This window comes from Bradyrhizobium sp. USDA 376 (assembly GCF_054063675.1).
Genome location: NZ_JBSSGN010000002.1, coordinates 1 through 57488 on the forward strand (window position 1 = coordinate 1; position 57488 = coordinate 57488).

General features: G+C 63.0%; 47 protein-coding genes and 7 pseudogenes (1 of these 54 running past the window's edge). 27 read left to right on the forward strand and 27 right to left on the reverse strand.

Going from position 1 to position 57488, the window contains the following annotated elements; genetic code table 11:
• The first annotated feature begins 91 nt into the window (after positions 1-91).
• From tnpA to ACVJ19_RS43490, 4 genes are read left to right on the forward strand one after another with little or no spacing between them, the layout of a single operon-like run.
• On the forward strand, positions 92-514 hold the full coding sequence (gene tnpA, locus ACVJ19_RS43475) for an IS66-like element accessory protein TnpA (RefSeq protein WP_424578819.1): 423 nt from the start codon (positions 92-94) through the stop codon (positions 512-514).
• A complete protein-coding gene (gene tnpB / locus ACVJ19_RS43480; RefSeq protein WP_018273742.1) occupies positions 511-867 on the forward strand; it encodes an IS66 family insertion sequence element accessory protein TnpB in 357 nt (118 codons plus the stop codon). Before tnpA ends, tnpB begins: the two co-directional genes overlap by 4 nt.
• Before the next feature lie 50 nt (positions 868-917).
• Positions 918-2468 carry an IS66 family transposase gene (gene tnpC / locus ACVJ19_RS43485; RefSeq protein ID WP_035681142.1) on the forward strand — a complete coding sequence of 517 codons (1551 nt, stop codon included), beginning with the start codon at positions 918-920 and terminating at the stop codon, positions 2466-2468.
• Complete coding sequence (locus ACVJ19_RS43490) at positions 2465-3115, forward strand: UPF0149 family protein (RefSeq protein ID WP_063712394.1); 651 nt, start codon at positions 2465-2467, stop codon at positions 3113-3115. The genes tnpC and ACVJ19_RS43490 overlap by 4 nt, the downstream gene beginning before the upstream one ends.
• A gap of 44 nt (positions 3116-3159) precedes the next feature.
• Here the strand turns inward: ACVJ19_RS43490 and ACVJ19_RS43495 are convergent, their stop codons facing one another.
• Both ACVJ19_RS43495 and ACVJ19_RS43500 read right to left on the reverse strand, forming a co-directional pair.
• Positions 3160-4995 (reverse strand): response regulator transcription factor, encoded by a 1836-nt coding sequence (locus ACVJ19_RS43495; RefSeq protein WP_453955356.1) that lies wholly within the window; start codon positions 4993-4995, stop codon positions 3160-3162.
• 404 nt (positions 4996-5399) lie between these two features.
• A pseudogene (locus ACVJ19_RS43500) lies at positions 5400-5780 on the reverse strand (LuxR C-terminal-related transcriptional regulator); the annotation flags it as partial.
• A 142-nt stretch (positions 5781-5922) separates the two neighbouring features.
• On the opposite strand from ACVJ19_RS43500, the gene istA reads away from it, so the two are divergent.
• The 4 genes from istA to ACVJ19_RS43520 are packed head-to-tail and all read left to right on the forward strand — an operon-like array spanning position 5923 to position 9517.
• Positions 5923-7293, forward strand: coding sequence for an IS21 family transposase (gene istA, locus ACVJ19_RS43505; protein WP_453955355.1), 1371 nt, complete (start codon positions 5923-5925; stop codon positions 7291-7293).
• Complete coding sequence (locus ACVJ19_RS43510; RefSeq protein ID WP_453955354.1) at positions 7265-7885, forward strand: DNA/RNA non-specific endonuclease; 621 nt, start codon at positions 7265-7267, stop codon at positions 7883-7885. Before istA ends, ACVJ19_RS43510 begins: the two co-directional genes overlap by 29 nt.
• Positions 7886-7893: 8 nt before the next feature.
• Positions 7894-8169 carry a hypothetical protein gene (locus ACVJ19_RS43515; RefSeq protein ID WP_284279133.1) on the forward strand — a complete coding sequence of 92 codons (276 nt, stop codon included), beginning with the start codon at positions 7894-7896 and terminating at the stop codon, positions 8167-8169.
• Between the two features lie 28 nt (positions 8170-8197).
• Positions 8198-9517 (forward strand): metallophosphoesterase family protein, encoded by a 1320-nt coding sequence (locus ACVJ19_RS43520; RefSeq protein WP_284279132.1) that lies wholly within the window; start codon positions 8198-8200, stop codon positions 9515-9517.
• A 482-nt stretch (positions 9518-9999) separates the two neighbouring features.
• On the opposite strand, the gene ACVJ19_RS43525 is transcribed toward ACVJ19_RS43520, so the two are convergent.
• The 4 genes from ACVJ19_RS43525 to ACVJ19_RS43540 form a co-directional block, all read right to left on the reverse strand.
• Complete coding sequence (locus ACVJ19_RS43525; RefSeq protein ID WP_284279131.1) at positions 10000-11076, reverse strand: relaxase/mobilization nuclease domain-containing protein; 1077 nt, start codon at positions 11074-11076, stop codon at positions 10000-10002.
• Positions 11076-11591, reverse strand: coding sequence for a plasmid mobilization protein (locus tag ACVJ19_RS43530; protein ID WP_284279130.1), 516 nt, complete (start codon positions 11589-11591; stop codon positions 11076-11078). The genes ACVJ19_RS43525 and ACVJ19_RS43530 overlap by 1 nt, the downstream gene beginning before the upstream one ends.
• A 415-nt stretch (positions 11592-12006) precedes the next feature.
• Positions 12007-12993, reverse strand: a complete 987-nt coding sequence (locus ACVJ19_RS43535) for a ParB/RepB/Spo0J family partition protein (RefSeq protein ID WP_453955353.1) — start codon at positions 12991-12993, stop codon at positions 12007-12009.
• A complete protein-coding gene (locus ACVJ19_RS43540) occupies positions 12971-13747 on the reverse strand; it encodes a ParA family protein (RefSeq protein WP_284279128.1) in 777 nt (258 codons plus the stop codon). The genes ACVJ19_RS43535 and ACVJ19_RS43540 overlap by 23 nt, the downstream gene beginning before the upstream one ends.
• 902 nt (positions 13748-14649) lie before the next feature.
• Between ACVJ19_RS43540 and recD2 the strand changes: the two genes are divergently transcribed.
• Together recD2 and ACVJ19_RS43550 are read left to right on the forward strand one after the other, a co-directional pair.
• The gene (recD2, locus tag ACVJ19_RS43545; protein WP_284279127.1) at positions 14650-16833 is read left to right on the forward strand and encodes an SF1B family DNA helicase RecD2; all 2184 of its coding nucleotides are present in this window, start codon (positions 14650-14652) and stop codon (positions 16831-16833) included.
• Between the two features lie 417 nt (positions 16834-17250).
• Positions 17251-17523: a hypothetical protein gene (locus ACVJ19_RS43550; RefSeq protein ID WP_284279126.1), complete on the forward strand. Its 273-nt coding sequence runs from the start codon at positions 17251-17253 to the stop codon at positions 17521-17523.
• 638 nt (positions 17524-18161) lie between these two features.
• Here ACVJ19_RS43550 and repC read toward each other — a convergent pair.
• The 5 genes from repC to ACVJ19_RS43575 form a co-directional block, all read right to left on the reverse strand.
• Positions 18162-19394 carry a plasmid replication protein RepC gene (gene repC / locus ACVJ19_RS43555; protein WP_284279125.1) on the reverse strand — a complete coding sequence of 411 codons (1233 nt, stop codon included), beginning with the start codon at positions 19392-19394 and terminating at the stop codon, positions 18162-18164.
• Positions 19395-19649: 255 nt separating this feature from the next.
• Complete coding sequence (gene repB, locus ACVJ19_RS43560) at positions 19650-20663, reverse strand: plasmid partitioning protein RepB (RefSeq protein ID WP_453955352.1); 1014 nt, start codon at positions 20661-20663, stop codon at positions 19650-19652.
• Positions 20663-21889, reverse strand: a complete 1227-nt coding sequence (gene repA, locus ACVJ19_RS43565) for a plasmid partitioning protein RepA (protein ID WP_431309518.1) — start codon at positions 21887-21889, stop codon at positions 20663-20665. Before repA ends, repB begins: the two co-directional genes overlap by 1 nt.
• Positions 21890-22206: 317 nt before the next feature.
• Entirely contained in the window at positions 22207-23385 is a 1179-nt protein-coding gene (locus tag ACVJ19_RS43570) for a site-specific integrase (protein WP_284279123.1), read from the reverse strand.
• A 13-nt stretch (positions 23386-23398) separates the two neighbouring features.
• Positions 23399-24490 (reverse strand): hypothetical protein, encoded by a 1092-nt coding sequence (locus ACVJ19_RS43575; RefSeq protein WP_284279122.1) that lies wholly within the window; start codon positions 24488-24490, stop codon positions 23399-23401.
• Positions 24491-24721: 231 nt separating this feature from the next.
• Here ACVJ19_RS43575 and ACVJ19_RS43580 point away from each other — a divergent pair, with 231 nt between their 5' ends.
• The 5 genes from ACVJ19_RS43580 (at position 24722) to ACVJ19_RS43600 (ending at position 30268) form a co-directional block, all read left to right on the forward strand.
• The gene (locus ACVJ19_RS43580; RefSeq protein ID WP_284279121.1) at positions 24722-24967 is read left to right on the forward strand and encodes a type II toxin-antitoxin system VapB family antitoxin; all 246 of its coding nucleotides are present in this window, start codon (positions 24722-24724) and stop codon (positions 24965-24967) included.
• On the forward strand, positions 24967-25362 hold the full coding sequence (locus tag ACVJ19_RS43585) for a type II toxin-antitoxin system VapC family toxin (RefSeq protein WP_284279120.1): 396 nt from the start codon (positions 24967-24969) through the stop codon (positions 25360-25362). The genes ACVJ19_RS43580 and ACVJ19_RS43585 overlap by 1 nt, the downstream gene beginning before the upstream one ends.
• Before the next feature lie 259 nt (positions 25363-25621).
• Positions 25622-26821 carry an RHE_PE00001 family protein gene (locus tag ACVJ19_RS43590; RefSeq protein ID WP_284279119.1) on the forward strand — a complete coding sequence of 400 codons (1200 nt, stop codon included), beginning with the start codon at positions 25622-25624 and terminating at the stop codon, positions 26819-26821.
• A 128-nt stretch (positions 26822-26949) separates the two neighbouring features.
• Positions 26950-27921: an AAA family ATPase gene (locus ACVJ19_RS43595; protein ID WP_284279118.1), complete on the forward strand. Its 972-nt coding sequence runs from the start codon at positions 26950-26952 to the stop codon at positions 27919-27921.
• Positions 27821-30268, forward strand: coding sequence for a S8 family peptidase (locus tag ACVJ19_RS43600; protein WP_453955351.1), 2448 nt, complete (start codon positions 27821-27823; stop codon positions 30266-30268). Before ACVJ19_RS43595 ends, ACVJ19_RS43600 begins: the two co-directional genes overlap by 101 nt.
• Before the next feature lie 227 nt (positions 30269-30495).
• Here the strand turns inward: ACVJ19_RS43600 and ACVJ19_RS43605 are convergent, their stop codons facing one another.
• Both ACVJ19_RS43605 and ACVJ19_RS43610 read right to left on the reverse strand, forming a co-directional pair.
• Positions 30496-30813 carry a DUF736 domain-containing protein gene (locus ACVJ19_RS43605; protein ID WP_009859453.1) on the reverse strand — a complete coding sequence of 106 codons (318 nt, stop codon included), beginning with the start codon at positions 30811-30813 and terminating at the stop codon, positions 30496-30498.
• Between the two features lie 651 nt (positions 30814-31464).
• On the reverse strand, positions 31465-32391 hold the full coding sequence (locus ACVJ19_RS43610; RefSeq protein WP_284279116.1) for an ArdC family protein: 927 nt from the start codon (positions 32389-32391) through the stop codon (positions 31465-31467).
• 81 nt (positions 32392-32472) lie between these two features.
• Here ACVJ19_RS43610 and ACVJ19_RS43615 point away from each other — a divergent pair, with 81 nt between their 5' ends.
• Positions 32473-32694, forward strand: coding sequence for a hypothetical protein (locus tag ACVJ19_RS43615; RefSeq protein WP_284279115.1), 222 nt, complete (start codon positions 32473-32475; stop codon positions 32692-32694).
• A 36-nt stretch (positions 32695-32730) separates the two neighbouring features.
• Here the strand turns inward: ACVJ19_RS43615 and ACVJ19_RS43620 are convergent, their stop codons facing one another.
• The 13 genes and pseudogenes from ACVJ19_RS43620 to ACVJ19_RS43680 form a co-directional block, all read right to left on the reverse strand.
• Positions 32731-33318, reverse strand: a complete 588-nt coding sequence (locus ACVJ19_RS43620) for a hypothetical protein (protein WP_284279114.1) — start codon at positions 33316-33318, stop codon at positions 32731-32733.
• A 479-nt stretch (positions 33319-33797) separates the two neighbouring features.
• Complete coding sequence (locus ACVJ19_RS43625; protein ID WP_284279113.1) at positions 33798-34121, reverse strand: hypothetical protein; 324 nt, start codon at positions 34119-34121, stop codon at positions 33798-33800.
• Positions 34118-34533, reverse strand: a pseudogene (locus ACVJ19_RS43630) (DUF7007 domain-containing protein); the annotation flags it as partial. The gene ACVJ19_RS43625 and the pseudogene ACVJ19_RS43630, both read right to left, overlap by 4 nt.
• A 286-nt stretch (positions 34534-34819) precedes the next feature.
• Positions 34820-34975 (reverse strand): annotated as a pseudogene (locus ACVJ19_RS43635) (IS110 family transposase); the annotation flags it as partial.
• Positions 34976-34984: 9 nt separating this feature from the next.
• Positions 34985-35927, reverse strand: a protein-coding gene (locus ACVJ19_RS43640; protein WP_100213571.1) for an IS630 family transposase whose coding sequence is annotated in 2 segments (ribosomal slippage) — positions 34985-35590 and positions 35592-35927 — 942 coding nt in all. Because the reading frame shifts where the segments join, the coding sequence is not laid out codon by codon here.
• A gap of 88 nt (positions 35928-36015) precedes the next feature.
• Positions 36016-37017, reverse strand: a pseudogene (locus tag ACVJ19_RS43645) (IS110 family RNA-guided transposase); the annotation flags it as partial.
• 78 nt (positions 37018-37095) lie between these two features.
• Positions 37096-37572 (reverse strand): annotated as a pseudogene (locus ACVJ19_RS43650) (DUF7007 domain-containing protein); the annotation flags it as partial.
• Complete coding sequence (locus ACVJ19_RS43655) at positions 37569-38045, reverse strand: hypothetical protein (protein ID WP_284277711.1); 477 nt, start codon at positions 38043-38045, stop codon at positions 37569-37571. The pseudogene ACVJ19_RS43650 and the gene ACVJ19_RS43655, both read right to left, overlap by 4 nt.
• 88 nt (positions 38046-38133) lie before the next feature.
• Positions 38134-39818: pseudogene (locus tag ACVJ19_RS43660) on the reverse strand (ParB/RepB/Spo0J family partition protein).
• Positions 39819-40064: 246 nt separating this feature from the next.
• Positions 40065-45171, reverse strand: a pseudogene (locus ACVJ19_RS43665) (N-6 DNA methylase).
• 169 nt (positions 45172-45340) lie between these two features.
• Positions 45341-45943, reverse strand: coding sequence for a DUF1419 domain-containing protein (locus ACVJ19_RS43670; protein WP_166354134.1), 603 nt, complete (start codon positions 45941-45943; stop codon positions 45341-45343).
• A 328-nt stretch (positions 45944-46271) separates the two neighbouring features.
• On the reverse strand, positions 46272-47156 hold the full coding sequence (locus ACVJ19_RS43675; RefSeq protein ID WP_253574992.1) for a DUF3991 and toprim domain-containing protein: 885 nt from the start codon (positions 47154-47156) through the stop codon (positions 46272-46274).
• A gap of 123 nt (positions 47157-47279) precedes the next feature.
• Positions 47280-47528, reverse strand: coding sequence for a hypothetical protein (locus ACVJ19_RS43680; RefSeq protein ID WP_284277718.1), 249 nt, complete (start codon positions 47526-47528; stop codon positions 47280-47282).
• A gap of 695 nt (positions 47529-48223) precedes the next feature.
• On the opposite strand from ACVJ19_RS43680, the gene ACVJ19_RS43685 reads away from it, so the two are divergent.
• Entirely contained in the window at positions 48224-48481 is a 258-nt protein-coding gene (locus ACVJ19_RS43685) for a WGR domain-containing protein (protein WP_166354138.1), read from the forward strand.
• 79 nt (positions 48482-48560) lie between these two features.
• On the opposite strand, the gene ACVJ19_RS43690 is transcribed toward ACVJ19_RS43685, so the two are convergent.
• The gene (locus ACVJ19_RS43690; RefSeq protein ID WP_248889904.1) at positions 48561-49292 is read right to left on the reverse strand and encodes an autoinducer binding domain-containing protein; all 732 of its coding nucleotides are present in this window, start codon (positions 49290-49292) and stop codon (positions 48561-48563) included.
• A gap of 427 nt (positions 49293-49719) precedes the next feature.
• On the opposite strand from ACVJ19_RS43690, the gene ACVJ19_RS43695 reads away from it, so the two are divergent.
• From ACVJ19_RS43695 to virB9, 10 genes are all read left to right on the forward strand, one after another.
• On the forward strand, positions 49720-50355 hold the full coding sequence (locus tag ACVJ19_RS43695) for an acyl-homoserine-lactone synthase (RefSeq protein WP_212491179.1): 636 nt from the start codon (positions 49720-49722) through the stop codon (positions 50353-50355).
• A 40-nt stretch (positions 50356-50395) separates the two neighbouring features.
• Entirely contained in the window at positions 50396-50965 is a 570-nt protein-coding gene (locus ACVJ19_RS43700) for a lysozyme family protein (protein WP_284277723.1), read from the forward strand.
• Positions 50966-51040: 75 nt separating this feature from the next.
• Positions 51041-51337 (forward strand): TrbC/VirB2 family protein, encoded by a 297-nt coding sequence (locus ACVJ19_RS43705; RefSeq protein ID WP_085398292.1) that lies wholly within the window; start codon positions 51041-51043, stop codon positions 51335-51337.
• Positions 51337-51675, forward strand: a complete 339-nt coding sequence (locus ACVJ19_RS43710) for a type IV secretion system protein VirB3 (RefSeq protein WP_085398291.1) — start codon at positions 51337-51339, stop codon at positions 51673-51675. Before ACVJ19_RS43705 ends, ACVJ19_RS43710 begins: the two co-directional genes overlap by 1 nt.
• Positions 51668-54034 carry a VirB4 family type IV secretion/conjugal transfer ATPase gene (locus ACVJ19_RS43715; RefSeq protein WP_166354142.1) on the forward strand — a complete coding sequence of 789 codons (2367 nt, stop codon included), beginning with the start codon at positions 51668-51670 and terminating at the stop codon, positions 54032-54034. Before ACVJ19_RS43710 ends, ACVJ19_RS43715 begins: the two co-directional genes overlap by 8 nt.
• Positions 53992-54753 (forward strand): type IV secretion system protein, encoded by a 762-nt coding sequence (locus ACVJ19_RS43720; protein WP_224518162.1) that lies wholly within the window; start codon positions 53992-53994, stop codon positions 54751-54753. Before ACVJ19_RS43715 ends, ACVJ19_RS43720 begins: the two co-directional genes overlap by 43 nt.
• Positions 54750-54992: an EexN family lipoprotein gene (locus ACVJ19_RS43725; protein ID WP_284277735.1), complete on the forward strand. Its 243-nt coding sequence runs from the start codon at positions 54750-54752 to the stop codon at positions 54990-54992. The genes ACVJ19_RS43720 and ACVJ19_RS43725 overlap by 4 nt, the downstream gene beginning before the upstream one ends.
• Positions 54993-55003: 11 nt before the next feature.
• The gene (locus ACVJ19_RS43730) at positions 55004-55990 is read left to right on the forward strand and encodes a type IV secretion system protein (RefSeq protein WP_166354146.1); all 987 of its coding nucleotides are present in this window, start codon (positions 55004-55006) and stop codon (positions 55988-55990) included.
• 351 nt (positions 55991-56341) lie between these two features.
• Positions 56342-57013: a virB8 family protein gene (locus tag ACVJ19_RS43735; protein WP_212491177.1), complete on the forward strand. Its 672-nt coding sequence runs from the start codon at positions 56342-56344 to the stop codon at positions 57011-57013.
• A protein-coding gene (gene virB9, locus ACVJ19_RS43740; protein WP_166354150.1) for a P-type conjugative transfer protein VirB9 crosses the window boundary here: on the forward strand, positions 57010-57488 show its 5' portion. 373 nt of this gene lie beyond the right edge of the window; the window shows 479 of its 852 coding nt (coding positions 1-479); its start codon is at positions 57010-57012; its stop codon lies beyond the right edge, outside the window. The genes ACVJ19_RS43735 and virB9 overlap by 4 nt, the downstream gene beginning before the upstream one ends.

Sequence of the window (57488 nt, forward strand, 5' to 3'; positions counted from 1 at the left end):
GCGATAGCGGTACGACGACCCCACCTCGTTTAGGTGGACGGGATGAGCGAGACTCGCGCGTGGATTTGACAACGCGAGGGACGCTCGTTCCATGCATCAAGACAGACATCAAGACGGGCATGATGCCGCCTCCTATCAGCGGATCGAGGTGATCACAGGGGAGAGGCGACGGCGCAGTTGGAGCGATGCGGAGAAGGCGCGGATCGTGGCCGAGAGTGCCGATCCGGAGACGAGCATTTCCGAGGTGGCTCGACGCAACGGGGTGAACCGGGGACTGCTCAGTGTGTGGCGGCGCCAGGCGCGGCTCGCGTCGAGCGAAGCGCCGCAGTTCGTGCAAGTCAGGCTCCAGGCCGCCGTCGAGGCGCAGCCGAACGCGATCGATAAGGCGCATGTTCTGACGGATCCGGCCGAGCGGATCGAGGTGATGATCGCGGGCGCGACGGTGCGCGTGCCCGTCGGCGTCGACGCCGCGACGCTGGAGCGCGTGCTGGCGGCGGTGAGATCGACGCGATGATCTCTTTCGGTCCAATGGTCCGTGTGTTCGTCGCGACGCAGCCGATTGACTTTCGTAAAGGCGTTCATGGCCTTGTCGCGCTGGTAGCGGAGGGATTAGGCGGCAAGCCCTACAGCGGTGACGTTTATGTCTTCCGATCGAAGCGATCGGATCGTTTGAAGCTACTGGTTTTTGACGGCTCGGGAATGGTTCTAGCGACGAAGTGGCTGGAGAATGGGGGCTTTGCCTGGCCACCTGTTCGCGAGGGTACGATGCCGGTGACGGGGGCGCAACTGGCGATGCTGATTGAAGGTCTTGCGGAGTGGTCGCGTGTGGTCCCGAAGGTGACGAAGCGGCCGACGAAGGTTGCCTGAAGCGTCTTGTTTTGCTGGCGATTGCGAGTGCGTTCGTGTAGCTCTGCGATATGGCGCTTCGCCCCGAAGATCTCCCCTCTGACCCTGCGGCTCTTGCCGAGATGGTGCTGGCTTTCGAAGGCGAGAACGATGATCTGCGCGCAGAGATCGCCACGTTGAAGAGCCTGATCTTCGGCGCACGATCGGAGCGCGCGGCGATCGTCTGCGCCGAACAGATCGCGTTTGATCTGGAACGGACCGCCGGCTCACAGCTCCCGGCCAATGACGACAAACCGGACGCGCCGCGGCCGGAGCGGCGCAAAGCGAAGCGCAACATCGGCGCGCTGCCGGCGCATCTGCCTCGGGTCGAGCGGGTGATCGAGCCGGCGTCCACGCTGTGCCCGTGCTGCACGGGTCAGATGCATCGGATCGGCGAGGAGAGCAGCGAAGCGCTCGATCGGGTTCCCGCGTGGCTGCGCGTGCTCCGCACGATCCGTCCAAAATACGCCTGCCGCTCCTGTGAGGGCCCGATTGTCCAGGCCCCGGCACCGGCGCGGCTCGTCGAGGGCGGCATGGCAACGACGGCGCTGATCGCGCATATCGCCGCGGCCAAATATGCCTGGCAATCGACGCTCTATCGCCAGACGCAGATCCTGGCGGGTCAGGGTGTCGTCGTCGACCGTCAGACGCTGGCGCGCTGGATGGGGAGCGCGGCGTGGCTGGTCAGGGGCCTCTACGATCTGCAACTGAAGACTATGCACGGCTTCGAGCGGCTGTTCTGCGACGAGACGCCGATGCCAGTGCTCGATCCGGGACGCGGCCGCACGAGGATCTGCCAGTTCTGGGCGCACGCGACGGACGATCGGGCGTGGAAGGGGCCGGCGCCGCCGGCGGTCGCCTACGTGTTCGCAGGTGGTCGCGGCAAAAAGGAGATCGTGGCGCAGTTAGCCGGCTTCGAAGGCGTGCTGCAAGTCGACGGCTATGCCGCCTACGCCTCGCTGGCGGGCGATGCGATGATGTCGGGCCAGATCCAGCTGGCGTATTGTCTCGTTCACGCGCGCCGCAACTTCGTGAGGGTGCACAAGACGACGAACTCACCCTTCGCCGCGGAGGTCATCGAGCGCATTGCGGCCGTCTACGCGATCGAGGAGAGGATCCGCGGTCTCGATGCTGGGGAACGCCGCGCGACGCGACAGGCCGAGACGAAGCCGCTGATGGAGGCGTTGAGGGCCCGTCTGATCGCGGTGAAGGACGGGATCTCCCGCCGCTCGACGCTCATCAAGGCGATCGACTACATGCTCGAACGCTGGCAGGGCCTGACGACGTTCCTGGATGACGGGCGGCTCGAGCCGGACACCAACACGGTCGAACGATCGATCAGGCCAATTGCGATCGGAAAAAAGAACTCGTTGTTCAGTGGTGACGAAGGCGGGGGCGAGACCTGGGCGATACTCGCTTCGCTTCTTAACACAGCGAAATTGAATGGCCTCGACCCCGAGGCGTATCTCGTCGACGTTCTCGATCGCATGGTGAGCGGCGCCACGAAGACCAACCAGCTTCACGAACTTCTGGCCTGGAACTGGAAGGCCGCACGCGAAGCCGAAAAGCGGGCCGTGGCATGACGAAGCCGAAGCAAGGGCGGGGAACGCGAAAAGCACGCAAGACGACGATGGCGGACTATGCCATGTCGTTCGAACGGCTCGGGCAATGGATCAGCAAGCGCGCCAGGTCGCCGACGCTTCGGCATCCGCGGGCGACGTCGCTCTCCATGCTCGATGGCGCGGTGGCCGCGGTCGTCGCCGGGCCGGTCTCGATGGCGTCCGAGGAATGGGTGTGCCCGCTCCTCGGCGTAGATCCCGACGCCTTCAATCACGACACCGAGGAGTTCTCGGCAATCGCCGCCACGCTGATGCGCCACAACGCTATCAGCGAGACGCTGTCGACGAGACCGGAGAGCTTCGAGCCGCTGTTCGTGCGATCACCGGACGGCGAAGTCGACCCGCAGCCCTGGTGCATGGGCTTCTACGCCGTCATGAAGCTTCGGCTTCTCGTCTGGTCGCGGCTTCTCCCCCCGAATGGAACCGAACACCTTATGCTGCGGCCGATCTTGGTCCATTGCATCGACGACGCCGGTCGACCCTTGCTACCCCCGGCCCGGCGCACGCTGGGAACGCAGCCCATCATCCAAAACGCCTGGCGCAACATTCCAGCAACCGTCGAGGCCCTCCGGCAGTTCTGGATGCCTATACGCTTCAAGCGCGGTGCGTAGGCCGTCCGCACCAAGTCCGTGGCTCCGTGGGCCTCTCGTACCGTTTACGAATGTGCGTCGTTGGCAGAATTTACGGATGTTGGTATATCCCGCTGCGGTTTGGCAGTATCTAAATCACCTGCCTGTGGATGCTGTGCGTGTTGCTTGCCGGCCGTGGAGCCATCTTCGAAAGCCTGCAAATCGCCGTGCGCCTGTCCGCTATTCGAATCTTCTCCCGCGGTTTCATGCTTGGCGTACCCCTCGGCTCCGGAGCTGTTGTCGGACTCAAGCAGCGCCTTTTGCGATTGACCGTGATTTAAACCGTCTCCCGGGGCCTCATGCTTGGCGTGCCCCTCGGCGGCTCCGGAGCTGTTGTCGGACTCATGCAGCGCCTTTTGCGATTGACCGTGATTTAAACCGTCTCCCGTGGCCTCATGCTTGGCGTGCCCTTTGGCTGCTCCGGAACTGTTGTCGGACTCATGCAGCGCCTTCTGCGATAAACCGTAATTTAAATCGTCTCCCGGGGCTTTGCGCTTAGCAGCTTCGGAGCTGTTGTCGTAAGCGCGCAAGTCCGATTGCGATCGATCCTGATTGGACCCGTTATCCCGACCTGTCTGCGTTGGGTCACGCTGCGAGGCTTCGTTCGTGGCCGCCGCAACAACGTCAACGGTCCCCGAACCTCGCGGAATAGTGATTTCTAGGTCGCTGCCGCCACCCTCCGCATGGGCATTGCCGACATAAAGCTCGCCACCGCCTTTGGCAATTGTATCGCCTTGAGCGAACTCGAATGCGAACGCCCCATCGTACACGGCCGTGCCGCCGAAATTTGCGAACCCGGGAAGTGCGGAGGCCAGTCCGTTGGCGTCGCTTGCGGTAGATGAATTGACGATTTCATCGTCGAAATCGAACGCCCGCACGGCGTGGTTGGCACCATCGAGCTCGTAGATCAAGGCGGCGAAAGCTGCAACTGTGAAGATGCTGTAGCTGCTCGAACCCGGCCTCGGCGCGTTGAGTGTTGCCTGCGCAAATAGGCTCGCGGCAATCTCGGCCACGGGATCGACGATTTTGCTGTTCGATGACGTCCCAGTTGCGGCGCCGGCGCGGTCCTTACTCACGCCTCTGGCCGGGGTGCCTCCTGATGCTGCTTCCTTGCGGCTGATTTTGATGGTGACGACCTCCGCGCAGCCGTTTGCGGGCATGACCGTGAAACTTTCGGTTGCGGCGTGACCTGGCGAATCGTCCAATGCTGCCAGGATCGCAGCTGCCAGGATACTCATCGCGCCATAACGGCGGGACAATGCCAGCGCGGCGAGCTCCGTCCGGCTGTTGATTCCGAGCTTCTGTCGCGCGTGGTCGATGTGAATCCTCACGATCTCCAGAGAGACACCGAGCATCCGAGCAATTTCACTGTCCGACAAACCTTCGGCGACGAGATCCATGATCGTCCGCTCGTTGACGGTCAGAACCGCCAGAACGTTATTGCCGAACGAGGCGATCCCATTAGCCTCGTTACCGACCCTAGCCAGGTCGGACCCCGGTTTTTCCAGCCTCAGGGACTGCACCAGCGCTTCTGGTTTGGCGTTCATCGAAATCGCGCCGCAAGCACCGGTCGCCAGTGCCCTGGCGAGATCGCCGCAGGCGACAGTAGCAGTGAAGAACACCAGCCGGGAGGAAAGACCTTCGTCGTCCGCGACGGCGAGGATGTCGGAGGCGGTTACATCGGTGAATCCGTCCTCCAGTAACACCACGTCGGGGGTCAAACTGCGAATGGCCGCAAGGCAACTTGCTCCATCAAGACAGCATGCGACTACTTCGAAATCGGGCTGCGCTCCGAGCAGCGATGCAAAACCCTGCAGAACAATGGGACGTCGATCTGCTATCACAAGTCGAACGCGACGCATGGGCTTCCTTCGCTAGGCCTCGCGCACAGCATGCGAAGCGGCGACTTAACTCCGCTCGACTGATTGCGTTCCTAATTGTCATAATGGGTTCGTGCGGACGCTTCTGACGATGAGTTCAACCAGTTAGTGACAGCTCCATATTCGCCTCTTAGCGGTCCGTCAGAGGTCTACCGCTCCAAGTACGGGGAGGGGGCTGCAGCTTGAAGGTGATTGCTGGTGATCCCGCTTGTGCAATCGAGGAGTGAAGCGCTGCTCTTCAAAAGCCATTTTATCCCGTAGAATACCCTTCGGCCGGCCGTAAAACTATCAAAGAGAATTCGATTCTTAAGCAGGTGAGCGGAACGCTCGCCGATGTCGATATTGCGCGAAAACTGCCGAAAAAAGGGATCCCAGTCGACGACTCTTCACCGGTACAAATCGATCTCGACTGCAATCCGGACAAGGTCGGAGTGATTTTTAGCGCCGAGCTTGGACTTCAGCATGGAGGTCGTGTTGGCAACGGTTTTATAGGAGATGCCGAGTTCGGACGCGACTTCTGAGATTCGGTCGCCACGACCCAAAAGCCTCAGGATCTCGAGTTCGCGTGGGCTCATCTGCGTCAAAGGACTGGCCTTGATCGCCGCGCCCGCGAAGGTTGTCGCTTCAGCCAGACGCGGTGAGACGAAGCGCTCCCCGGCTGCAACCTTCCGGATGGCCTTGGCGAGGAGACGGGGATCATCGCTCTTTGAGACATATCCCTGAATGCCCATCTCCACAGCGCGCACCACGAACGCTGGATGCGGATTCCGATTTATTCCGGCCGGGTATTCCGACTTGAAGCCGGCCGGCATTCCGATTTGAAGTCGGCCGGGTTTTTGGAAGTCGGCGTTTTCGTTTGGATCAGTCCCTCAGGCATCAAGTCCCGCGTTGATCAACGTGGGGAAGCGGATGCCGGCCAAGAGAGAACTGACCATGCGACAGATACGACAGATGCTGCGGCTTGCCCGTGATGGGGTGAGCGCCCGGGAGATTGGGCGCACGCTCGGCGTGGCGCGCAGCACCATCCAGGACAACCTCAAGCGTGCCTCGACTGCCGGGCTGGCGTGGCCTTTGGCGGGCGATCTGACCGACGCCGTTCTTGAACAACGTCTGTTTGCCCATGCCGGCGTCAGGCGCGGCTTTCGCCGGCGCCGGGAGCCGGATTGGGCCTCGCTGGCCTGTGAGCTGAAGCGGCCTGGCGTCAATCTGATGGTGCTGTGGGAGGAGTACCGGGCGGTCCACCCGGAAGGTTATGGCTACAGCCGGTTCTGCGATTTATTCCGAGAATTCGACCGGCGGCTGTCTCCGACGATGCGGCAGGACCATCCGGCCGGCGACAAGGTCTTTGTCGATTACTCCGGCAAGAAGATCATGATCGTTGATCGCGAAACCGGGGTTGTACGCGATGCGGAGATCTTCGTCGCCGTGCTTGGCGCCTCGAATTACACCTACGCCGAGGCGACCTGGACGCAGACACTTCCGGACTGGATCGAGGCCCATGTCCGGATGTTCCGGTTCTTTGGCGGGGTGCCGCGCCTCGTCGTCCCTGACAATCTGAAGTCCGGCGTGCACCGGGCTTCGTTCTACGACCCTGAAATCAATCGCAGCTACGGGATGATGGCGTCCCATTACGGCGTTGGCGTCCTTCCGGCACGGCCAAGAAAGCCGCGGGATAAGGCAAAAGTGGAGGCCGGGGTTCGGTTTGCCCAGACCTATATCCTCGGGCGGCTTCGTCGCCAGACCTTCTTCTCGTTGGCCGAGGCGAACGCAGCCATTGCCGCTGCGCTGGAGCGGATCAACGCGCACATCATGCGCCGGCTCGGTGTCAGTCGCCGTCAATTGTTCGAGACGGTCGAGATGTCGGTCCTGGCGTCGTTGCCGGACGCCGATTATCAGTTTGCGGAATGGCGCGTGGCCCGCGTCTCGCTCGATTATCATGTCGAGATCGACGGCTTCTTCTACTCAGTTCCACACGGCCTGATCCGGGAGCAGGTCGACGTCCGCGCCACCACCCGGACCATCGAGCTGTTCCATCGGGGTTCGCGTGTTGCGGCTCACCAGCGCCGCTACGGCGGCCGCCGGCACGGCACCGATCCCGACCACATGCCCAGCGCGCATCGGCGTTACGCCGAGTGGACTCCCGAGCGGTTCCGTCGCTGGGGACGATCGATCGGGCTAAACACTGAGGGTCTCGTCCTCGCCATTCTGGCCAATCGGCCTCATCCCGAACAAGGATTCCGGACCTGTCTGGGTGTGCTTCGGCTGTTCAAGGATCCCTGACGTCTTCTACAACAAGGATCGGAAAGCCTTCGACAAAGGCCATATCGTTCGGCGCGACGACGTTGCTTGGGGTAAAACCTATGATGAGCTTCGCCGCGCGAATGGCGATACCTACCACGTGACGAATTGCTCCCCTCAGGTCAAGGAGTTCAACAGGTCGAACTTGGGCGACGCCAATTGGGGCGACCTGGAGAACAACGTTCTTTCCGAAGCGGCAAGCGAGCGGCTCTGCGTCTTCGCCGGTCCGGTGCTGACGGACAACGATCGTGTCTTTACCGGAGTGGGCGACGGAGCGACGGTCCTGAAAGCCAGGATACCGGAGAAGTTCTGGAAGATCGTCGTCGCGCGTACGGCGGATGGGTGCGCAACTTTCGGCTTCATGCTCGAACAGGATCTCTCCGACGTCGAGTGGGAGTACACACCATCCGATGAATTGGTGCCGTTCATGTATCCAATTTCCGACATCACCGATATGACCGGCGTCCGCTTCGGTTCCATCGTGCTAGACAACGATCAGTACTCGACCACCCGCGGCGTCAATGTCTCGCTCCGCAGCGGCGCCAAGCGAAAGCGGAAACCAAAACGGTCGTAGGAGCAACGGTGACTACGCTCCTCACGATCGTTCTCGTCCTATCAGGAACGGTCCTGACCACCGCTGGCACCGCTATGCTGGCCGCGTCGGCGATCCAGGCGCTCGCTACTGCTTTAAGAACGAATGTCGCTACGGAAGCGCAGGCGATCGACGCCGATGGCGTGGCGAAGGTCCTGGAGATGCTCTCCAAGCTACCCCAATGGCTGCTTGCGATCATCATCGGCAACGTTCAAATATGGCTCGCCATGCAGGCCTCGGCAGGGCAATGGCGGTGGCCGTTTTGATCGGCAAGGTCTCAAGGAAGGATCGGAAATGAGCGACATTAAGACGTTTCGGGACCACTTCCTCTCAGTGTACCAATCGGCAGCCGCCGACTACGTCTCGCAGAAGGCGAAGGACGCCACTACCGAGACTACCGCCGAGGAGGCCGACCCGCTGATGGAGGCCGTCAACGAGGTCGCGGCGGTAAGGGCGAACAACGGCAGCGAGATCCCGGATACCGAAGAGGGTATCGCCGACATCCCGAAGATCTGCGCCAGTCTTGGACTCCGATACCTGGAGGCGCTGGTCAGCGGCGACGCGGCAAGAGCGGCTCGTATCGAAGAACAGATGACAGGCGGCACCTGCGATCCGAAGTGGGCTTCCACGCTCACGGAGTATGCGAAGTTCTTCGGCGTGAACGGCACCAGAGGCAAAATTCCGTACGTCCGCGCAGCCGACGTCGGCTCCCGCACGATACCGATCGCGGCCGGAGCCCGCATTGCGGTGTTCGGTGATTGGGGCACCGGCGCTCAGCCCGCGCGTCGCATCTTGTCGAGGATCAAGGACCAGAAGCCCGATGTCGTCTTGCACCTGGGCGACATCTATTATTCCGGCACGCCGGCGGAGTGTAGGACGAACTTCGTCGACGTCGTCAGATCGATCTTCGACGATTCTATGCCGGTATTCACATTGGCCGGCAATCACGACATGTATAGCGGTGGGCTCGGCTATTACGATCTCGCCAGGAACCTCAACGCCGGAAACCAGGCGCAGAATGCGAGCTTCTTCTGTCTAAGGTCATCGGACTCGGCCTGGCAGATACTGGCGATGGACACCGGTTTGCATGACTACAGTCCGATCTCGGTCACCGACGCGCTGACGTTCGTCGAGGAAGATGAACAGCAATGGCTAGAGCAACGCGTTGCGGAGTTTTCGGGACAAACCATCTTGGTCTCGCACCACCAGTTGTTCTCGGCATTTTCCCAGATCGGCAAGCCGAGGAACGACGGCAGCCTTCTGGCCTACAACCCGAACCTCCTGCAGTTGTTGGACCGTTTGAAAGCCAAGGGAAAAATTGCGGCATGGCTGTGGGGACACGAACACAATCTATGCATCTATCAAACGTATCTTGGGCTTGAGCGCGGGAGGTGCATAGGTCACGGAGCGATCCCGATCTTCGCGGAAGAGAAGCCCTACGACGTACTAAAGGGCATCGCCAACCCGCCTGCGTTGATAGATGGAACACAGCTCAACGTGAGCGACGGCGCATATGAGCACGGGTTCGCCATCGTTTCGCTTGGACAGGCCGGTCGCCTGACCAAGGTTGAGTACTTCACCGAAAGCCGCTCAATGCACGAGGAGGAATTCTAGCTTTCACCGTCAAACCTCGCCAACCAAGGGGCCGCGAATTGGGCGAAGATGCGCGCCGAGTGCATCCCGCGCTGCCGCTGCATCAGGCAGCCGTGGCGCGCGGAAACGGTGGCACGGCGCTGAACTTGATATGTGCGACGGCGCTCTCTCGTCAGTTTCGCTCCTTGAGCTTTCCCGCTCCGCCTGCTTTCTGATGCCGTTCAGGGCACCGTAGCGGTATTTGGAACTCCCTCGCCCGCAAGCAGATCTCTCTTCATGAAGCGTTGCGTATGGATCCGATAGCAGGCAGTCCGGTTCCAACAATATCTAGTGTACGAGACTGACCAGATCGCCCTGACGAAATTCGACGCCGGAGAAATTGACTGCAACGCTCGTAGGTAACCTTTCCCGCCATTGAAGCAAAAATGGGATGCGTTCGAGATGCTTCGATAGCCGCCGGAGATCAGATCTAGTTCGAGGAATATCTGATCCTCCGGGTCCAATTATCTTGTCCGCTCATCGTCTCGCTTGTGCCCGCGCAGGTCGGCATCGACGCCCCGCTCCGCGCCGCGGCGCCGGCTATTGGCAAGCTCCGAAAGTTCGTCCTTCAGCGCATGCCGGCGAGTTTCGGCAGCAGGCATGTCCTTGACGAATTGCCGAATCTGGCGCGCGAGCACATGATCTGCTGCCACTCCAGAGCGCTGTAGCTCGGCGGCATAGTCGAGATATCGCCGCCTGATCGCGTCCTGACGTGACTTAATCTGTTCGTCCCAAGGATGTTTGGCAGTCCTGCCGCCCCTCACCTCCGAAAGCACTTCCTTACGGGCGAGCCGATCGACATCGGGTGTAACCTTTCGCTTGCGCAGAGCGAGCACCGCCCCGCAATCGGCCTTTCGAACCCGTCCGCGGGTTCGCCGCGGCGTTGCCTCCGCCGCGATCCCGCGAAGTCGGAGTTCGCCGGCAAGCCGTTCCCGCCAGGCCTGAAGATCCGCCTTGCGGGGGTTGAGGCGCTTGCCGTCATGGCCGAGGGACCGAACGGTCAAGTGCACGTGGGGATGTTTGTCGTCGAGGTGCTGGACGAAGACGTAGTCGTGATTGCAGCCGAATGTCTCGATAGCAAATGCCCGGGCTGAATCCTTGACTGCGATGGCATCGGTGCCAGCCGGCATCGACAGAATGATGTTGATCGACAGCGACCCATCGCGGCGGCGTTTGTTGTCGAGGCCAGCGTCATCCTCCCATCGTTGCTGCAGATCTTTCAATCCGGATCGACCCGCCAGCGTCGCGCCCTGCTCTGTTTCCGCACCGAGTTCGCCGTTTCGCGTGATGTATGCGAGGTGCGACTTAAGATGCGCCACACCCTTGGTCCGGCCGGTGATCTTGACCATCACCTCTGGTGCTCGGCGCACGATGCGTTCGAGCTTTGCACGCATCACCGGCGTAAGGCGGCCGGGAGCGGCCGGATCGGGGATATCCCACTCGGCCCGCCGTGGGCGCCGATTGGGCGTTTCCCAGACATACGAGATCGGCGGAAGTTCGGAGGCCGGGTCGGTCGGCCGCGGCGAGTAGCGTCGACTCATCACCGCCCATCCCAATAATCAGCGTTGCCATGCAGCGCATTACGTAATTGCGCGAGCTCTGTTTCGATGACCAATTTGACCTCTTGAAGTGCGGACAGATCGGGCTCAACCGACCTGCCCTGCAGCACACTGGTGTTTGCAGCGCGCGCGATCTGGTTGATGTTGCCGCCGATCCGATTGAGCTCGCGAACGATAGCGCGAAGCGCGGCATGCTCGTCCGGGGAATACTGCACTGGCGACCCCAATCGCGAGCGCACCAGCGCGACGATCCAGCCGGTTCGTGTCATGCCACGCTGATGTGAAACTTCCGCGAGCTGCCGCATCTCGCTCTCGCGAAATCGTACCGTCACCTTCTCCGGCCGTCCGACCGGCAACGCCAAGCCGCGCCGCGCCGGTGCATTGAGTGCATCAGCAATGAGACGCCGCAGCAGCGCGGATTTGCCGCCCTGGGTAGCTGCAAGAACTGAGAACTCCGCCGCGACTTCGTCGGAGACGCGAAGCGAGATCAGAGCCATGCACTCCAATCCCAATCGCGATGTAATACATCGCTGGCGCGAAGCCTATCCTGCACTAGAAAGCAAAAAAATGCGCCTCTTGCTGTTGGTTCAAACCAATACTCTTGGTGTTCAGGGCTCGCCAGGGCAAAGCCATCGACGGCCCCTACCCCCTCTGCCGAATTCTGCTCGCGGCGGGCCCGCGGCGGAGTAGCCATCGCGAACACCGATCCGTCGGCAAAGGAAACGAAGGCACTAACTGACATCGGCGATGTGGACCGCGACTTTCCAGCAGCCTGCGCTCTCACTACAGCGCTATGGGGAGCGCGTTCGGCCTTCGGCTGCTGCGCTAACGCGCCATCCTTCGGATGAGAAAGTCGCTCCGCTGGCACACGCCGATTGTCTGTCTCCGCGGCTACGAAAGTGTCGAACGAGTTCATCTCGGCAGGATCTCCTCAATCGTCAGTGCCGACGCCGGAACTTCTTCTGCGTGGTTCGCACCGTCGACCAACACCACGGCGTGACGGGAGCCCTGCGTCGCGAGTCGATCGACAACAAGCTGTCCGGCCCTGTTCTGATACCGAACCCTGATTGCCAGCGGTGTTGCCAACCTCGATTGTGAAACGACGCGAGCTTTTGGCGGTTGATCCTCGGTTGGTGATTCTCGGCCGTTCGCAGTATTGCGCGGGAGCACTGTTTCCGGGAGGGAATCGGATTTTTCGGATCGAGGTTGTCCAGCAGGCAATTCGTTCCGGGGATTGGCGCGGCCGCCCTCCGCGCGCACGTCCCGGGCCAGTTGCCGAGCCTGCGCGTCGGTGAAGCTGTCCTGCGTCACGCATACCTGTTCGATCTCGTCAGGACGCGTGCGCCAAGCCTGGTAGAGTTCATAGACAGCACGGATCGAACTGCCCTCAAGTCGCGTCCGGAGGAACTCCGGCATGCCTTGAACCGACGCGTAGCGCGACACCCAGTCTCTCGGCTTGCCTAGCTTACGCGAGATCTCCGCTTGGGTATCGCCGGCGTCTATTCGGCCTGCGATAAACCTTGCGATCTCAGGCGCGCGCAAATCATCGCGCTGGATATTCTCGATCATCTGCGCATATCGGTCCGGCAAACCGACGTCTTGAACAAACGCAGGTATTTCACGTAGCCCCGCGCGCCGCGCAGCGCGGTACCGGCGCGCCCCCATGACGATGACGAAGCGTCCATCCTCATTGGAACGGCGAAGCATGATGGGTTGCAGCACGCCATGTTCGCCAATCGATTGTGAAAGCTCCTCCAGCTCCTGTTCGCTGAAGTTGCGGCGTGGTTGATCGGGGTCTTCGTCAATGCAGTCGATCGCGACCAGGAGCGGCCGCCCGGTTGCTGCGGTAGGGTTTGCAGCGGCGTCGACGAGTTCCTTAAAACTGAGATCGAGCGTCATCAGTCGTCTCCTCATCAAGCCGTTCTGCGATCTTCGCGAGAACCGCGCGGATTTCCCGGCCCGCCTCCTGCGCCGACCGTCGCTTCAGACGCCACACCGGCATGCGTTCCGCCACGGCTTCGGCATAGCCGTCACGAGCAACGACCTGGCCCGGAAACACGTACCTGCCCGCTTCGCGCAACAACTGCTCCAAATGCGTTCGTTGCCGAGGCGACTTGGTGTTGAAGTTCGAAGGCAACAAGCCGAGAAATGTCATGTCCTGGCGGCCGTACCGCCGTTGAACACCGATCACGGTCTGCATCAGACCTTTAACGCCCTTTACGGAATAGTCTTCCAGGTAGATCGGCGCCAGCACATGCGTGGCCGCAACCAGGCACGCGACGCTGCGAAGACCAAGCGATGGCGGCGTATCAATCACGCAAATATCGAACTGCTCGGACGCGCTGGCGAGGTTCTGCTGCAGGGTCATGACGGCGGCAGCGTTGCCGCGATCGACATCCGTCAAGGAGCTGTCGGCCGGCGCCAATGTGATGCCATTGCTTTCGCCAGCGATAATCCGCGCCGCCGGTTGGAAGAGATCAGCCGCCGAGGTCGATCCGGCATGCTGCCTAAGCGTGTCTGTCGCGTTGCCCTGCGCATCAACGTCGATCATCAGAACCCGGTGGCCAGCTTCCGCCATGAACCAGGCCAGATGCACAGCAAGGGTTGTCTTGCCGACACCGCCCTTTTGATTGTTGACGACGATGGTATTCAAAGACTGATCCGCGACGGCACTGGCTGCTGACGTTTCATCGATGTTTTCTCCGAACCCGGCTGCGCCTGACCCTACGCTCTTGGTGAGATTCGCCTCTGCGTCCACCGGTGTTGGTTTGAACCAACACCGGTGATGGACTGGGCGCGGTCCGGACAATCCTGAAAGCCGGACACAAAATCCCCTGCCAGAAGAGTCAGGTCGGCCGAAGTGGCCGACGAGTGACATAGAGCGATCATCGAGAAGCAGCGTGCCGACCGCGGTATTCCGCGGCAGACGGGCTCCTCGCAAGCCTCCGTCGTGGCGAGCGATCGGTCCCGATCGCCGGCGCGAAGGTTTCAAGTGCTGGCTCGGCGACTGGCGGGGCCGTAGCACTCTCGCTTCTTGTTAGGCGGCTGCGCGTTCGGTTCCCTGCTCAAACCGTCTAAACACCCCGTCGACCTGATTTGACCGTGTGAATCCGTTGAAGCTCGCGCCGAGCCCGCGGAGCGGCCGCCACACGAGCCAAGCATTGAATTTCGGGAAGATCGACTTTAGTTACGGTTTTTCATAGAAAGTTACGATTCTTCAGGACTGCACGATGCGCTCAGGCGTGCGGACGGAGATCGTCGACATGCCCGACAGGACGGTCGATCTGCTGTTTCGTTTCCTGCGGATGATCGTTCAATGATGGTTGTTTTGGTCCTGGCAAGCGGACACGCTCGGCAATTTCGGCCACTGCTCTATGAAGCCGCACAGATCATGGCGACGCGGGTCCCGAAATGGTCCTGGTTCAAGGCGTGGGCCATGCCGCTCGAAAGGCTTCACGGGCGAACGCCGCGAGGCGGCAGCAAATGGGCTCCTGCCTCCGTTAAGAACCTGTTCCATCGTGCACGCCGATCGGGTCTGCTCAGGGTGGCGGCGGAATGATGGTCCAGCCGGACGAAACCAGAGAAACACTGGCCGGTCTGGTTGAACGGGTTACCTTTCACAATGAGGAGAACGGCTTTTGCGTGTTGCGGGTCAAGGCACGCGGCCGACGCGAACTCGTCACCGTCCTTGGCCATGCCGCCGTGATCTCTGCCGGCGAGTTCATTCAGGCCAGCGGCAACTGGAACAACGACCGGCAGCATGGCCTGCAGTTTCGTGCCCGGTTTCTCAAGGCGATGCCACCGACAACGCTGGAAGGCATCGAAAAGTATCTCGGTTCGGGCATGATCCGTGGCATCGGCCCGGTCTACGCGAACAAGCTGGTCAAGGCCTTCGGCGAGCATGTCTTCGACATCATCGAGGCCGAGCCCGACCGATTGCGCGAGGTGACAGGCATCGGGCCGAAGCGTGCGACACGCATCGTCGCGGGCTGGGCCGAGCAACGCATCATCCGCGACATCATGATCTTTCTGCACACAAACGGCGTCGGCACGTCGCGGGCCGTGCGCATCTACAAAACCTACGGCGCCGACGCGGTGCAGTTGATCTCGGAGGATCCGTATCGCCTGGCGCGGGATATTCGGGGCATCGGCTTCAAGACCGCCGATGCCATCGCGATGAAGCTCGGCATCGAAAAGACGGCGATGATCCGCGCCCGCGCCGGCATCGCCTATGCCCTGACCGAAGCACTCGACGACGGACACTGCGGACTGCCAAGGGACGAACTGCTCCCTCTGGCCGTCAAGCTGCTCGACATCCCTGACAGCATCACGACCACAGCCCTGCAACTCGAGCTGGAGGCCGGCGTGGTGATCGCCGAGGCCGTCGGCGGCCGGCCGTGCATCTTCCTCGCCGGACTACACCGGGCGGAACAGTCGATTGCGATACGGCTCCGGTCCCTTGTGCATGGCCCCCTGCCCTGGCCCGAGATCGACGCGGACAAGGCGATCCCCTGGGTGGAGGAGAAGACGGGTCTGTCGCTGGCCGACAGCCAGAAGACCGCCGTCCGCTCGGCGCTTTTGTCCAAGGCGATGGTCATCACAGGTGGCCCGGGTGTCGGAAAAACCACCCTGGTCAACGCAATTCTCCGCATTCTGGCAGCCAAGAAGGTCGACATGCTGCTGTGCGCGCCGACCGGCCGTGCCGCCAAGCGCCTGACCGACACCACCGGCCGGGAAGCCAGGACCATTCACCGGCTGCTCGAGGTTGACCCGAAGAATGGCGCCTTCAAGCGGAATGAAGAGAAGCCACTCGATTGCGATTTGCTGGTCGTCGATGAATCCTCGATGGTCGACGTCCTCCTGATGAACGCCCTGCTCAAGGCCATCTCCGACAGGTCAGCGGTGATCTTCGTCGGCGACGTCGATCAACTCCCTTCGGTCGGCCCCGGTCAGGCGCTGGCCGACATCATCGCCAGCGGCGCGGTACCCATCGCGCACCTCACCGAGGTCTTCCGGCAGGCGGCCGAAAGCCAGATCATCCAAAGCGCGCACAGGATCAATCGCGGCACGCTGCCGGATCTGTCCAAGCCTGACGGCGACACGGATTTCTATTTTGTTCAAGGCGACAGCCCGAAAATCGCGGCTGAACGCCTCATCCACCTTGTGAAAGAACGCATCCCGGCTCGCTTTGGCGTCGATCCAAAGCGCGACATCCAGGTTCTCTGCCCGATGAACCGGGGCAGCATTGGCGCCCGCTCTCTCAACATTGACCTGCAGAAGGCGCTCAATCCCAGGCTGGAGCCGAAGATCGAGAAATTCGGCACCACGTTCGCAATCGGCGACAAGGTGATGCAGATCGAGAATGACTACGACAAGGAGGTCTACAATGGCGACGTCGGCTATGTCGAAGCGATCGCCCTCGACGCGGGTGAGATGGTCATCGATTTCGATGGCCGATCTGTTGGCTATCAGTTTGGTGAACTCGACCAGGTCGTGCTGGCCTACGCCACGACGATTCATAAATCGCAAGGGTCAGAGTATCCGGTGGTGGTGATTCCCGTGCTGACGCAGCACTACGCCATGCTGCAACGGAACCTGCTCTACACCGGCGTCACCCGTGGCAAACGCCTTGTCATCCTGCTTGGCCAGAAGAAGGCGGTCGCCATGGCGGTCAAGAACGCCTCCGGTCGACGCCGCTGGACAAAGCTGCGGGAATGGCTCGATCCGGCTGCGGGTTGATGAAGCGCTCCGAGCTGGCGTTCAACTGCTTGCACCGTGAAAACGCGATCAGAAGTGGCCGCGGCCGCGCTCCCATCCGGCGGTTGCCGCGTCATGTGGCATGCCGGCGGCAGCATCGAGTGGAGCTTCGGCCATATCTTGAAAGAGGAAGAGTCTGATATGGATCGCGCAGAATATCGAACGGAAGATACGCTATTTCCTGGGCCATAGATTCTGGCTGGGCGTGCCGCACGGCCACCGGAGACTATGACCTTCCCGGCCGCGTTCACGACCGCATCACAGCTACACAGCTAATCAACAGCGAATGTTTCCGCCTCTACGTCGAGAAGATTCGGCGAAGCGACCGGCGCGGGCATGAGTGCTCCCCCAATTCAATAGGCGGCGAGCGGGCCGGTTGCCGTCGCAACTCGCACATGGATGGATTTCGACGCAAAGACCGGCACGTTCTGCCGCCCCGTTCGGGATCGCTTGGTTCGTGCGGCGGGCGGGAAACTCTATCTGGTCGAAGAACCGACCGAGCCCGACGAACGCGAGGTCGTTAGGCCTCTCAGCCGTGAGCAAGCGTTTTACTGGTTGCGCTATTACTCATGGCAAATTGAACGTACGGTGATCGAGAGCGCGAAGCCTGAAAGCTCTGATCGCTCCGAGCGGCCGGGGCGCATCGGTCCCGCTTGCATGACCGGCAGTTGAACGAGGCACCAAAGCGCCCCTTGCGGGTAGGCGCAATGCCGCTAGGCTTGGCGTCGGGCAGGACGCGCATACCCCATACAGAGGTCAACCACACAGGGGCAAACATCAATGACGCACAGGCAAGCGCTGGAAAACCTGCGGGTGCTCGTGAGGATTGCCCAGGAGGCCGACGACGTGGCGGCGGTGCAAAGGATGTTGCGGGAAATAGGGGCGCTGATCGCCAAGGCGCTACAGGGCCGACAATGCGAACCGCACTCGTAGGCCTTATAGGGCTTTTCAATGTGAATTGGTTGCTGTTGATCGTTGCTTTTGTCTGTCTTGCCGCTGCAGCGGAGGGCTTTCGAGCGCAGGCTGGATTCGACTCGCTCGGTCGCCGCGCGTTGAGAAGTTTGCACTGTCGGATGGCCAACGCCGAATGACACGTTGGCCTCGGGGGCGAAACAACCGCCGCCATTGGAGCAGCAATGAGCGCGAAACGCATATCGCCCTGCCGTCGCCGCAACTTGGCGCAGCGCCTGTACGGGTGGCGCCCGCCGATCGCGACATGCAGCTCGTTCGATCGCATCGGCAGGCTCCCGCTACGGTCTACCGCCGATCGAAGTCGGACCCGACACCGGCACGAGCTCTTTCCCATCGCATCAAGCCCGCCGCTTTTCGTGCAGCCGCGAATTGATCTGCGACATCAGGATCGGCCCCAGGGAAAATTCCCCGACCTCCGCCTTCCCCGTTAATCCGCGCAAGTAGCCGCCGGCCGACCGGATTGCGGTGCCACGCTGCAGGATGCACGCGACGACGACCGCCGCCTGCGTTTCGCCCATGACGGTTTGCGCCTCCTCCCAGGCGCTTGGGCTGATCCCGAGCATCGATCGCACAACGGCCGCGGTGGCCAGGAAATCGCGCCAGTTCGAAATCCCATCCTTCGCATAGTCGATGATATCGGGGCATGCATTCAGCACCATTCCCAACGGATACGCCCCTTCCGCCACCCGCGATGGTTGAGGTTTGGGCTCAGGTTCCGCCGCCCGGCCGTCTGGAAGGCCAGGTTCAAGATCAGTAAAGGGGTTTGGGTTTGAATTCTGTATGTGGCGCTCAGTCTGGGACTCATTGGCGCTTAGATTTTTGGATTTAACATATGTTTCCAACAGATTGAGCACATCATCGGCGAGCTGCGACAGCTCCTCGGCGATCGGCTCGAGCTCCTGACGCGTGGCCGTACGCGGAATCTGATCCACGATCGCGCGAAACGCCGCATGGACCTCCTGCCAATCGGCAGGCCCCTGCCCTGCTCTCCGGGTCGGGACGCCTTCCTCAATGCCGGTCGCGATCATCTTGGCAAGATCGCGCCGGCACAACGTTATCCGCTCACGCACCAGCTTGAGGGCGCGCGCTTCCGTCTCCACCGCGGTCGCCAGGCTCTCAAACTCTTCCGAGCGCACGACGAGGGGGGACAGATCGAACCCGAACGCGAGTTCGATCTCGCCGGCGTCATCCTTGCGGGCGTAGCGTTTGCCGTTCGGGCTGTCGCGCCGGACAATCAGGCCGGCGTCGACCAGCACCGCCAGATGACGGCGCAGCGTAGAGGACGGCATGCCGTGGGCGCGCAGCGACAGCTGGCGGTTCGACGGAAAGACGATCAGATCGCCCTCCCCCGTCAGCGCCGTCTCCGGATGAAACGTCAGAAGGGCGTTCAGCACCGAGAGCGAGCGCTCGGACACGCCGAGGCGCGGCCGCGCGGCGCAGATGGCCTGGTAGATCTTCCACTTGTGCACGACCTTTTCGGGCGGGCGCGCCGTTGCGGCCATTTGGCTTGCCACATGGGCAAGCGTCAGCGACCGCCGCCCGAAGGGCGTCGTTGGGTTGTGAGGTTGCATTGTCCTTGCCTCGTTTCAGGCAAAGAAAATCCGCCCGCCAAAACGGCGGCCAATCCCTCGCGGGACTCTTGACTGCGATTCGCGAAAGTGCGATTCTCAACACTGCCAAGTAGATGAGAAGGGCTTCCGGGATTCGTTTCGGGGGCCTTTTTCTTTTGCCGTTAGAGTTCCTTAATTAGGTTTCCGGGTACGCAGTTCACGCCTTGCGCTCGGCTCGAAACCCATTCGGCTCGAGTGCAAACTGGGGCGAGGCTTCTACTCATCTCCTCGCGCTGATTGTCGGAACGTCTCGTAGAGCTCAGGCAGGCGTTCCAAGATGAAATCTCCGAAGGCAGGCGCCAGCTTCTCGTCTACGGAGAGGATGAAGCGATCAGCGCTTCGGTCGATCTTGGCGACCTTCTTTCCGTCCCCGGCCGTCCATATCGTAGGCTTGCGAGCGGCTCGCTCACGGACAGTCACAGCGGAGAGCACCAATGCGAAGCGATCGTCTGTATTGGCACTGAGAAAGCGAGAGCTGGCAACTAGGTTGTCGATCGCCTTGGTCGATGCCTTCTCGCCGAGCCGCTCGGCGAGCTCGATCCAACGTCGGCGGCCGACTTTTGGAGCCCGCCCGATCACTTCGGCCAAAGCTGTCGGAATCGCCCGGGCAGTCGAGATCATTCGCGAAAGTTCGGTCTTGTCGACCGACAGCGCAGCCATGATCGTTTCGCGTTTGAACTGACGATCTTCCAGAAGCGTTGCGTAACGCGCACGCTCGATAAACGACAGATCCTGGCGATCGCCGTTTTCCTTGCCCTGGGCAATGACGAGGTCGTCATCGGAGAGCTCTCGCACAATGGCGCGCACAGCACGCGCAAGTGCCCTCACTGCGCGGACGCGCCGGTGTCCGTAGGCGATCTGAAAATGGCCGGCCTTTGTCGGATGCGGACGCAGCAGAGCCGGAACGATCTGGCCCTGTGCCCTGATCGATTCCACCAGTGCTGCGTGATCGGCTTCCGTCCCCGTCATGCGATCGGGCACGATCGAGTCCTCGATCAGCGCGGTGTCGATCTCATAGACGGCCTGGCCGCTGGCGAGCTGTTCGGAGAGGGCCTTCGCAGCGTCCCGTTGCGCGGACAGCTGTTCGAGCGAACGGCTCATCGCGCCTACCGCGCCGCGGCTTCCCAGTGTCGGTTGGCTCAGAGGCGCTGAAGCGATCGGCATCGCTTCGGCGTCCTTGCCGCTAGTGCTCTCTTCGATCAAATCCGCAAGCAGGTTTTTTCGTCCCATCAGGTTCTACCCCAGGCAGCTTGGACGAGGTCTTGGATCTCTCCATTGACGGCGTCGAGAGACTCCATCGCCCGATCATAGGTGGCACGCGTGAACTGTTGACGCTCCACCTCGTAGAGAGTTTGCTTGGTGATGCCGGCATCCGAGATCGCGGTGCTCTTCAGGACCATGTTCGTTAGGACGCGTTCGTCGAACAACGATCTCATGAAAGTCACCATCTGCGTTTGTGGTCCGTCGCTCGGCTCGCAGCGGGTCACGAGGTAACGCATCCAGTCATAGTCGGTGTTACCACCTGCCTTGGCCACGACCGACATAAGGTCGGAGGTCATGAGCAGAAACTGGCACATCGACATGACGTCCAGCATCTGCGGGTGGACTGGGATCAGGATTGAGGTCGCCGCACACAACGCAGAGAGTGTCAGAAAACCGAGCTGCGGCGGGCAGTCGATTACAACGATGTCGTATTGATCCTGCACCGTTCCGAGCGCGATCGCGACGCGAGCGAAGAACAGCGGATCGCCCTCCTGCTTGGAAGCGAGAGCCTTTGGCGTTTCGTGCTCGAACTCCATGAGTTCGATGTTGCCGGGGATGATGTGCAGTCCGGAGAAATAGGTTGGCCGGATGATCTCGGCGAGCTCACGGCGCGATTCGTCATAACGAATGGCCCCGTACAGCGTGCCGTTATCTTCGACGTCGAACTCCGGCTGGTAACCGTGAAGCGCTGAGAGCGAAGCCTGCGGATCCAGGTCGACCGCGAGCACTCGGAACCCTTGCAGCGCGAAGTGCTGGGCAAGATGAGCCGCGGTGGTCGTCTTCCCGCTCCCGCCTTTGAAGTTGACAACGCCGATGACCTGGAGGTGCTCCCCCGCAAGTCGCCAGGGTCTGTACCGCCGCGTGCTTTTGCCCGTCTCATCGAGATAGGCGCGCAGGCCCTGGATATCCTCGAAGGTGTAAGAGCGGCGTCCCGTAGAGCTTGTTTCGGGTTGGGGCCCCTTCCCTTCCAAGGAGAGCTGTCGGAGGTATCCGTCGTTGACGCCGATAAGCTTTGCGGCCTCACCGGAGGAGAAGGCCCTCAGCTGCTTGCGCGCGCGGGGCGGAAACAACTTGAGCCGATGAGCTTGAAGCTTGGCCGACAACGCCCGCGCGTCGGCCGCGATCAGGTCGTGGATCGGCTGTCGATCCTGACCGGTGCTCGATAGGTCGGTTTGCTCGAGGGCTGCTGCCACGGCACTCTCACGTAGTTACGATAATCCGATGCTCTTACGGCTAGAAAGCGTGGCTAGTAAGCCCGATTCTGATCAAGCCCGCAAGGAATTAAGGGTAAACAGATTCTTAATAGGGCTTTCGGCGCAGTTTCGGGGTGGCGCGCCTCGGCTCCAGTGGGGTCGAGATACCTCGTGCACGGATCGCTCTGGCCGCCCCGGACCCAGTTTCTACCATGGGCGCCAGAAGTTGACCGCGGTCAACTTTAAGCGGCCAGGTCAGGAAAGTTGACCGCGGCCAACTCGGGCTATGCCGCGAGCGAGCGAAATTTGTCAGCCGATCATTCGTGGACCGCGAGGCGCACCGCCCTACCCTGCGTACGTTCCGCCTCGTTGTAATAGCTCGCCGCTTGCTGCACGGAGCGGTGCTGCGACTGCTGCATGGCCTCGGGCAGCGGCACGCCCTGGCGGGCCGCCTCCGTCAGATACCCCGACCTAAGACCATGCGCGGCAAACTCCCGCGGCTCCAGTCCGGCCAGCGCGCAGCGCCGCTTGACCATCAGGTTGATCGACTGCGGCGTGAGCGCCCGCTCCTCCACCGCCTCCCAGCGGTCGATGGCCCGGAACACCGGCCCCTGACTGATGTCGGCCCGTACCAGCCATTCGCGCAGCGCCACGACGGGCGGCCCGACCAGGAGCACCCTCCCCGCCTCGTCGGCATCGCCCGTCTTGGTGCGGCCGAGCTGGATCGCCAAGCACGGCAACGCCGGCGATTTCGGATCGGTGGGGTCCAGCGGCACCGCTGGCTCGTTGCTGAGCTGCTCGACGCGAAGCCCCGCCACCTCGCTGCGCCGGCGCCCGCCCGAGGCGAAGGCGAGCAGCAGAATCGCGAGGTCGCGGGTGTCGGCGAGTCCGTCGGATGAACAGGTGGCGAGCAACCGATCGAGCACATCACGGGTGACCGCGCGCTTGCTCTTACGCTGCCGTGGCCGCACCGAGGCCCGGACCGCAAGCCGCAGCGCCGATCGCAGGCCCGGCGATGCGAAGGGACCCTCCTGCCCTTTCCAGCGATGCAGGGTACCCCAGCTCGCCAGCCGCCGCTTGACCGTCGACGGCGCGTGCGGTCCGCCACTGCGCAGGAGCAAGGCGACGCGCAGTCGGGCCGCCACCTCGGCCGGCATCCCGTGCTGTGGATCGACCTCGCGCCTGGCCGGATCCCACAAATGATGCGCCACGAATTTCAACGCCAGGCCTTCAGACGCCGGCCACGGCAACGCTACCCCGGTCGCCGCCACCGCCCAGCCCTCAAGATAGGCCAGATCCGACGCCAGCGCCCGCAGCGTGTTCTCGCCCATCCCCTGCTGGGCGAGATGCTTGAGCGTCGCGACGTCGCCGTCGGTCAGCAGTCCGGCAAGCCAGTCGCGCCGCTCCATTGGCAGAATCGCCGACAGCGCGTCGAGCTGCAGGGCACGCCGACCCTCCGGGTCGGACAGCGGCGCGCGCGAGGTGACGTCGTCCATCGCCGATGCTCCGCTAAAATCCGTAGGTCCGGTCGGCCCAGCGCAACAGGACGCGGGCGTCGCGGTCGGGCAGACGCACGCGCTGCGTCCTGAAGCCTTCGGCAATCGCCAAGCCGACATCGGGATCGACCCAATGGCCGTGGGTCATCAGGAAGAACCAGCCGAAGGGCAGGCCGAGCTCGCGGTCGACGGCTTCGATACGGTCCATCAGGAGGTGGACCGAGGCGTCCGGCGTTGGGAGAAGCCGCGCTTTGGGCGGCCGGAGCGGCCGAGGAATGAAACCGATCTCGCGCTCACCCTTGTAGGTGGTGTCGCGAATATCGAGCGCCCAATGCGCAAAGACCCGATGCTTGCTCGCGCTCGACTGCTCCCAATCCTGAAAGAATCGGATCTCGCGTGGCACGTAATCGAACCAGTCAGGCACGACGTCGAGGAAGGGGGTGTCGCGGACGCCATCGGGCCCGACCTCGCGGATCACCCGCCGCTCCATCTCGGGCCGCTTGGCTTCGCGGCGATCGCGTTCGCTGCGACCGCAGCGCTCCAGAAAGCTGCGGATATGGACGAAGGCGCCGCCGGCGCGGTTGAGCAGGCGATACACAGGACCGGCCAGGCGGTCCGTCTCAGGCAGTTGATCCCGTCGGGGCCAACTTGGATCAAACAGCTCCTCTTCACCAAACGGACGATAGTCTGGGTTGACGATCGGGCCGGCACGCCACTCGATTTCGCGGCCGAGCGCGATCTGGATGTAGTCAGCGGCAGCGGGGCCGGTCGGCGCGAAGACGAAGGCACTGGTGCCGCGCCATTCAGTGATCTGCAGATCCGTTTCTTTCAGGCGTAGCCACAGCGCGTTGGTATCGCCGCCGTCCTTGGCGAGCTCCGCCATCATCCAGGGGCGAAGCTCGCCGAGGCGTGTGCCGTCCGGCCGAATCACCGACCGCGTGTCGCGCCAGTAATCGTCGTCGATGCGCGCCATGCTGAATTCAAACCCGGAGAAGGCGCGGGCGAGGGCAGGGACGAGGTCGTCGTCAACCGAGGCCGGATCGAGGGCAGCCGCGACAGCCTCGATGGAACCAGCGTCCGGAAGACGGAGAGGGGCGGCGTTCATGGGCAGTTAACCATAATAGTCCACCTCATGCGCAGCGAAGGCCGGGCGTCTTGTGCGAGATTGCCCGGATTTCCGTATGTCGAATGCGCGATCGGCGGGCTGCCCGCGTCGTGGACCTGCGGGCCCGGACGCGCGGAGCCAGGGCAGCCCTGCCAAAGGCATCGCCAGCCTTCCTTCGGTGTATCCGCTGTGCTATATACGGATACACGACACGGTCTAGAGGAATGCGCCATGGCCTTCCACATCAAGAACCCCGAGACCGACGCGCTGGCTCGCAAGGTCGCGGCGCTGAAAAAAATCGGTCTCACCGAAGCGGTGCACGCGGCACTCACCCATGAGCTCGAGCGCGAGCAGGGCAAGCCGTCTTTGGTCGACCTCGGCATCCAATTCTGCCGGGATCTGCGCGCCAAGGGCAACCCCGCGAAGGGCCAGCCGGCTGACAAGGCCTTTCGCGACAGCCTGTACGGAGACGATTGATGTTCATCGACGCCTCGGCGCTGACCGCGCTCCTGACCGACGAGGACGAGGCGCGGGAGCTTTTGGCGCGGCTGCAGCAGACCGGAACGCGTCTGACTTCGCCACTGGCGGTGTGGGAGGCGGCGGTCGCGGTGGCGCGCGTGCTGAATCTTTCGGTCAGCGCCGCGGCGGAGGCGGTCGAGAGCTATCTCGCGCTGATGGAGATCGCCGTGGTCGCGGTGCCGCCGGAGACGGCACGGATCGCACTCGACGCCTTCGACCGGTTCGGCAAGGGCCGACATCCGGCGAGCCTCAATTTCGGGGACTGTTTTGCCTATGCCTGCGCCCGACATCTGGGCCAGCCCTTGATGTTCAAGGGTGGCGATTTTCCACAGACCGATATCGAGGCTGCCTGACGCCCCGCGGCGCTCGGCTGCGGCGCCAGCGTCCGACCGGCGCCGCGGCGGGGAGGGGACTTTCTCCTCCGGAAGGGGGACAAGGGTCGGCATGGGATGCGATCTCTCGCCGATCTGAGGCTTAGCGGGTGCGATTTCCGGGCGTCTGGATGGCCAGACTCGCTGATTTGCCCCTCAACGTCTATCACTATCGATAAGGGGTGGTTATCGATAGTCAGAGTTGTGAAAAACTGGCATCGCTGTGACGGAACCTAAAGCTGTGATAGTTTCCGTTGCGGCGATTCACGTTAAGGTTATCAATATCTTGCAATGCGGCTACCAGATCCCCGATCCATTGCCATGGACCAAGCTGGCCGGGCCGCTGGCCGCTGCCGAAGACGCGTTGGCCCGGCTCGATGAGCGCCTCGCTAAAAGCCCGATCCGCGACGGCTGGATCGCCCGAACTCACTTCACTGATGCCTGCGCCAGTCTGTGGCTCGAGGGCGAGCTCGTCCACCTCGAAGATCTTGTCCTCCACGACGCCGGCATGGATATCCGCAGCCCCACCCACGAACTGACCCGCGCCCGTACTGTTCTGCGCGCCCGCCGCCGCATCGCCGAGGCCAAACCGGATTGGGCCCTGTCGCCGGCCGGCCTCGCCAAGCTGCGCGGCCGGCAAGGGGTGGCCGGTTGTGAAGATGAGACGAGTAACCGGAATAAGGGAAGACCGGCGGCGAACGAAGCGGAAGAAGCCGACGGAGAGGCGAGATCGGAGGGACACCTTGCCATCGCGACACCCGACGACCGGCTGGCCGACGCCTTCGCCGCGGTCGACGCCGCAATCGCCAAGGCCAATCGTGCGTTGGCCGGTGAGATCGCCAGTCAGGTGCGGCGTTTGCCGGAACGCGATCCATTGGTTTACGACCTCGACTGGGACGAGGACCAACGGATGCAGGAGTGGAGCACAATAATCGATCGGACACGCAATCTGCCGCCCGCGCTGGCGGCCGCGATCGCCGACGACGCGTGGAGCACGATCGAGCCGCTGCAACACACACCCTGGCTTGGCCGACTGCTGGCCGCGGCCCTTCTGCGTTCGCGCGGAAAGACGCGCTCGCACTTGTCCTGCCTGCATGAAGGACTCAAGGCCATTCCGCGCGAGCGGCGAAGGCCGCGCGATAGCGCAGGCCGCCTCGCCGCCCAGCTCGAGGCGCTCGCGGCCGCAGCCAAGGCCGGACTCAAGGATCACGACCGCTGGCTGACTGCCCGTACCCTGCTCGCTCGCAAACTTACCGGCCGCCGCTCCACCTCCCGGCTGCCGGCGCTGCTCGACTACGTGCTGTCCCATCCGGTGGTCTCGGCCGGCATGATCGCGGAGGAGCTGAAGATCACGCCGCGCGCCGCCCAGGACCTGGTCGCGGAGCTCGGCTTGCGCGAGGCGACGGGGCGGGGACGATACCGGGCGTGGGGGATTCTTTAGAAAGGACCGTCCGACAGCCATTTGCCTTGTTTAAATCGGGTAGTAACCCCATCGTGAAACGCTGCATTTGCAGTTATGATTCGTGGAGCAGGAGAAAGTAAAGCACAGCCATGGCCCGTGGGGAGTTGATGAAAAAATTGCTCGCCAGCTACGGTCGGGACGATGAGTTCCGCGCTGTGGCGGAGCAAATCATCGACGAAGAGGAAAAGAAGAACAATCGCGTGCTGGCGCGTAGCCTGCGCAAGACCCTTGAGGCCGGCCCGAGCCGCCCAAGCGGTCCGAAGGCGCTCGCGCCCCTGCTTCCGTTCCCTGAAGCGGCCGCCGACTTCATCGAGCGGATCGAACCGCGGCACACGCGCAATGATATCGTGCTCGGAGCGACGAACGTTCGGGTGCTGCTTGGCCTCGTCAAAGAGTTTCGCCGCGCCGAGGACATCCGGCGGCACGGGCTAAAAGTTCGCTCCAAGCTCCTGTTCTGCGGCCCGCCGGGATGCGGCAAGACGCTGTGCGCGGAGATTTTTGCAGCCGAACTCGGACTGCCGCTGTTCCTCGTCAAACTCGATCGGCTGATCTCGTCCTACCTCGGCGAGACGGCCGGCAACGTTCGCAAGATTTTTGAGTTCGCCCGCAAGCAGCCCTGCGTTCTGTTCTTTGACGAGTTCGACGCGCTGGCGCGCTCGCGCGACGACAGCAGCGAGCACAATGAGCTGCGCCGGGTCGTCAACAGCCTGCTGCTGTTCATCGACCACATTCAGCCGAAAGGTTTCCTAATCGCCGCGACCAACCTCGATCAATCACTCGATCCAGCCGTCTGGCGGCGCTTCGACGAGGTCGTCTGGTTCGACAAGCCGGATCGCGCAATGATCGGCCGATTCCTGCGGCTCAAATTCAAGAACGTCGCCACCGCCTTCGATCCGCTGCAGCATGCGGCGGCTCTGGAGGGCTATTCCTATGCCGAGATCGAGCGCGTCTGCACCCAGGCGGTCAAGACAATGATCATTGATCGCCGGAAGCAGGTGCAGGCGCGCGACTTCAATCACGCCTTGGAAGACGAGGCGCGCCGCCGGGCAGGACAGTCTCGCCTCGCGCCGCCGAGCTAGGCGCGCCGTGGCCCGATACGATCACCTCGAACTCGTTCGGCTTCCGGAGCAATTCGAGCGGCGCAAGCATGGCGGCGGCGGCCCACCGCCGGCGCGCGATCGCGACCAGCACACAGCCAAGCTGCGCGACGAGCTCGACGCCGCGACGCAGGAGCAAAGGCGGCGCCGCAAGCCCGAATTTGTCGACCCCTCCCTAATCCTGCGCGTGCAGATGACGGGCCCCCTGCTTGAGGAAGAGTGGGAGCGGCTGGGGCTCACGGTGCTATCGAGCGACGCGGACCGCACGCTGGTGCTGTTCGCCTCGAGTGAAGACATGCGGGATTTCCGCGCCCGGCTCGATGCCTATCAGGGCGGCCCGCCGCCCGGGCAGAAGCACGCCCCCTACATCAATTTCGTTTCCGGGATCGAAAGCATTGGATCGGTCGAGCCGCGCGACCGGATCGGTCCAAGCTTAAGGGAAGAAGGATTCGCGGACGTCGATGACTTCGTCCCGCAGACATCCTATCTGGTCGACATCGAGCTTTGGGATCTGGGCGAACGTCGCCTGCGCGAGCGCAAGGTTGAGGACGTCATCCGCTACGTCGAGGCGCGGGCGGGAGAGGTCTTTGATCGCTATGTCGGCCCCTCGATCAGCATGTTTCGTGCGCGGCTGACGGGCGAACTGTTGCGCACGCTGCTGGCGGTCGAGGAAATCGCGGCGATTGATCTGCCGCCGGCGCCGGACGTGACGACGGCCGAGGCGCTCGAGATGGTGCTTGCGGAAGCGCCGGCACTGAACGCCGTGGCCGATGATGCCCCGTTGATCGGCATCATCGACAGCGGAGTCAACGATCACCCCTTCCTGGCGGATATTCTTGTCGGCGCGATTGGCGTCCCCGCCGAGCTCGGCACCGCTGACGTGTGGGGCCACGGCACCCGCGTGGCCGGCGTCGCCGTGTTGGGCGATCTGCGCGCGCAGCTTGACGCCGGCGCGTTGCAACGGGGCGCTCGCCTTTGTGCGGCCAAGGTAGTGAACGACCAAGGTGGCTTTGACGATCGGCGCCTCGTGCCCTCGCAGATGCGCGAAGCGATCGCGACTCTGAACCAGCGTTTTGGCTGTCGGGTCTTCGTGATTGCGCTGGCCGACCGCCGCCGCGTCTTCGACGGTGGCAAGGTCGGAACATGGGCAGCCACGCTCGACGAATTGGCGCGCGAGCTCGACGTCATCATCGTCGTCTCGTCCGGCAATCGCATGCCGCGCGGCGGCAATCGTCTCGAACAGGCGGTGACCGAATATCCGCGCTATCTCCTGGAGGACGCCAACCGGTTGTTCGAGCCGGCCGGCGCCTTGAACGTCATCACCGTCGGCGCGCTCGCGCACGGCGAAGGTCTAGATCCCGATCGCGCCGACGACGTCCGCGTTCGTCCCATCACGCGCCTGCATGAGCCGGCCCCGTTCTCGCGGATCGGACCGGGACCAGGCGGCGCGACCAAGCCCGACGTCGTTGAGATCGGCGGCACGTTGATCTTCGATGCCGTCGTCGCGCGGCTGCGGGGAGGCGAGGATGTCGGTAGCGCCGGTGTTCTCACGCTGCATCACAGCTATCTCGATCAGCTCTTCACTGCGGGCTCGGGCACGTCCTATGCCGCGCCGCGGGTTGCCTTCAGCGCCGCTCAGATCCTGACGCGCTTCCCGCAGGCTTCTGCCAATCTAGTGCGCGCGCTCATTGTGGGGTCTGCGGAAATCCCACCGCCCGCCAGCGAACGGCTTCAGCTGCTTGGTGGAGACGCGACCCGGGCGATTGTCGGTCATGGCCTGGTGAATCTCGAGCGCGCCGCATTCTCGGACGACGCGCGCGTGACCCTCTACGCCGAGGATGAGCTCGCCCTCGATCATTTTGCCGTCTACCGAATTCCGATCCCGGAAGCATTTCAGGCGGGAAACGGCGAGCGCTGCATTCGCGTGACGCTGGCATTCGATCCGCCGGTGCGCCACACCCGGAACGACTATGCCGGCGTCGGCATGAGCTTTCGCCTGGTGCGCGGCTGTCAGCCCGACCTGATCTTCGATCATTATCGCAAGCGTGAACAGGACGATGGTCCGTTTCCAGAACTTGCCGCGCGATACAATTGCAATCTTGCTCCCGGACCGCAGGCGCGCGAAAAGGGGACGGTTCAGTGCGCGACCGTCACTTTCAAACGCGGGGTCGAAGAGTACGGCGACAGCTATTATCTCGTTGTGCGCTGCGAGAGCGGCTGGGCGACGCATGTCGATCGGCAGCAATTCGCGGTGGTGTTGGAGCTTCTGCAAAAAGCAGAAGTCCAGCTCTATGAGCGGGTTCGACAACGGATTCGCCTAGAAGCTTAACGCCGGTGGCGTGATGGAATAGGGCGGCCGCCCCAAATTTAGTGATGACTTCGGCGCAAACCGTCGCGCCCGATGACGAACGGATCGTCCCATTTGCTCGGACGGCAGAGGTAATTTTGGGTCGCACTCGCGCGTTTGCCGGCAGCACGCGTCCATGATTTTGCAGCGTTCTCCTTGCCGCCTACGGTGAAGGCCCCGCCTCGCGGCGGGGCCACCTGCGCCGCATCTCAGTCACGACTCGGGCGAGACCAGATGAGCGAGTGCCCTTCCTCGCCTTCGACCTCAACCAGCGTCGCGTAGATCGGAGCCGGGAAGCTCGGGTCGTCCAGCTTGACCGAGTGGTACTCGCGGCCCGTGTCCTGGGACTTCTTCTTCCACATCGCGCCGAACTCGATGTTCGCGCCCGCGAAGATGCGGTAGTCCGGGGCCTTGTCTGAAGTGCGTTCGGCCGGAACGATCTTGGTCTTGACAGTGCCTAGAGCGAGGGTCTTGACGGTGCCGACGAAACCGTTGCCGTTGACGGTGAAGTTGCCGATGGTAGCCATGTTCGTGTCCTCTTTCGTCGGGCCGCGACCATCGCGACCTCGATGGCTGTCGTTGACCGGAGGCGATCGGGCCGCACCCGAAGGGCCGCCACGCAGTAGAGGGCGGCCAGGGCGAGGCTTTCTTGTCTCGCGAGGAATGGGCGCGCAGCGGCCAGGGGAAGAAAGCCGAGAACGGCCGTTGCGGTCTTTTGATCGAGGCGGAGCACAGCGACGACGGCCTTCGGTTAGACATGCCAAATCGAGGACGCATTGGGCGCGACAGGCCGAACGATGAGGATACGACTGAGCGTCAGGCAAGCCACACCGCACGACGACGGGCGCATTGGTGAAAGGCACTCGCGCGCGCCGCGTAAGCTTTCCGCCAGTCCAGCGGACGCAATAACAACCCCGGACTGTCGTATCGTGATGACACCAGCCTTCTGCGGCTTCGGAAAGACGCTCACCCAGAAACAGACGGGCATCTCGGAAGCCATAAGAACCCGCCCGGCGCATCTCGCCTATGCCGTCGGGATGGTAAGCGCCGCCTCTCCAGTCGCCGGCACAGGCATGACGCCGCACAAAAGAGCGGCCCCCGCCGTGAGATGAGGCCTTCGTCATTGTCTAGAAAGGTGAACGATGAGCGCAAGCGGCCGAGACACGGATCGTTGCGCCTCATGCCGCTTGGTCGATCTCGGCCGGCTCGGGCTGAAGACCGTGCAGGTAAGTCACCGCGCGTTGCGCGTGGGCGGCCGCGCTGAAGATAAAACGCCTGTCGTTGGCCAGCACCTCCAACCACGACGCAAGGTAACTCGCATGATCGGCACGCGGCTCGAGTTCGGGCACGATACCGAGGTCCGCGCTGAGGAAGCACGCGCCAAGTTCCGCAACCAGCTCTTCACGGGCGCGCTCGCTGCGATCCTTTGCGTAGCGGCTGAGATCGCGATTGACGCGATGCGCCGGCGCAGTCCAATGCACGCATTCATGCGCGAGCGTGGCGGCATAGCTCTCGGCGTCACGAAAACTCTCGAATGGCGGCATTTGGATGAGGTCGAGCGCCGGCGCGAAGAAGGCCTTGTCGCTGCCGTGCCGGATGGTCGCGCCGGTGTTGGCGAAGAAGGCGTCTACATGCGCGAGACGCTGCGCCGGTGCGATGCTCGGAGCGGGGCGCCCATAGTAGTGATCCGGAAGGTCGTCGATCTGGTCGACGCAAAACACGGTATAGGCGCGCAGGAACGGAACCGTCCGTTCGACGTCGTCGCCATGCTCATCGGTCTCGGTCTTGGTGATCTTGTTGGCGTAGACCACCATCGTTCCGGTCTCGCCCTTGCGGATGTGGCCGCCGAGCTCGAGTGATTGTTTGAACGTCATCCAGATCGGTGACGTGAAGCCGCGCGCGACCGCTTCCGACCACAGCAGCACGACGTTAATGCCCTGATAGGGCATGCCGTTGTGGCGCAGCGGGCGCGTGATGCATCCAGCCGTGGTGGCCGCATCCCACGGCTCGACCCACGGACGCACACCGCGCTCAAGGTCTGCGACGATGCGATCGGTGATGCGCGCATAGATGTCGGCGCGGGGTTTGGTTTCCTTGCCAGTCATGATCCTACCTCCGTTGGAGGCCGCGCCCGTCGCGGCCCGTCACGGCGGTCCGCTGCGAAGGCCTGCGGGGTCGCGCATCCGGTGACGCTGGTGGTCGGGGTGAGGGGAGAGACGCCGGACCGGAACGCAGTGGAGGACGGCAAAGCCGTTGCGCTGCCGCGCCGGCCGGAGCATCGACCGAAAGCCGGTACGGGCCGCGGCGTGCGCTTGATCCCGGGTCATTTCTCTTTGCTCTTTTGCGCCGTCGCGATGTGCGAGATGAAAACGGCCGGCCCGCAGGGGCCGGCCAACATCGGATCGTGAGCGAGACAAGGCGGGGCCGAAGCCCCGCCGGCGGCATCACCCGAATGCTGCCATCTGAACTTCGGCCGCCTTGCGGCTGACGGTCTCGCCGGCTTGTTCGGGCTGGCGCTCGAACGGCTTCCAGCTCTCGCCGACGACGTGCTCGTAGGCTGCGGCGGCGCCTTCGGCCGCCATGCGCAGTGCGTGTGCCTGAACGGCGACCTCGGCGGCGAATTCGCGCTTGCGCTGGGCGGCGGATTCGAACCCGACCGGTCCATCGAGGTCTTCGTCGCGCGTGTCGTTGGCGAGCTTTGCCGTCGCCTCGCGTGCTTCGGTGACCGCGCGGCTGTAGAACTGCCCGGCGCCGTGTGCCGAGCCGACATAGGAGCCGACGATGCGCTGCAGGTGAATCTGCATGGCGCGTTCGTTGACGCCTTCGCCGAGCGCGTCGGCGGTCTCGCTGATGAGCCGCTGATGGAGATCGCGGATGCCGTCGCTGTCGGGGACGGGGAGGCCGAAGCTCTCGGCAATGCGGGTGGCCTGGGCTGCGTCCGGGCAAACGAGCCGGACCATTTCGATGGTGGTGCCACGGCGAAGCGGGACGACGCGGGCATTGGTGCGGGCTGCGCGAGCGGTCTTGGTCATGTTGAAGTCCTTTTCTGGTTTCGCCGTCGGGTTCGGTCCGGCCCCTGCCGGCTCTCCCCTCGGGTGCGGTCGCCCAGCGCCGCCGGGATGAGGGCCGCTTCAAGGTCCGGGCACCGCCAGGCGAGCAAGGTCCGGTTGCGGACAAGCGGGGTCCCAGACTGCTGGGCCCTGCGCCGGACGCGGCCGGGCCTTGCCGAGATCGGCGGTCTCCGGTCGCTTGCGACTTGGCCTTGAAGCGGACCGCCGGGGGCGCAGACCGCAGCAAACCCGAGGGGGAGAGGCGACAGAGTACGGGCGGGTTGGCGATACCGGAAAGGTTCGATCTGGCCTCCGCCGCTTCTGTGCTCGCAACGTGTGGCCGGGGATGCCGCGGTGTATGCACCGGCGTTGGTCCGCTATGCCGCCGCGCCATCCGCTTCCCCGGGCGATACGCGGCCGGGCTGCGACAGTCGTCCGTGCGATGGGCGCGCACCGGGTCGTTACCAGCGGCCCCAGACGCCGGCGCATATCGGGCCCGCAACGCTCGCGGCATCCTGCCGAGCGAGCTTGCGCGCGAGAGCGTCGATCTCCGGCTGGCGCTCTGCCGTGATCGCCGCAAGATTCGAACGGTAGCATTCGAGAAACGCACTCGGGTGGGGCCACTTGCCGCCGCGGTATGCGGACTGCTTGCGACCAAGCTGTGGGATCACCGCGGTCATGCGGCGGATGATCTGCCGGTCGATCATGTCGAGCTGGCGCTGCGTCTGGCGCTGCGCCTCCTCCATGCGCGAAAGCTGGGCGAGGCGTTGGGGAGAGGCCTTCATGGCGATGTCCCCCTCTGCCAGGCGATGAAGCTCGACGGCCCGGACCGGGTGGCGGGTCTCATCGACGACGAAACCGAAGCGGCCCATTCGGTACTCGTCGGACGGAACCAGAAAGCGCCGCTCCTCGGTGCCTGCACCGCGTCGGCCGCCGGGCGTGGCGACGACTTCGACAAAGCCGGGCTGCTGGTCCGAGGCGATCGCCGACACGACGATCCAATCGCCGGCATGCTCGTGCTCGAAGGCGCGCCGATCCTTCTCCCGGGATTCGCCAGGCTGGAGCACAGTCCCAAAGATCGCCTCCCACGCATCAGGCCAGCTATCCCTAATCGTGCGCTCCGCAGCGCCGCTCGTAGCTGGTGAACAGGTGCGGAAAGGTGATCGCCACGATCGCCCAGCCCTCGTCCTCCTTATATGATGATTGGTCAAGCCATCGGCTCTCCATTGTTTTGCTCCATTAGTTTGGCCTCCAGTATCCAGGTGAACCCAGGTCTTTCCTCGACCGGTAAACAGCCGGGACAACCTTATATCCGGTCGCTGCGCCAAGCAGCGGCACCACATTCCCGCATTCGATGGGCTGGGCTCAGGAAGGCGCTACCATCCTCATACTCGGCTGTTTAAGCCAAAGAAGACTTCCGGTTCGCCCGCCTGGATCTGCTGAAGCTGATCAGGCTTCAGTAGATGACGATGTGGAGCAGTTTCTACGCATTCTTCAGCTTCGCCCCGTCAATCACGACGCCAACCGTCACATATTTCCACAAAGCAACGAGTAGTTTGCGGGCGAGTGCGACAACGATTTTCTTGCGCTGGGCAGAACCACTCGATGCTGCTCGCTGCCGGAACCAGCGGGTTAGAGCATGATGTATTTACACGGAAACATAGCCTGAGTTTTTGAAGTAGTTGGTGCACTCCTCCTGGGAGAAGAGATCGAGGAGTTCACCAACCTTCCGCCAGGTTGCCTCCACGTCACGAGGTTCTGCGGATCGCATGAGGTGTTTGAGTTTGGCGAAGACCTGCTCGATCGGGTTGAGGTCAGGGCTGTAGGGCGGCAAGAAGATAAGGTGGGCTCCTCTGGCGCGGATAGCTTGGCGAGCCGCTTTGCCCTTGTGGCTGCCAAGATTGTCGAGAACGACGATCTCGCCCGGTGCGAGGGTGGGTGCCAACACCTTCTCGACGTACAGCGTGAAGAGTTCACCATTGATGGGACCATCAATCACCCAAGGCGCACTGATCCGATCATGACGCAGCGCCGCGATGAAGGTCATGGTCTTCCAATGGCCGAAAGGTGCAGATGCTTGGAGGCGCTGCCCACAAGGCCCCCAGCCGCGTAGCGGCGCCATATTGGTCTTGATCCACGTCTCGTCGATGAAAACCAACCGCGTGACGTCAATCCTGCCTTGATGCGCTTTCCATCGGGTCCGCTTACGGGCGACGTCTGGGCGATCCTGCTCGGCTGGTAGAAGCGTTTTTTTTGAAGCTGAGCCCCTCGGCGTGAACAAAAGTCCACACCGCCCGCACGTCTGTCTTGATCCCCCGTGCAGCCAGCTCCTGCGTCAGCTTGCGCAAGGTGAATGGCCCCGAGCGAATGCGTTTGCGCAGCCAGTCGGCGTTGGCATCCGACAGAACCCGCTTCTTGTGGCCGCCGATCTGGCCGGGCGCCAGGCCTCCGGTATCACGCCTTAGGTTCTTCCACTTCGTCACGCACGAGGGGCTGATCTGTAGCGCCTCTGCGATCGAACGAACCGTCTCGCCCGCGTCAGCGCGAGCCAAGGCGCGTTCACGGATGTCTTCCGAATAGGGGCGCGTCATCCATGCTGGCCTCCGCACTCCAGCATGGAGCTTGAATCAGAAATCGCCCGCTCTGGGAACCCCGATTCCAGTCAAAAACATCATGCTCTAGCGCAGAATCAGGCTGATGGCGCAGCCAGAGCCAGGCCAGCTGTATCATCGTGGTGCGTAACCGCGGGTTGCCAGCTTTCGACACTCCTTGATCACGATCAACGGATCCGCTCTGCCACGGTGTTGGTGCTAATCCCGCGTAAGCCGCGATTTGTCGGCGATTGTCAAAGTGCCTGTAAAAGCCTTCCGTCCAGAGCAGAGATGCGAACTCAGGTCCGATACAACGCACGTTCTCGAGCATGGAAATGGCGCTATTTGCCTCTTTCCGTTCGGACGCCAGAAGCTTATCGCGCTCCGCCTCGATCACTTTGATCTGCTCGATCACCAATTCAAGACGGTCAAGTTCTCGCGATATCTGGGCTTTCAAGAAAGGTGCGAGCGGCCGACCATCGCCAGTGCGAAGCTCTTCGAGGCGAGATCGTCGATCGCGATTCAGTGGTCGGTAGCCCGAAATACCTTGTGCGAACAGAAGTCCCTCAATCCGGTTGACGTGCGTCAGTCGCTCGACAACCAGGGCTTTCCTTTCCCGGACGAGCCGACGCCGGTCTTCCTCGTCATGGGATGGAATCCGAACCATCGCACATGTTCGTGGCTCACCCCGTTTGAACGACATAAGTGCGCGGACGAGTGTTTCTCCGTCGATAGGATCGGTTTTAGCTCGGCGTGCTTTTCTGGGCACCGCTATCGATGTCGCATCCACCACATGGCTCTCAACACCTTCGTCGGCCAAGACGCGATGGACCCAGAACCCATCAAGGCCTGCCTCCTGGATAACGATCACGGGGAGCCAAGAATCGGTCTTACGGTGCGCCCTGGCGCGGAGCTCGTTGAGCAAGCTGAGCAGCCGTCCGATCTGGCCGGCTGGGAGACCCTTCCGCGCCATCTTGGTATCGATGGCCGGCACGAATGAAGTCACCAGCCAAGTTGACTGGCTCAACTCCACCGAGACGTAAATTGCCTTGGCTACATCCATCCGGGTTTCCGCTGCTTGCTGAGACATCACTTTCATCTGTACTCGCTCCCCATGATTACGACTTGCCCAGCCTTTCGCCGGCCGGCGCCGACGTCAATCATGGGACTCGTACCAGCCACCCCGCGCGCGCAGCATCGAATGGACGCTGCGGTTGCGTTCGGCGGAAAGATGAAAGCCGCCGTGTCCTGCCGTCGAATGGCAGACGACGCCTTCCGCATAGACCGTCGCGCCCTGCGATGGGCCCCAAGGCGTGTTCGCTGTGGAGGCGATGTCGCGGCGGCCGAGCGCACGCTTCTCGCGCTGGTGCTCGGCGTTCTCCGCCACCTTCGCGCGGAAGGCGGCCTCGTCGGCGAGGTCGCCCGAACGGCCGTGGAAGTCGGAGAGCTTCCATTCGGAGATCGGCCGGCCGATGCACCAGCCGGTCGCGAGATAATGGCGACCGTCGCGCGCCGGCAGCATGGCGAAGGTGGTGTCGGCAACACGCGCGGCGAGGAAGCCGTCGCTGCTGCGACCAAACTCGACCTCGGGAAATCCGGCGGCCGAGTCATCGGTCATAGTGGTAGGGAGTGTGGGCGCGGTCATGCGGCTGTCCTCCCCTCCGCGACGTCGGCCGCGACCGCATCGGCCGTCACCTCGTCGAGAACGGCATTTGGATAGCCGTGGCTCTGCAGCCAGGTTTCGGCATCGGCGCGGCTGCCGGCGAGATAGACCAGCTCGGCATCCTCGCCGGGCCGGTCGAGCACGCGGACCGTACCGAGCTTCGGGCGTTCGGTCACGACGAACGCCAGGTCGCTATCGACCGGGAAGGTCCGGTGAACGCGAAGCACCACGACACCGCCACCGCCATAGTCGCCGGAATGCAGCGTGAAGCTTGCGCCGATGACCGTGTTGCCGATGCGGCGTTTGGGCTGTTTGCGGATCAAGCGACCGCCGCTATTGCGGTGTTCCCAGGCCGCGAGCTTCTTGCGGTGCCGCTCCGGCGGCCGCGGCGTGCCGTCGGAAAACCGGACGAGCGAGCCGAGCGGGGCGAGGTCGTAAATCAACTGTGCGGACATGACGTCCTCCTGTTCATGGGGGCGAAACGGAGCCGCCGCCGGATCAACCGGCAGCGGCGTGTTGTTCGGATTGGCGATGCCGGGCGGACTATTCCGCCGCCTCGCGGAACGCCTCGTCGTCCAAGGCTTCGCCATCGTCGGTATCGCCGGCCTCCGGGTCCTCCACCTGGTCGTCGGCCGCGTCGTCTTCGGCGACGGCGTTCTTCGCCAGCCACGACAACAAGGCGACCTTGTCGGGAGCGAACAACGCGGCTGGATGCACGAAGCGACCCTCCCTGAAGTGCTCAACCAGGGCGATGCGGGTGTCCTTCACCTTCTGGCGCGGAAGAACCGGCGTGTCCTTGCACGAGCCTTCGAGCGCGGCGCGCGACAGGCACGACAGGTAATCGTCCGTGCCCATGTTCGGCAGGAAGTTGTCCGCGCCGACCACATCGCCGGCGATGCGCGCTACGATGCCGCTAGCGTTGCGGTTCTCCCGGCACGACAGGACTTCCGTGAGGGTTGAGCGCGCCGCGACGCGGAGCGTGTCGATATCGATGACGAGCTTGCCATCCTGATCGAATAGCGACGCAGCATGGCGTGCTAAACGCCGGTTGCCGTAGTAGGTCCCGCCGCTGCCCGAATCGACCGAGACGTTCTGGCCGGCGAAGGCGAGGATCAACAAGGCCATCAGCGTGTCATCCTCGATCGGCGCGCGGGCCAGCGCCTCGTGCAGCGCGTCCGTTCGGAAGTCGCCGATCATCTCGAGGCCCTTGCGCGTCACGTCAGGACGCGGCATCGAAACTGTTGCGGACTCATCCGCAGCGTCGCTGTCGGCCGCCGCACCCTTGCCCGTCGCCTTCTTCGCCGCGGGCATGCGGTAATGCACGCTCTGCACCCGGCCGTCACGGTCCAGATACATCGCGGTGCAATCGCTCTTCGAGGCCTTGCCGTAGACGCGCTCAGCCTTCGGCGGCAGCTTGACCTCGCCCCAGGTGGTCGTCTCAGCGATGACGCCACGCTTCGGCAGGTTGTTCGTCATCCATTCCTGCTGCGCGCCGAGGAAGGCCTCGACATCCGTGGTATAGCGGCTGTCCTCATCTGCTGGCGCGAACAGATCCTCTGCCCATTCGATTCCGTAAGCCTGGGCGAGGTCGTCGCCAAGCTGGCATCACGTGCGTACATCCGGGCCCTGGTCAGAGCCTGCGCCACGCTAAACCACGACACCTGCGGATCGGCCTTGGAGGGCTTGTGCTTCTTCCAGACCTCCTTCTGCTCATCCAGCAAGGCGGAGGCGATGGTGCGGAGCTGCCGCTCGTCGGGCATGTCGCCCTTCGCCATGTGATCGAGCATGGCGGGCAGCACGTTCGCCAAGAGACGGAGCTTTCTGATCTGTCGCACCGGCAGCGCCAAGGCGACGCCGATCGCTTCTTCGGTCCAGCCGAGAGCGACGAGGCGTTCGATCGCGCGCCACTGGTCGACGGGATTGAGCGCTTCCCGGGCGATGTTCTCGATCATCGCGCGCATGGCGCCGTTGTCGTTCGCCGCCTCGTCGACGAGGACGTCGATCTCCTCGAGGCCGGCCGCGATCGCCTGCTTCACGCGGCGATGACCGGCGTTGATGACATAGCCGTTGCCGCCGCCAGTCTCAGGCGTGATGACGGGCGGCTGGACGATGCCGACGGCCTTGATCGTCGCCAGCAGCAGGGCGTCGGCCTGCGGTGTCGACTTCGACTGGCGCATGCGGTCCGGATTCTCCTTCAGCGCACGCGGATCGACCTTAATGAGTTGCATGGGATTTCTCTGTTCGGGGTTCGCGGACCGCGGCTCGCGGGTCCTTTTCCGTCTTCTTTCCGAAGACATCCCCCGGCCCGCGGAGCGGTCGGGCCGGCACAACAGCGGCCGAGCATCCCTGTCCGGCCGGACAAGCAGGGCTCTTAAGCCCTGCGAAGGACGACGGGCCGGGATCGCGCAGGCCGCGGTTGAGCGTCAGCGTTGCCGGCCTGACCGATCTGCGAGCGGGCTTTCTTTCCTTCCTCGTCACGCCGCGATGGCGTTCTCCCCACTCCCCTCCACATCGCTCGCAAGGGCCTTCTCCACCTCCGCCAACTGCCGGCGCTTCTCGGTAAGCTCGGCGGCGAAGGCGAAGTCGCCGTCCTCGCGCGCCTGATACGAGGCGAGCCTGCGGCAGGCGTCGGCGAGACGCTGGCGATAGCGCTCGATCTCGCCCTCGAAATTTTCCAACCCATGCTCCAGTCGCGAGATCGCGCCGAGCGGCGTGACCGTGACGGGCAGCTCGATCTCGGCTCCCGCGCCGGTGCGTAGCAGCACGGTGGTGTAGCGGTAACCGTCGCGGCCGAAGCGTTCGCCGGAATATTCGAGGTCAAAGCCGCCTATCGTCGCGACCACAATCTCGCCCTCCTGCTGAAGCTGCACGAGGGTCAGGATCTCCTTCATCAGCGCGCGACCGGCCTCCTTGCGCTCCACATAGCGCTTGCCGGCCACGCTCGCGGCGAAGGCGTCAGCGGCCGTCGCAACGCGGCGTTCAATATCCTTGCCGACATCTGCGATCCGCCGCGTGCAGAACTCGATGTCGCGCTCCGCGTCGCGGATCTGCCGGCGGACGGCGTGTCGATCGTCGATATGCGCCGCGCGGAGACGTTCCAGCCGCGCGATGTCGGCTTCCAGTCCCGCCTTCTCCATCAGCCGCTGGTCGCCGCTGGCGATCGCCTTGGCCATCGCGAACTGATTGGCCTGGCCTTCGCCGAGGTCCTCAAGCCGGCGGATCGACGTGTCCCCGGAGAGCGCCGCGGCGATGAAACGGGCCTTGCGTTCGTTATTCTGCCACATGCTCGCGTCGAGCGATCTCTCCGTGGCATAGGCAAAGATGTCGATGACATCGTGCTGGTTGCCCTGACGCTCGATCCGGCCCTCGCGCTGCGCGATCTGCGACGGCAGCCACGGCACGTAACGTCGAGGTGATGGAGCGCCGTCAGCCTGAGCTGCGCGTTCACGCCGGTGCCCATCGTGTCGGAGGAGCCGATCAGGAAGCGGACCTTGCCGGCGCGCACGTCGCCGAACAAGCGCTGCTTGGCCTCGGACTTCCTAAAGTCCTGCATGAAGGCGATCTCGGATCTGGGCACGCCCATGCGGACGAGCTCGTCTCTGATCCAGCTATAGGCCGAGAAGCCGCGCGTCTTCTCGACGCTGATCGTTCCGAGGTCGGAGAAAATCATCTGCGCGGCGCCCGGCAGCTCGTACGGCTTGCCGTCAGCGCGCACGTAACTGTTGTCTGACGTCTCCTTCCAGATGCGGAAGGCGTTGCCGACGAGGAGATTCAGCTTGTTGTCCGGCTCGTTATCGCAGTCCGGGTCGACCAGACGCAGGTCAATCGCCGCATGCCGTCCGTCCGTGATGACAGAGAGCAAAATGTCGTCACCCGGCTCCGGCGGCCGGTCGCGCGTCTCGATCGCCTTGATCCGCGCGTCGAGCAGGGCCTGGTAGCGCTTGAACGCCGGTGTCGGTTTTGCCGTCAGAATCTGCTGCTTGTCGGTCGAGATCGCCGGAACCTTCACATATTGCCGCAGGTCATCCGGTAGCACCACGTCGGCGAAGGACCGGAACATGGCGATCAGCTCGGGGACGTTGACGAAGGTCGCGAAGCGCGTGACCGGCTTGTACTTGCCGGACGGCTGAAGCTCGAGCTGGGTCGAGACATCGCCGAAGGTCGAGGCCCAGGCGTCGAACTCGTGCAGCCCGCGATCCAGAAGCGCCGCGTAGCCGAGATAGCGCTGCAGCGAGAACATCTCGCCGAGCGTGTTGGTGATCGGGGTGCCGGAGGCGAGCACCAGCGCGCGGCCCGGGTTCTTTGTCTCGATGAAGCGGGACTTTACATAGAGATCCCAGGCGCGCTGCGAGCCGTTGGGGTCGACGCCCTTCAGCGTCGACATGTTGGTGGCGAAGGACAGCTTGCGGAACTCCTGCGCCTCATCGACGATGATCTGGTCGACGCCGATCTCCGAGAGGGTGAGGAGGTCGTCCTTGCGCGTAGCGAGTGCTTCGAGCCGTTCCTTCAGGCCCTCCTTCAGCCGCTCAAGCCGCTTGCGCGAGACACGGTCCTCGCTCTCGACCTTGGTGAGCAGTTGCTCGTACAGCTCGAGCTCGTCCTCGATCATCTGCTGCTCGAACGCGGACGGCACGCCGATGAAGCGGAATGCCGAGTGCGTGATGATGATCGCATCCCAGGTCGCGGTCGCGGCGCGCGACAGGAAGCGATGCCGCTTGTCCTTGGTAAAGTTGGTCTCGTCGGCGACGAGGATGCGCGCGACCGGATAGAGCGCCAGGAACTCGCGCGCCGCATGCGCCAGGCAATGGCCGGGAACGACGAGCATCGCCTTGGCGATCAAGCCGAGCCGGCGCTGCTCCATGATGGAAGCCGCCATGGTCATCGTCTTGCCGGCGCCGACGGCATGGGCGAGATAGGTCGCGCCCGAGGCGATGATGCGCCAGATGCCGCGCTTCTGATGTCCGTAGAGAACGAATGCGCCCGAGGCGCCCGGCAGCTTCAGATGCGAGCCGTCGAAAGCGCGCGGCACGATGTTGTTGAAGCGGTCATTATAGACCCGCGCCAGGCGATCGGTCCGATCCGGACCGGACCAGATCCAGTTCTGGAAGGCAGTCTTGATCTTGTGCAACTTCTCCTTTGCCGCCTCGGTGTCGACCACGTTGAGGACACGACGCTCGCTATCGCCGTCCTTGATGGTGTCGAAGATCTGCGGCACCGAGGAATTGAGCGCATCGGACAGAAGCTGGCCGGCGTGCCGCCGCTCGGTGCCCCATTCGGATGTGCCGGCGGCCATCCAGCCGAGCTGGCGGGCTTCCACGGTCCACGACGCCAGTTCCGGCATGTGGTGGATCTTGATCTCCGCGCCCATCGTCTCGTGGACGAAAGCGATGATATCGGCAGCGGGGAATCCACGGCGCGCCGAGCCGCGCGGTGATGTCTGAGGGCCGGAGGTCGGCGGGTTGCACCTCGCGCAGGGCCGCCACATTGCGCTCATATTCGGGGTCGAGCGCGGCCGCGGCTTCCGCCGCCGCGAGCTTCGATCGAACGGCGCCTGAAAGATAGGCGTCGGCGGTCTGCCACGACCCATCGGCCGGATCGCGGAAGATGGTGCCGCCGAGTTCGGCGATCACGTCGTCCGCATCGCGATGCACGAGCTCGGCGATGTGATCGGGATCGACATGGCCGCGCTCGTTGAGCACGACGGCCAGAGCGTCGGCGGCGCTGGTGATGACCGGCGGCGCCGGCGGGGCGATCACCCGCTCGGTGAAGATCGGGCCTGGCCTTGCCGTATCGGATTCGAGGTCGTAGTCTTCGATCGAAGCCACCAGCCAGCAGTCCGGATCGTCCAGGAATGGCTGGAGGTTCGGCCTGCGGTGCGTTTCACGGACCTCACCGGTCTCGTCGTCCTCGGCCGTCGACACGATGGTCGTGTTGATCGGCCCGAAGGCGCACGAAGTTCGACCAGGCGATGCGTAAGCGGACCTGCGCATCCTTCCACGGGCGATCAAGCTCCTGGCATTTCAGCACGTCGCGCACCGCATCGCGGATCGGGATCAGCTTCTGGATGATCCGGGCATGCTTTTCCGGAATGCCGTCGGCGCTGCGGCCCTTGCGCACCGCCACAGAGATCGGCTTCCCGTCGAGGATCTGCATCAGGCAATGCCGGTGATCGAGGAAATAGCTGCCCTCGCGCGCCGTGAGGCTCGCCGCGCTCTCCGACTTCGCTGGCACGGCCTCGTGCTCGCTGTCAGAGTCGATCGCCTCCGGTTCGCCATCATAGATTGCGACCGGAAGGAGGGTGATCGCGTCGGCGAGCGCAGCCGCGAGCTCCTCGTCGGCCTTGGGTAGACAGGTGTAGGTCTCGCCGAACGGGCCGGAGGTCAGCGCGTGCGCGCCGAGCACAAGACGGGGATGGCGTGCAAAAAAGCGGTTGACGCGGATGGCGCCCTCGTCGTCGGTCGCCGGGTGCACCTCCTCCAGGTCGAGCCATGATATGTCGCCTTCGGGCTCGCCGTACTTGCGCCGCCGGAAGAATAGGATGTCGACCACGACGTTGGTGCCGGCATCGGCGCGGAAGCTGCCTTCCGGCAGACGGATGGCACTGAGGAGATCGGCATGCTTTGCGATCAGCGCGCGCGCCGAGCCATCCGCCTTGTCCATGGTGCCGTGCGAGGTGACGAAGGCGGCGAGGCCACCCGGCTTCAACAGCTTGATCGCCTTAACGATGAAGTAATCGTGGAGACGCAGACCGAGCGAGCGCAGCGCGCGGTCCGAGCGCACCGTGCGATCGGAGAAGGGCGGATTGCCGATCGCGAGGTCAAACCGCGCCGGCAGATCGATGCGCGCGAAATCGCCGGTAACGATCCGCGCCTGCGGCTGCAACAGCCGCGCGATGCGCGCCGTGACGGGATCGAGCTCGACGCCGGTGACGTGCGAGACATGGCGTAGCGCTTCGGGCATCAGCGCCGGAAACAGGCCCGTGCCGATGCCGGGCTCGAGCACGCGTCCGCCGCGCCAGCCGAACCGCAGCAATGCCGCCCAGATCGCCCGCACGATGAACTCCGGCGTGAAATGGGCGTATTGCGTGCAGCGCGCGAGCGAGGCGTAGTCAGCATCGTCGATCGCATCCTGCAGATCGGCGCCGATCGCGTCCCAGCCCTTCGCGAACTCGGTTTCGCCCGGTCGGCGGAAGACCCCATTGGCAAGCTCGGTGGCGCCGAATCCGGTGAAGCGGATCAGTTGCCGCTGCTCGTCAATCGTCGCGGGCCGCTGCTCGGCCTCGACCTGTGAGGCGAGCCGGACCGCCGCGACATTGTCGCGGGCGCGCTGCTTCCAGTTCCTTGCGAGGCCGCGCGCATCGGCAAGGTAGAAATTGTCGCCGCGCTTGCGCGAGCCGGCCGGGGAGGGCTGCGTCGACGAGACCGCCGGCCCTGCGGGGACCGACGGCGACGGCGGCGGATCGTCATCATGATCGTCGTCGCCGCCGGGATCGGGGCCGAACGCGGTAACGCCAAGGCCGAGACTGGATGAAAGGTCGGTATTGCCGAAGAGGTCGAGGGTGAAAGGATCGTCATGCGCCATGGGAAATGTCCTCCAGTTGGGCGCGCGCCGCCGTCCGCCGGCGCGGGCTGCGACGGACGGCACGGCGTTGCGGGATAGACGGAGAGCCGGCGCCAGGGCCGGGTGCGGAAATGCGACGCCCCGAGCGAGGCCGGGCTGCCGCGGGGCGGGGAGGGGAGGGGAGGTCGGGCTAGGCCGCGGCCGTCTCCGGCAGATGGCGGAACTGCACCGGCAGCTTGGCCGCGATCTCTGCCTCGGTGAGGTCGTCGAGGAGCTTCAGGACCGTGCCGCTCTGGCCGGCATAGACGAGTACAGTGCGGCGGCCGCGCATGGCCTGCGGCCAGCGCTCGCCAGCATAGCCGCGATAATCGTCATGCGTGCTCGACCAGATGTGGTCGAGCCGCTCGTCGCGCGTCATCGCGTGCACGGGCCGTGACTCGTGCTCGATGATCGCCGCCTTCATCCGCTCCGGCGACAGCCGATCTGAAAGATCGCAATAGCCATGGAACCAGCGCCGCTTTCCGTCGATGGTGAGCGCGAAGAAGATGCTGGTGACGCTGCCCGTCATGAATTCGCGCATCGCGAACATGTCGGCGCGCATGAACAGCGGGGGCAGGATCTCGAGCATGTAGTCGTGCTCCCGCTCGTTGGTCTCAAACCACTCACCGGCGAAGAGATGCTGGCCTTCACCTTCGGCCATCGCGGGGTCACCACGATGGCGGTTGAACAAGCGGTGCATCTTGCGCGTCGCAACGCCTTCGAAGACTTTGCGGATGCTGGGGGAGGTGTGCATGGGCGGCTCCTCTTGGCCTGGCCGGACTGACAGCGTGAGCGATCCGCCTGATCCCTTCGTCACTTCAGTCTTTCATCACACCTCCTCGCCGGCCGCACCGAAGGTCCGGCGGGTCAAGGGCCGCGGAACGCGGGCGAAGCTTCACCCTTGACGCGCCGGCCGGGCATGCGGCAGCGCTTCATTTCCATTTCATTTTCCCTCCCTCATTGTTCGATCCCCTCTTCCTTTGCTCAACACCAAGGCGTCAGAGAGTCACTCAGTTGAAGGCCTTGGCGCGGCGCCCCCACGCAGCCGGCGCGTCACCCTGGCGAGCCGCATCAGTTAGACGTCAGGCGCTCAAATCCTCATTCCAGTCGCCGGCGCACGGCCGCAAACGGGCATAACGCGCACTTGCATCTGCGGCGATGGCACGAATTCGGTCGGCGTAGACCTCGCCTTGCCGATTGTTGTCGGTTGCTGCCACGAGCCAAACATTGGCGCGCTTGGCCAAGCCGCGGATGGCGTCATCGGTCGCGGGCGACCAACCGCCGCCGGTGCTGACATAAAGGGTGTCAGGCCGCAGGACCTCGATTGCGGCGAGGCTCATCGCATCTATGGCGGCCTCGGTGATACAGATCCGCTCGGCCCCCTCCGACCCGAAGCGAAAGAGCTCCTTGCTGCCGTCCGTGGCGAAGCCCCGCCACGACGGTCCACGCTCCTCCCAGCCTGTGAGCGCTCCAGCAGAATTGCTGTGCGCCGCCCACATGCTGCCTAGGGGCCCCTCTCTCAACAGGTCGCTAGCGACCGTCTGCTTCACGATGTCCGCCGGCAGTCCGCGCTCGCCGGTAAGATAGCGCCAGGCTGGCGAGCCGGGCCGCAGCGTGACGCGATATCCCCACCGCTCTACAATCGACGCAAGGGCCTTGGCCCTTGCCGGGCGCTGCCACGCTGGTGCCGCAGGAACGAAGCCAACCACATCCGCAACACGGCCGCACGCCTCGACAAAACCACCAGCACCGAGGTGTTCGGCTAGCGAAAACACGTCCCCTTTCGCCGGCGACAATGGATCGAACCAGCCGCGGCCCTGGTGGATGACGATGATGATGTTGGTGTCGCGGCGATACTTGATCGCCCGCCGGGTGCTTTCCTTGACGTCGACCTTCCAGCCGTCTTTCTCGAGCAGGGCTGCGCAACCAACCTTTTTACGCAGCTCTTCAATTTCTTGCTTGTCCATTTATCTGCACCGGGTCGCGCAGGCGACGTCCGGCCCCTTCTTCTGTTGGTCTCACTTGTTCCTAGCCTTGCGGCACGTCCCCCCGACCGGCCGCGAAGCCTGCCGGAGGCAAGGGCGCGCGGACTAGCTGTCGAATTTGTCAGCTAGGTGGGCGCGGCGAAGCTTCCCTTGCAGCCGGCAAGGCGCCAGCGGCAGCCGGTCACCCGGCTCAATGAGCCGGGCACCAGGGATCGTCGCATCCTGATTCCCGTCGTATTCGCTGGAGACCATCACACCGAATTCGCTCTCAGCCTGGAAAAGGATGACCGGCACCATCAGCGTGCGGGCAAGATCGAAGGCGTGGTTCTGAGCGAGGGTGAGATTGTGCGACATTGAAAGGCTCCCGTCTTGCGGCGGGGACCATCCCCGCTCGACAGGCGCCGACGTGTTCGGTGGCGGTCGCGGTCACCTCGAGAGGCGAAGCCGAAGAGGTCGCACGCTTGCGTAGCGAACCCCTTGCGGGTTGATCGTAGAAGGCCGCACCAGAACCAAGGAAGCCCATTCGAGAGCGGAGTTGGTCCTTCACCGGAAGCATGTGAGCCGAAACGCACATCGTTCGCCCGCGGATGCAGTATCGGTCTGATTGACTGCGAGAACAGCCGCCGTCTTTTGTCCGGAGCGACAGTCGATTTGCCCACCAGGCGATTACTCCGCGCAATTGGGCTTCGATGTCCTCGAGACCATAGGCATCGCTTGCATTTAGGGGGTTCAGGTCCGACGCGAATACGCGGGAGCTTCCGATGAATTAGCAGCTGCCTTGTTCGGGGACTCGGGCCGTTTCGCGTCAGGGATGGCGGCCCGTAAGGGGAAGACCCGCTCCCGGGGCTTCAGCGCAGCCTCCAGCCCGGCCCGCAGGGCGGCGCCCACTTTGTTTGCAGTCAGAGGCGCACAACACCCTATAGTTTCGGAGACCGCTCGTTGAGCACCCTCAATGGCTTTCATCACCGGTATTAACATTCTGAATCGATAGGCCTGATCGATTCGATAACTTAATTGGACGACGTTTTCGACAGGTGCGATTCTTGCGCATGTCTGAACTCACGGTGCCATACCTCGTGCTCCAACGTTGCGATCCGGCCCGCAATATGGCCAGGTTCTATGTCCTCACGATTGAACCGACTCTGTTCGGTGATACGGCGTTGGTGCGCGAATGGGGACGTCTGGGCCACCGCGGCCGCCGGCGGATCGATCTGTTTGCCGGGAGGGTCCAGGCCGTCGAAGCGCTCGAGGCTTGGCTCGTCCGCAAATCACGCCGTGGTTATGTACCAAAGAATCCCGTGCCCTGAGTGCAGCGGCCCAGTATTCCCACCTGATTGAACCGTCGATCTTCGCAACTCCTTGCAAACCGGACAGCCGTTTTGCGCATTACGGGAGCAATCCCTGCCGAAGCGCGAGAGCCACAGCGTGCGGGAGGGTTAATGCAGCAAGATTCCGCCGGGCATTATCCAAATGAAATTTTACGCCGCGCGAGCCAACACCGAGGAGCTGAGCAATATCCTGCATCGTCTTGCCCTCGGAGATCCAACCCAAACATTGCCTTTCGCGCTGGGTCAAGGTGCAGACCTGCTGGGCGTACCGAGGCGTCCGTCCAATTCCGGCAGCGCTCACATGGGCATGGTAGGTGAGCCCCACCGTTTGCAACATATCTTGCGAGCTCTCGACGAAGCGATCGAGTCCAAGGCTGCGCTCATCCACCGCCAGCGTGAACGCCGCAAACCGGTTTTGGCTTGAGGGAATGCGAATGGTCAGGCCGGTCCTGATCTTGAAGCTGAGCGCATCATCGAACAGGCGGCGCTCTTTCGCCGACTTTGCGCTTCGCGCCTCACGACCATCCCACAGGAACACACGGCTCGTGTTTCGCGGCTTCTGAAGAACGGGATCGATGTTGTGATAGCCTTCGCGAAAATAGTGGCTGGTCCAGCTCTTCGGATAGGATGAGATCAGAATGGGGCCATTGGCGCGCTGACCAAAATAGGCAAACCACCGGAATCCCAGGGCATGCGCAGCTCGTTCCGCAACACGCCGAAAATCATCTTCCGTATGGGCAGCGTGCAGACAATCGACGAATTCATCGCATGCTCTTTTGACATCTTTCATTGCGCCACTTCAGTCTTTTCTTAGTTCCCACAACGCGAATATTCGGATGATTCACGCTCTACGTGCAGACATTTATTGCGACGTTGCGGCAGCTTTGCGGCACGAACAATTGGATATCACCCTGTCAAACCTACAGCAGCAACGCGGACATACGACGGAGGAGAACAACCTCTGACTGCAGCCACCCAAAACAGAATATTTTCTCCACGTGTAGAGGCTAAGGAATTTCATTCCCTGCGCTGTCAGACCAGCGCATCACGGAACAACTTATACAGTTTCCAAAGTGCGCGCGCGGATAGCCGTGCCTTGCGACCACGGTTCGTGACCCAGCAGATCCATAGCGCCCTGTCAGAACTGACAGCGCAACGCCGTGGCCGTGGCTGCTTTCCTGATCTCGAAGCTGTGATTCGTAAGTTTGAGGTTAAGAATGAAGGTCATTGTGCGTAGCCGTGCGGCACTCCTGCGCGACTCCGAACTAACGCTAGGAATGCACCGCCTGCGAGGGCGTGTGTTCAAGGAACGGCTCGACTGGGACGTCTCTGTCTGCAACGGATTGGAGATCGATCAGTACGACACCTTTAAGCCAACTTATCTCCTGGTGCTCGAGCAGAACGACGTTGTTGGTTGTGTTCGGCTGCTGCCCACCACCGGGCGCAACATGCTCGCCGATACGTTCCCGATGTTGCTAGATGGCAACCCGGCGCCGGTGGCGACCACGATCTGGGAGAGCTCGCGGTTTTGCGTTGACACCAAGAGTGCGGCGGCAACAGCAGAGAATGGTCTGCGCAAAGCGACGTTCCTGCTGTTTGCAGCCATGATCGAATGGGGACAGCAGCACCATCTTCATGCCATCGCAACAGTCACTGACCTGCGCATGGAACGCATCCTGCGCCGGGCCGGATGGCATCTCGAGCGCCTCGGGACGCCTCGTCAAATCGGGGTGACCAAAGCCGTCGCTGGATTGTTGCCGATCAGCGAGGAGGCTCTCGGCGCGATCCGAGCGACCGGGCAGATTTCAAGGGGTGCGATTGACGCGCCATCAATCCTGGCGATCGCCGCCTAGCATCCAACGTCTTCAGCTCCTGACAAGAAGGCTCTCAACCATGGATCTTGCTGCATTCGCGGCCCTGGTCGAACGATGCGCCCCGACCGCAATGGCCCGGCCACTGACGACCATCGTGCGGCAGGCGAGCTCGTTCGAGCCGCTGCTCATCACGATTCAGGGGCGCAAACCGATTCCGATTCAGGCAACCGACCGTGACGAAGCCATCCAGCTCGCAACCGAGGCCATCGCGACTGGCCAGCAAGTCCGAACGGGTCTCGGTCAACTTGATGCGGCGGAAACACGAAACGCCGGGCTGACGGCTAGTACCACCTTCGATCCGTGCCAGCACATTGCCGGGCTTGGCAGATTGTTCGATGCGCGACTGCAAACGGCGAGTATAAAACGCGCAGACCGCGACCAGGCGATTGCCGAGGTTGTCGCGAGCTTCGCGCCGAACGCATCCGGTCACGTCTCGGAACCTCGCATCGAGCCGATGGCTTCTACCGGTCGCGATCGCCCCACCGGCGATACGACAATCAATCCACCCGCAGCCTCTGCCCGCGAGCGCCGGCCCTGGGACGTTTATCGCTCGGGAATGGGCACGTCAGCCTTTGTTTACGAACGATGAGAATCGCCGTTTTTCATCTCAACTCAACCGCGGTCCGGGCTGGGGTCCGGCTGCAGTGCCACTCGGAGCCGTGCCATGACTTCTCCTGTTAAACACTCCGCTGCCCTCCTTTGCATGGGCACCGTTCTCAGCATCGCGCTGGTCGAGCCCGCGTTTGCGCAGACCGCGAACATCGAAGGCGTGCTGCAGAACATCGTCAACATGCTGACCGGCAACGTCGCCCGCCTGCTGGCGACGCTGGCCGTCATCATCGTCGGCATCGCCTGGATGTTCGGTTACCTCGATCTGCGCAAGGCCGCCTATGTCGTGCTCGGTGTGGCCATCACGTTCGGCGCCTCCGAGGTGGTTTCGACCTTGACTGGGGGTCATTGATGACCGAGTCCGCGCGTCTCACGGAGGACACCCTGTTCCTGGCCTGCACGCGTCCGGCCATGGTCGCCGGCGTCACGATGGAGGCTATGGCGCTCAATGTGATGTTCTCCTGCATCCTGTTTCTGGTAGCTGGCAGCATTCTCTACGGCTTGGTCGCAATTCCGATCCATGGCCTTTGCCGCATCATCTGCCGGCACGACCCCAACATGTTCCGGATTCTGCTTGCCTGGATCGAGACGCGAGGGCGCACGCGCAACGCGTCATTTTGGGGCGGATCGTCCTGCACGCCGCTCAAGCTCGTTCGGCGTTATCGAACAAGAGACCTTGGCTATGCGTAACACAGCGCTCAAGACCCGAGAGATCGGGCCTGACGTCCACCTGCCGTTCGGCCGGCATGTCACGGATACGGTGATTAGTCTCACGACACGAGCGCTGCTCACGGTGATCAGGCTCGACGGCACTTCGTTCGAAACCGCCGAGACGGCGGATCTGAACGACCTTCACGCTAAGCTGAACCTCACGCTGCGCAACGTGGCGGATCCACGGCTGGCGCTATGGACCCATCTGGTGCGCCGTCGAACGTCGGACTACCCGGCCGGTACGTTCCGCTCGACATTTGCAGCCGCGCTCGACGCGCAATATCGCAACCGGCTCCGCAACGAGGCGCTCTTTCGCAACGATCTCTATCTGACGCTGGTCTGGCATCCCGGTCGTGCCACCACGGACGTGGCCGCGGCGTTCTTCAAGCAGCTTGGCCGAAACGTTGGGCATTCCCTCGAGGTCGACAGCGATGCCTTGAAGCGGCTCGAGGATGCGAGGCGCGACTTGGTCGCGGCACTGGAGCGTTACGGTGCCCACACCCTTGGATTGGTTGAGCGCAACGACATCATGTTTTCAGAAACCATGGAACTGCTCCACGCCATCACAAGCGGGGAATGGATGCCGGTCCCGTTGCCGCAAGGGCCGATCGGCCCCGCGCTCTATTCAAACCGAGTCATCTTCGGCCGCGAAGCCATCGAAATCCGCGGTGCCGGCGGATCGCGCTTCGCTGGCATGTTCGGGATCAAGGAATATCCGGCGTCCACCCGGCCTGGGCTGCTGAATGCACTGCTTTCCGCGCCGTTCGAGATTATCCTCACGCAATCTTTTGCGTTTCTATCAAAAGCCGACGCCAAGACCATTCTGACCCGCAAGCAGAACCAGCTGGTCTCGGCGCAGGATCCGGCGGCCTCGCAAATCGACGATCTCGCTGACGCGCTCGACGATCTCGAATCCAATAGGTTCGCGCTCGGCGATCATCACCTCTCGCTCCTGATCTATGCGGAGACGCCTTCCCAGCTACAGGGGAATATGAGCGTGGCACGACGGGCACTGGCCGATGCCGGTAGCGTGGTCGCGCGCGAAGATCTTGGACTTGAAGCGGCTTATTGGGCGCAGCTCCCCGGGCTGTTCAAGTATCGGGCACGAACGGCGGCGATCAGCTCCCGCAATTTCGCGGCGTTTTCCCCGTTTCACACCTATCCTACCGGGAGGGCTGCCGGCAACCATTGGGGTCCGGCGGTTGCGATGCTCAAAACAGCCTCCGGCTCGCCGTTCTACTTCTCGTTCCATCACGGCGACCTCGGCAACACCTTCATCTGCGGCCCGTCCGGCTCCGGCAAAACCGTCGTGCAGAATTTCCTGCTGTCCCAGGCCGAGCGGCTTGGCGCCACTTACGTGTTCTTCGACAAGGACCGTGGCGCAGAACTCTTCGTACGCGCCGCCAGCGGGACCTATCTGGCGCTCCACAACGGCCTTGTGACGGGCTGCGCGCCGCTCAAGGCGCTGGAGCTGACGCCGGCGAACCTGTCCTTCCTCGGCACACTGATCCGGAAACTCGTCACGCCGGAAAACCGGCCGCTGACGGTGACCGAGGAGGAGCGGATTGATTCCGGGTTACGCGCTCTTGGTCAACTGCGGCAGGCGGAGCGCTCGTTCGGGGCGCTGCGGGCCTTTCTCGGCCAACAGGATCGCGAAGGGATCGGCGCCCGGTTGGAGCGATGGTGCCGGGGCGCGCCTTTCGGCTGGGTGCTGGATGGCGAGCAGGATGCCATCGGGTTAAAGACCCGGTTCATCGGCTTCGACATGACCGATCTGCTGGATCATCCCACCGTTCGCACGCCGCTCATGATGTATCTGTTCCATCGTGTGGAGCGCCTGATCGACGGGCGGCGCCTGATCATCGACATCGACGAATTCTGGAAGGCACTGGGTGACGAGGCATTTCGGGATCTCGCCAACAACAAACTGAAAACCATCCGCAAGCAGAACGGCGTCATGGTGTTCGGCACGCAGTCGCCCCGGGATGCGCTGGCCTCGCCGATCGCGCACACGATTGTCGAACAATGTCCGACGCAGATCTTCCTCCCGAACGCGCGTGGGACGCGCTCGGACTACGTCGACGGCTTCCATCTGACGGACACTGAATTCCGCCTGATCAAGGAGGAGCTTGCGCCCGAAAGCCGGCGGTTCCTGGTCAAGCAGGGCCACAACTCGGTGGTGGCGGAACTTGATCTCAACGGTTTCGACGACGCACTCGCCGTGTTGTCGGGACGGACGGAAACGGTCGAACTGCTCGATCGCATTCGCAGCGAGCACGGCGACGATCCGGTCCAATGGCTGCCGGTATTTCACGCGGAGCGGAGGAACGTCCGATGATGGTTCGGCGAAGGTCGGCGGTGTTTGCCTCCGCGTCCGTAGCGGCCCTCCTGATGGCCTCTCCGACAGAAGCGGAGATTGTGTTCGACCCTAACGTCTTTGCAAGGCAATTTGAGCAACTGACGGAACTGAAGAGGCAGGTCGAGACCCTGACGTCGCATCTCAAGGTGGCGCAGGATCAACTGAACCAGGCCAAGCAGCTCTATGACAGCTTCAACAAGCGGACCAACGCAAACGACGTTGGAGCGCTGTTGAACACGCCGCAGTTCCGGAAAGTTCTGCCCCAACAATTCTCTGATATCGAACGGCTCGTCGCGGGGCAGGGTGGCGGCAACTTCGCCGACGCGATCGACCGCTATCTGTCGCAGAACCGCGCATATGCCGGCAACAGCGGCAATTCGTACTATCAGAGCGAGCTCGACCGGATCGCGCGGCAGACCGGCGCCAAGCACTCCATGGGCCAGGCTGTGTACGACACCGCTTCGCAGCGTATCGACGCACTTGAGGAACTGAGAACCCGCATCAGCACGGCGACCGATGTCAAGGAGACACTCGACTTGTCCGCGCGGCTGCAGGCTGAGCAGGCGCTGCTGCAGAACGATGTGCTCCGGATGCAAGGCCTCGCGATGATCCAGCAGGCCCGCATGGACATGGATGGGCAGCGGGAGCGCGAAAAACAACGACAACTGATTGATGAAATGAAGGCGGCCCTGCAATGACAATCAAAGCATCCATTCTGGTGATCGCTGTCACCGCCGCTCTTACTGGCTGTAACGAGGATCGGAGTCAGCAGACGAAGACCGTCGGCTGGTTTCTTGACCATCGGGACGAACTCGCCATGGCGCTCAAAGCATGCCGCGACAATCCCGGAGAACTGGGAAAGACAGCGAACTGCATCAACGCGAATGAAGCGCGTAACAAGGTCACCATTCAAGAGATGAAAGACGCCATGAAGTAAGGACCGCTGCGATGGCCATTGACGTCTTTGACAGTTTTCTGAATGAATTCGAGCAACCCATTACGGCGTTCGTGTCGACGTCGGTTTCGAATCTGGCATCGTACATCGATGGCCCGCTTCGCGTGGCCGTGATGCTCTATGTCGTCCTCTACGGTTTTGCTGTGATGCGCGGCGCGATTTCCGAACCGATCATGGAATTCGCCTGGCGGGCGATGCGGATCGTGGTCGTGGTTCTGCTCGCGACCAATTCAAGCGCGTTCCAGCAATACGTCACAGGCCTGTTCTTCGACTCCTTGCCCAAGGAAATCGGCAATGCATTAGCGGGCTCAGGACTAAATACCAGTTCCGGAGCGCCTTTCGATCAGCTTCTCTCGAAAGGGATCGACGTTGCGAACAAGATCTACGAACAAGCCGGTCTGACCAACATCGCGCCGACGCTGATTGCCGCGATTCTCCTGGTCTTCGTGGCGGTTGGCTCCTTCCTGCAATTTGCCATCCTGCTCTACGCCAAGGTTGGTCTCGGCGTCGTGATCGCGCTCGGCCCTATCTTCATTGCGCTCGGGCTATTTGAGGCCACGCGGCCGTTCACAGAAGCCTGGCTTCGGCAGGTCGCCAATTTCGTGATCCTTCTGGTCCTGGTGGTCGCTCTGGTCGGGCTGATGTTAACGACCGTTACTGGCTTCATCGACAGGTTTGCGACAAACGCCGGCACAGCCGGCGAGATGGTGGTGGCCGCGGTCGCGATCAGCGCTGTGCTTGGTCTGTCCGGTTACATCGCGCTTCAACTGCCGGTCATCGCAGGCGGTCTTGCCGGGGGTGGCGCTTCGCTAGCAAGCCGGCTGGTCACAAGCCCAATGATCGCCAACGCCACCGCCGCCGCCGGCGGCGCCTATGCCGGTGCCCGCTGGTCGGCCAGCCGCGGTCTCGACGCACTAAGAGCGAGCCGGCAGGGCGGCAGTATGCGGCGCACGCGATCGACGGGAACGACAGCGGCATAGGCAATAATCGTCGGCAACAGACGAGAAAGACAAACAGGGGCATCAGAACGATGTGGCGTCGACTATTCATTATCAGCGTAATCGGATTTCAGCTTGGGGGCTGCGCGATCTGGTCAAAGGGACCGCCGTCGTGCGATGGCCAGGCTCGCCGACCGCTCAATCGGTCGCTATGGGATTGGGAGACCGGCACGCCGTTGGCCGCACCGGAGCCGGCAGTTGCGCCCTCCGCGCCGGCACCAGTCATCCGCAAAGGCGAGACCAGCCCGGAACCGTCCCCAGCGCAACTCGCCGCACCAGGCCAACAGGCCGCCGTTGCAGCCTCTTACCGCGCTTGCGGCAAGGAGGCGTGAGATGGTCGGCCACGATGACCTGAAAGCCTATTTCGACAATGCGCGGCGATGGGAACAGGACCTGTTGCTATCGGCGCATCGCTCGCGGCGAACGGCATGGGTGATTGCCGCATTTGCCTGCGCGTTGGCGGTCGCCTCGGTTGGCGCGGTCGCAGCACTTGCGCCGCTAAAGACGGTCGAGCCGTTCGTGATCCGGGTCGATAATGCCACCGGCATTGTGGACACCGTCTCCGCCCTCAATTCGTCGCCGGCGCGCTATGATGAAGCCGTGACCAAATATTTTCTCGGGCGCTACGTTCGCGCACGTGAAGGTTACAGCTATCCGGAAGCCGAAACAAATTTTCGGACGATTTCACTGCTCTCGGGGCAGGGCGAACAGGCGCGGTTCGCGGCCTGGTACCGGGGCTCCAATCCCGAAAGCCCGCAAGTCGTTCAGGGCCGTTTCGGGGTGGCGACAGTGCGGATCAAGGCGATCTCGCTCCTGGCCGACAATGTGGCGTCCGTGCGCTTCATGAAGGAGAGCCGCAAGGGCGAGGAGACCCGCGTGACCCATTGGGTCTCCACCCTGACGTTTAGCTATGCCAACTCGCCAATGTCCTCCGCCGACCGTCTCATCAATCCCCTCGGCTTTCTGGTCTCGGAATATCGCGCCGATCCGGAGGTCGTGCCATGAAATCATTCGCTCTCTTGATGACCTTCGCCTTGGGATTCGCGGGGCCGGTGTTGGCGTTGCAACAGCCCTCACCGGGTCAGCGTGATGCCCGCGTGCGCACGGTGACCTACGATCCGGCCAACGTCGTTCGGGTCAATGGCGTGATTCGAGCGTCAACCCAGGTGTTGTTTGCCGACGATGAGGAGGTTGCGCACGTCGCGATCGGCGATGCGATCGCATGGGAGGTCGCACCGGCAGGCTCGATCCTGTTCCTTAAACCCCGCGAGAAACATCCGCCAACCAATTTGCAGGTCGTCACGACCCGCCCTGATGGGCGCAAGCGCTCGTATCAGTTCGAGTTGTCGATCGCCGAGACGACGCTGGCGGACAGCTACTTCGTCGTCCGCTTCGCCTATCCCGGCGACGAGATCGAACGCCGGCGTGCGGAGGCGGCCGCCCGCGGCGCCGAGCGGGAAGGCGCGCTGATCGACCAGAC

What these genes read in the sequence shown, in the direction of transcription:
- tnpA (WP_424578819.1), top strand. Translation starts at nt 92, where the DNA reads ATGCATCAAGACAGACATCAAGACGGGCATGATGCCGCCTCCTATCAG.
- tnpB (WP_018273742.1), top strand. Translation starts at nt 511, where the DNA reads ATGATCTCTTTCGGTCCAATGGTCCGTGTGTTCGTCGCGACGCAGCCG.
- tnpC (WP_035681142.1), top strand. Translation starts at nt 918, where the DNA reads ATGGCGCTTCGCCCCGAAGATCTCCCCTCTGACCCTGCGGCTCTTGCC.
- ACVJ19_RS43490 (WP_063712394.1), top strand. Translation starts at nt 2,465, where the DNA reads ATGACGAAGCCGAAGCAAGGGCGGGGAACGCGAAAAGCACGCAAGACG.
- ACVJ19_RS43495 (WP_453955356.1), bottom strand. Translation starts at nt 4,995, where the DNA reads ATGCGTCGCGTTCGACTTGTGATAGCAGATCGACGTCCCATTGTTCTG.
- istA (WP_453955355.1), top strand. Translation starts at nt 5,923, where the DNA reads ATGCCGGCCAAGAGAGAACTGACCATGCGACAGATACGACAGATGCTG.
- ACVJ19_RS43520 (WP_284279132.1), top strand. Translation starts at nt 8,198, where the DNA reads ATGAGCGACATTAAGACGTTTCGGGACCACTTCCTCTCAGTGTACCAA.
- ACVJ19_RS43525 (WP_284279131.1), bottom strand. Translation starts at nt 11,076, where the DNA reads ATGAGTCGACGCTACTCGCCGCGGCCGACCGACCCGGCCTCCGAACTT.
- ACVJ19_RS43530 (WP_284279130.1), bottom strand. Translation starts at nt 11,591, where the DNA reads ATGGCTCTGATCTCGCTTCGCGTCTCCGACGAAGTCGCGGCGGAGTTC.
- ACVJ19_RS43535 (WP_453955353.1), bottom strand. Translation starts at nt 12,993, where the DNA reads ATGACGCTCGATCTCAGTTTTAAGGAACTCGTCGACGCCGCTGCAAAC.
- recD2 (WP_284279127.1), top strand. Translation starts at nt 14,650, where the DNA reads ATGATGGTCCAGCCGGACGAAACCAGAGAAACACTGGCCGGTCTGGTT.
- ACVJ19_RS43550 (WP_284279126.1), top strand. Translation starts at nt 17,251, where the DNA reads ATGGATTTCGACGCAAAGACCGGCACGTTCTGCCGCCCCGTTCGGGAT.
- repC (WP_284279125.1), bottom strand. Translation starts at nt 19,394, where the DNA reads ATGCAACCTCACAACCCAACGACGCCCTTCGGGCGGCGGTCGCTGACG.
- repB (WP_453955352.1), bottom strand. Translation starts at nt 20,663, where the DNA reads ATGGGACGAAAAAACCTGCTTGCGGATTTGATCGAAGAGAGCACTAGC.
- ACVJ19_RS43570 (WP_284279123.1), bottom strand. Translation starts at nt 23,385, where the DNA reads ATGGACGACGTCACCTCGCGCGCGCCGCTGTCCGACCCGGAGGGTCGG.
- ACVJ19_RS43575 (WP_284279122.1), bottom strand. Translation starts at nt 24,490, where the DNA reads ATGAACGCCGCCCCTCTCCGTCTTCCGGACGCTGGTTCCATCGAGGCT.
- ACVJ19_RS43580 (WP_284279121.1), top strand. Translation starts at nt 24,722, where the DNA reads ATGGCCTTCCACATCAAGAACCCCGAGACCGACGCGCTGGCTCGCAAG.
- ACVJ19_RS43585 (WP_284279120.1), top strand. Translation starts at nt 24,967, where the DNA reads ATGTTCATCGACGCCTCGGCGCTGACCGCGCTCCTGACCGACGAGGAC.
- ACVJ19_RS43595 (WP_284279118.1), top strand. Translation starts at nt 26,950, where the DNA reads ATGAAAAAATTGCTCGCCAGCTACGGTCGGGACGATGAGTTCCGCGCT.
- ACVJ19_RS43605 (WP_009859453.1), bottom strand. Translation starts at nt 30,813, where the DNA reads ATGGCTACCATCGGCAACTTCACCGTCAACGGCAACGGTTTCGTCGGC.
- ACVJ19_RS43610 (WP_284279116.1), bottom strand. Translation starts at nt 32,391, where the DNA reads ATGACTGGCAAGGAAACCAAACCCCGCGCCGACATCTATGCGCGCATC.
- ACVJ19_RS43620 (WP_284279114.1), bottom strand. Translation starts at nt 33,318, where the DNA reads ATGACCAAGACCGCTCGCGCAGCCCGCACCAATGCCCGCGTCGTCCCG.
- ACVJ19_RS43625 (WP_284279113.1), bottom strand. Translation starts at nt 34,121, where the DNA reads ATGAAGGCCTCTCCCCAACGCCTCGCCCAGCTTTCGCGCATGGAGGAG.
- ACVJ19_RS43655 (WP_284277711.1), bottom strand. Translation starts at nt 38,045, where the DNA reads ATGTCCGCACAGTTGATTTACGACCTCGCCCCGCTCGGCTCGCTCGTC.
- ACVJ19_RS43670 (WP_166354134.1), bottom strand. Translation starts at nt 45,943, where the DNA reads ATGCACACCTCCCCCAGCATCCGCAAAGTCTTCGAAGGCGTTGCGACG.
- ACVJ19_RS43675 (WP_253574992.1), bottom strand. Translation starts at nt 47,156, where the DNA reads ATGGACAAGCAAGAAATTGAAGAGCTGCGTAAAAAGGTTGGTTGCGCA.
- ACVJ19_RS43680 (WP_284277718.1), bottom strand. Translation starts at nt 47,528, where the DNA reads ATGTCGCACAATCTCACCCTCGCTCAGAACCACGCCTTCGATCTTGCC.
- ACVJ19_RS43685 (WP_166354138.1), top strand. Translation starts at nt 48,224, where the DNA reads ATGTCTGAACTCACGGTGCCATACCTCGTGCTCCAACGTTGCGATCCG.
- ACVJ19_RS43690 (WP_248889904.1), bottom strand. Translation starts at nt 49,292, where the DNA reads ATGAAAGATGTCAAAAGAGCATGCGATGAATTCGTCGATTGTCTGCAC.
- ACVJ19_RS43695 (WP_212491179.1), top strand. Translation starts at nt 49,720, where the DNA reads ATGAAGGTCATTGTGCGTAGCCGTGCGGCACTCCTGCGCGACTCCGAA.
- ACVJ19_RS43700 (WP_284277723.1), top strand. Translation starts at nt 50,396, where the DNA reads ATGGATCTTGCTGCATTCGCGGCCCTGGTCGAACGATGCGCCCCGACC.
- ACVJ19_RS43705 (WP_085398292.1), top strand. Translation starts at nt 51,041, where the DNA reads ATGACTTCTCCTGTTAAACACTCCGCTGCCCTCCTTTGCATGGGCACC.
- ACVJ19_RS43710 (WP_085398291.1), top strand. Translation starts at nt 51,337, where the DNA reads ATGACCGAGTCCGCGCGTCTCACGGAGGACACCCTGTTCCTGGCCTGC.
- ACVJ19_RS43715 (WP_166354142.1), top strand. Translation starts at nt 51,668, where the DNA reads ATGCGTAACACAGCGCTCAAGACCCGAGAGATCGGGCCTGACGTCCAC.
- ACVJ19_RS43720 (WP_224518162.1), top strand. Translation starts at nt 53,992, where the DNA reads ATGGCTGCCGGTATTTCACGCGGAGCGGAGGAACGTCCGATGATGGTT.
- ACVJ19_RS43725 (WP_284277735.1), top strand. Translation starts at nt 54,750, where the DNA reads ATGACAATCAAAGCATCCATTCTGGTGATCGCTGTCACCGCCGCTCTT.
- ACVJ19_RS43730 (WP_166354146.1), top strand. Translation starts at nt 55,004, where the DNA reads ATGGCCATTGACGTCTTTGACAGTTTTCTGAATGAATTCGAGCAACCC.
- ACVJ19_RS43735 (WP_212491177.1), top strand. Translation starts at nt 56,342, where the DNA reads ATGGTCGGCCACGATGACCTGAAAGCCTATTTCGACAATGCGCGGCGA.